The sequence below is a fragment of the Asticcacaulis aquihabitans genome (assembly GCF_032490435.1).
Classification (GTDB): domain Bacteria; phylum Pseudomonadota; class Alphaproteobacteria; order Caulobacterales; family Caulobacteraceae; genus Asticcacaulis.
Genome location: NZ_JAVGWM010000004.1, coordinates 689,101 through 745,558, shown reverse-complemented (window position 1 = coordinate 745,558; position 56,458 = coordinate 689,101). Strand labels below are relative to the sequence as shown.

The following is a 56,458-nucleotide window of genomic DNA, read 5'->3' as shown; positions in this document are numbered from 1 at the left end:
CAAACAGCGGAGCGGCGTATATAACCGCTTAAATTCCACAGTCAACCTATTTATCAAAAATAAATAAAGACAACCGGGTTATCTGTTACCTTAGCTGTGACATCCGTCTTGCGGCGATTTTCACTGAAAACGTAACTGATCCTTTGGTCGAAATCCGCTGTCCGGGACGTCAGTCCGCTTAAGAACTTTAAGCTTTCCATCGTCGCCGTCGGCGTGTTCCGCGTCGGGAGAGCGGCTTCTAAGGGGACGCCCCGCGAGAGTCAACGGCCCTTTTCATATAACGCCGTTTATCCCCATGTACGGCTTCAGGACGCTGTTTCGACAGGCTGGCCGTCCGTTTGCTTCAATGCGCCCTTCCAGATCAGCCATGCAATCCCCGCTGCCAGAACAACCGTCGTCAGAATGCTGGCTTCCGGTCCCCACTTGCCCCCAGACAACCACCATGCCGCATTCGGTGCATCCTTCAGATCGACAACCAACGGCGCCACCTTGAGGTTAATGCCGCTGACTTCCAGCCCAAAGCCTACACCCAGCAGCCAATTCCACGCGCCATGCCAGCCGCAGACGCCCCAGATAGAGCGCTCCTTGACCGCATACAGGCTGATGAAGATGCCGAACAGGGCGACATTGGCGCAGCCAGCGAACATTTCTGGCGACGGCTGGACGTTCAGTAGGTGCATGGCGCCAAAGACAACGGAGTTTATAACGACGGCCCATATGATCCCTAACCGCAACGAGACCGTACCCATCAGCCAGCCACGCATGGCGGTTTCCTCGGAAGATCCCTGTATAAGAAATGCGACGGCATAGCCCAGTATGGGCATCAGGCCCGCCAGGCTGGGCGCCATAAGGACACCCGGCTTTTCCACCTCGTAAACACCCAGCGCCCACAGACTACAGACGACAAAGGCGAGAAAGCCCGCCCCTATCAGGTAGCCACGCGCCAGGCGCAGGAAGGCCTTGCCGTTGAAGCCGATGGTCGCCGGGCCGCGCCGTTCAAAGAGCCATACCCATAGCAGGATCATGCCAATCACAGGCGCGGTCATGAAGATAAGCGCCAGTGGATCGATTTCGGGCGGCGACACATTCTTGCCCAGGGCCGGGTTAGCCTGAATGGCCAGGGCGGTCTTGATGATATAGGGCAAAAGCGCCGCAATCTGGCTGGCGAAGCTCATGACAATCGTCAGAACGATTATCGCCCAGGTCCATGTCCGGCGATGGCTCGCCTTGCGTGGCGCATAGAGTTCAAATCCGGCCATGGAAGCCCCCTCAGTTAATGACAGCGGACGTTTCCATAGAGAGGCCTAACAGGCAATTAAAAAGGGTACGCCCACGCCTATTCGTCTTCGCCCTTTTCTTTTGCCAAGCGCGCTAGCACGCGCCCCCTGCCCTTGGTCAAGGCCGTCACCACGCCGCGCCAAGTGCGGACCTCCTGTTCGGTCAAGGCGGCGCGGTTGAGCGGTGCCCGCAGATTGCGGATCATCGACGGGCGCTTGGCTTCCGGAAAGAAGAAGCCCGATGTGTCCAGTTCCGCTTCGAGATGCTCGTATAGCCCGACCAGATGCTTCATCTCAGCCGGTGGGTCCTGATTGCGGGTAAAATCCGCCTTAGGCGCCGCCATGACCTGCAACCGCCACTCATAGGCGACGATGTTCACCGCCTGCGCCAGATTCAACGATTGGAAGCGCGGATCGACCGGGATAGTGACGATATAGTGGGCGTGAACGAGGTCCTGGGTTTCCAGTCCGGCCCGTTCGGCACCGAACAGAAGGCCCGTTTTGAGGCCTGACCGCATCCGCGTCATGGCGTCGTCGGCGCAGTCACGCGGCGTGATGACGGGCAGGACGATTTCACGGTTGCGCGCGGTCGTAGCGTAAACCGTATGCAGATCGGCGGTCGCGGCTTCGACGGTATCGTATACCTTGGCGTCATCCAGCGGCCAATGCGCGCCGGCCGCCATGGTCCAGGCCTTTTCCTGCGGCCAGCCATCGCGCGGTGCCACCAGGCGCAATTCGGTCAGTCCGAAATTGCCCATGACGCGGGCCACGGCGCCGATGTTTTCCGCCATCTGGGGGCGATCAAGAATAATGCAGGGAAGATGCGAGGTGTCAGTCATGGCAGCGGCTTATAGAGAACTGCCGCGACGGTGAAAAGGGCGGCGACAATAGTTAAGTTTTAACTTGACTATTTCACCCTCCAGAGCAATAGTGAAGCTATAACTTCACTGTTAGAAAGACAGCCCGCATGACATCGCCAATTGTTCACCACACCTTCGTTATCGAGAAGACCTATCCTCACGCGGTCACGAAAGTCTATGCCGCCTTCGCCGATCCGACCACCAAGGCCCGATGGTTCGCACCGGGTCATCCGCAGCCCGGCGCGACCTTCGAAAGCGATTTTCGCGTGGGCGGTCAGGAACGCCTGACCTCCATCATGGGTGACAACACGCCTTTTCCGGGGGCCGTTTTGTCCAGTCAGGCGCTTTATCTCGATATTGTCGCTGACCGGCGGATCGTCATGGGCTCGAACATGATGATGAACGGCACGCCGTTTTCCGGCTCGCTGGTCAGTTTCGAATTCGAAGCCGCCGGCGACGGCACGCGCCTGACCTGCACACACCAGGGCGCCTTCTTCGAGAATGCCGACGGACCTCAGATGCGCGAAGATGGATGGCGCCACCTGCTCGACCGCCTGGGAGAGACCATTTGACCGAACCGACAGCGGCCCGTGTCTTTCAGGCGCTGGCCGATTCGACACGCCGTGACATGGTCGAACGCTTGACCGATCACGCCCTGTCCGTGTCTGCCCTGGCGGCGCCCTATGAGATGAGCCTCACAGCCGTGGGGCAGCATCTGGCCATACTCGAGGCCGCCGGCCTGGTCGTGACGCAAAAGAGCGGGCGCGTGCGCACATGCGCCCTGACACGGACCGGTTTTGACATCCTGGAGGGCTGGCTGAAAGCCCGCCGGTCGCCTTGGGAAAAACACCTGGACCGCCTGGGCGACGTACTGGATGACGACCATACGATCTAAGTATGATGGCTTACGCCTGGCCTGTGAATTTGTGCTATTTGCGCCCGCCACCTTTTCCGCTATAGCAGGCGCCGTTAGCTTCGAGGTCTGGCCCTGTGCGCCTTCCTCCATAAGCTCAGATTCCGACAGAGGAAGCCCTTCATGGCGAAGATTAAAGTAGCGAACCCGGTCGTCGATATCGACGGCGATGAAATGACCCGGATCATCTGGCAGTTGATCAAGGACAAGCTGATCTATCCTTATCTCGACATCAACCTGCAATATTTCGACCTCGGCATGGAACACCGTGACGCCACTGACGACAAGGTGACAGTGGATGCGGCCGAAGCCATCAAGGCGTGCGGCGTCGGCGTCAAGTGCGCCACCATCACGCCGGACGAGGCCCGCGTGAAGGAATTCGGCCTGAAGAAGATGTGGAAGTCGCCCAACGGCACCATCCGCAATATTCTGGGCGGCGTCGTGTTCCGCGAACCGATCATCTGCAAGAATGTCCCGCGTCTGGTTCCCGGCTGGACCCAACCGATCGTCGTCGGCCGCCATGCGTTCGGCGATCAGTATAAGGCCACCGACTTCCTGGTCCCCGGCCCCGGCAAGCTGACCATGAAGTTCGAAGGCGAAGACGGCAAGGTGCAGGAATACGAAGTGTTCCAATTCCCCGGCGCCGGTGTCGCCATGGGCATGTATAACCTCGATGAGTCGATCCGCGATTTTGCCCGCGCGTCGTTCGAATACGGCATCGCCCGCAACTATCCGGTCTATCTGTCGACCAAGAACACCATCCTCAAGGCCTATGACGGCCGCTTCAAGGATATCTTCCAGGAAATCTTCAACGCGGAATACGCGGCGAAGTACAAGGAACTGGGCCTGACCTATGAACACCGCCTGATCGACGACATGGTCGCTTCGGCGCTGAAATGGTCCGGTGGTTTCGTCTGGGCCTGTAAGAACTATGACGGCGACGTCCAATCGGATACCGTTGCCCAAGGCTACGGCTCGCTCGGCCTGATGACCTCCGCACTGGTCACCCCCGACGGCAAGATCATGGAAGCCGAAGCGGCCCACGGCACCGTCACCCGCCACTACCGCCAGCACCAGAAGGGCGAAGCCACGTCGACCAACTCCATGGCGTCGATCTTTGCCTGGACGCAAGGCCTCAAGCACCGCGCCAAGCTGGACGACAATGCCGAGCTGAATCGCTTTGCCGAAACCCTTGAAAAGGTCTGCGTCGACACGGTCGAAGCCGGCTTCATGACCAAGGACCTGGCTCTGCTGGTCGGTCCGACACAAGGTTGGTTGACGACCGAAGGTTTCCTCGACAAGATCAGCGAGAACCTCAACAAGGCGCTGGCGGCATAAGCCAACAGGCGCCCTTGTCATAATAAGCCGTTTTCGGATGCGAGGTTGGAACTTTAGGGGGATGACCGATGCGTCTGGGAACGGCTTTTTTTATGGGCATGATGCTGGCAGGCGCCGCGCAGGCCGAAACGGTTAGTGCGACAGGCAAGACGCCACATACCGCCGCCATGATTCCGCCCATAGTCGGCCGGGTAAAGGCTGAAGCCACCGCCGTCACCTATCAATGGCCTGGCACCTATATAGAAGCGGCCTTCACCGGGCCTGACATCTCGATAAATCTGAACGACAGCGCCAATATTCTGCGTGTCTATGTCGACGGCGTACTCAAGACCACCCTCAACCGGCCAGGCAAAACGGTTGAGGCCCTGACCCATCTGGGGAAGGGACCGCATACTATCCGGCTAGAGCGGCTGACGGAAACACAAGGTACGACCGGCGCGTTCGAGGGCTTCTTTACGCCGAAAGCCACCGTGACGGCCGTGGCGCCCCGCGCCCGCCAGATCGAATTCATCGGTGATTCCTATACGGTCGGCTACGGCAATACGTCCAGCAAACGCCAATGCACCCCGGATGAACTCTGGGCCACCACTGATACGCAACAGGCCTTCGGGCCCTTGACCGCGAAACATTACAGCGCCGATTACCAGATCAATGCCTTTTCCGGCCGCGGCATCGTGCGCAACTATGACGGCTTTATCGGCGATCCCTTGCCCGCGCTTTATCCTTACGCACTGTATGACGGTAAGAGCCAATACACCAATCCTGCCTGGCAACCGCAAATCATCGTCATCGCGCTAGGCGGCAATGATTTTTCGACGCCAGTCCATGCCGGCGAGAAATGGAAAAGCCAGGACGAGCTGCGCGCCGATTATATCGCGTCGTATGTCGCCTTCGTTAAAACCCTTCGCGAACGCAATCCGACAGCCCGCTTTCTCCTTGCCGACTATGGCGAAGCCGAAATCATCGGCGATATCACTGAGGTCATTCGTCGTCTGGCGACGGACGGCGAAACCCGCGTTTCGGCCTTTCATGCCGGCAGCGACTTTGAGCGCACCGGATGCGATTGGCATCTCAACACTGCCGATTCTCAACGCATCAGCCAAGCGCTTATAGCCTATATCGACGGCCACCCCGATCTGTTGCCCGCCTCATGGCAAGGAAAGTAAGTCCGATGCGTCTACTCCCTGTTTTCCTGGTGCCTGTCTTTGTGGCTGGCGCATGTCTGGCTTTCACGACCTCATCGCCGGAGGCCCACGCCGGTGTACCGTCGGGAACTGCCCTGCCCTTGCATATAGGCGGCCGTGTCGTGCCGGTCGGCGATGATCCGGCGCTGGGCTACACCCATCAGTGGCCCGGCACCTATTTCGAGGCCCGGTTCAAAGGGACCGAGGTTCATATGCGCCTCAACGATTCGGTCAACAAACTGGCCATCTATGTCGACGGACGCCAAATCGACACGGCCAACCGTCCCGGTGAAGGCGACATCCTGCTTGGACCGCTCAAACCCGGTGACCACACCATCCGTGTCGAAAAACTGACCGAATCCGCGTGGACGGCGGCGCAATTCACCGGCTTCTTCGTTTCCGACCCCGCCAACGTGCTGCCCGCACCGGAACCATCTGAACGCCAGATCGAATTCATCGGCGATTCCTACACGGTCGGCTACGGCAATACATCGACATCGCGGACCTGCCCCGGCGAACAGGTCTGGGCCACCACCAACACGCAACTCGCCTTCGGCCCGTTGACCGCCAAGCATTTCAAGGCGGAATACCGCATCAACGCCATCAGCGGACGCGGCGTTGTGCGCAACTATAACGGCGCCAGCGGATTGCACCTACCGCAGGCGTATCTGAATGCGCTCAACCTCTCCGGCCCGTCCACAAGCGTGCCAGCTTCGGCCGCAAAAGATGACTGGAAGCCCCAGATCATCGTCATCGGATTGGGCACGAACGACTTCACCACGCCCCTGCATGGCGGTGAAATCTGGACCACGCGCGAAGAATTGCACGCAGACTACGAAAAGACCTATGTCGAGTTTGTCCAGGACCTGCGCGCGGCCAATCCGGGCGCCTACTTCATTTTGATGGCGACGGACCAGGCCAATGGCGAAATCCAGTCCGAAGTCACAAAGGTTGTGGCCTTGCTTAAGGCCGCTGGCGAAAGCCGCGTCGATTTTATACCAATGAACGGTCTGGGCTTCGGCGGATGCGACTGGCACCCGGACGTGGCCGACGATCAGCGCGTTGCTGACAGTCTGATCGGCTATATCGACGGACGCGCCGATCTCTGGCCGCAGCCCTGACACTATCGACAAGCACATTCTATCCAGTCGCCACCGCATCGATTCCTTATCGGCGCGCAGGCTAAGGTCCGCGCCTAATTCTGCTTGACCACGGGGCAAAAATGCGACTTTTCCGCTGCGACAATTGCGGCAATCCGGTCTATTTCGAGAACCGGTCCTGTATCAACTGCGGCTTCCGACTGGGCTTCGTTTGCGAAGATATCAGCCTGATGGCCGTCCAGCCCGACGCCAAACAGCCGGATAAATGGCGTCGCGTCGATCAGCAGCAATTCCTTTACCGCTTCTGTCCCAACGCCGCGAAGGACATTTGCAACTGGCTGGTCCGCGATGACAGCCCGGAAGAATTCTGCCAGTCCTGCCGTTACAACGGGTTGGTGCCCGACGCCAATACCGAAGACGGTCTGCGTCGCTGGCGCGCCATTTCCGACGCCCAGCGCCATCTGTTCTATTCCTTCCTGCGCTGGGACCTGCCCCGGCCCGGCCGTAAAGAAGATCCGGAAGGCGGCCTGTTGTTCGACCTGAAGGACGATGAGATCCTTCCCGACGGCACATGCAACCCCGTTTTGATCGGCCACGATGAAGGTCATATCGTCATTCGCACCGCCGAGGCCGACGACCCGACCCGCGAACAGCAACGCGCCATGATGAATGAGCCCTATCGCACGCTGTTGGGCCATTTCCGCCACGAAACCGGCCATTTCATCTGGAATAAGCTGGTCCGCGACGCCGGCAAGATCGAAAGCTTCCGCGCGATCTTCGGTGATGAAAGCGTTGACTACCAACAGGCGCTCGATCATCATTATCAAGCGGGCCCGCCACCTGGATGGGGGGATCGCTATATTAGCTACTACGCAACGACGCATCCGTGGGAAGACTTCGCCGAATGTTTTGCGCATGTGCTGCATATCGTCGACTCGCTGGAAACCGCCCATATGTTCGGCATCGCGCTTGCCCCCAGCGCGCATGACATCATGGCGGCCCATGCTAATTTCGACCCGTATTCGGTCCTGGATTTCGCGCGCATATCCGAGGTGTGGATTCCGCTCAGTGTCGCCCTCAACAGTATCCACCACAGCATGGGAGAGCGCGACCTCTACCCCTTCATCCTGACACCTGTGATCACGCAGAAGCTCGCCTATGTCCATAGTCTGCTGACGCGGCAAATATAGCCTTGTCTTTTGCCGTTACCCGGCCTTAGATCGCGCCAAAGCGGCAGGGAGCCCCATCATGTTCAAATCCATCGTCTTGACGGCAGCGGTGATGCTGGCCACGCCCGCCTGGGCCGCCGATAAAGTTGTCGACAGCATCAGCGCCGCGCCCATCAGCGTTTTGCCGATGCATGTCGGCGGGCGGGTGCGCAAGGAAAAGATGGGGTACAGCTACCAATGGCCGGGCATCTATTTTGAAGCGCGGTTCGACAGCCCCTATGTCAATCTGCTTTTCAACGACGACGCCAACACATTTAACGTGCTGATCGACGGCAAGCCCCTGATGGTCGTCGACCGACCGGGGCACACGACCATCACCATCCAGGCGACTGGCCACGGCCCGCATACGGTTCGCGTCGAGAAACGCTCCGAAACACAGTATGCCACCGGTCAGTTTCAAGGCTTCATGGCACAACCCTCGGCAAGTCCCAGCCGTCTCCTGCCCCGCCAGATCGAATTCATAGGCGACTCCCTGACGGTCGGCTATGGCAATACCTCGGCCTTTTCCCAGTGTACGACCGAACAGATTTTTGAAACCACAGACGCCCAGCAAGGCTTCGGTCCCGTCACCGCCAAACACTTCAATGCCGATTATCAGATCAATGCCTTTTCCGGCCTGGGCATGGTGCGCAACTATGATGGCCGCGAACATCCGAAATACCGGATGCCGATGTTGTACGAACGCGCCATTTTCGACGATCCAACCCCGGTCCGCCAGCCCGACTGGCACCCCCAGGTCGTCGTGATCGGCATCGGTGGCAATGATTTTTCCACCGACGTTCGGCCCGATGAGCCGTGGCAAAACGCTGCCAATCTGCGTGCCGACTACGTGAAAACCTACACCGCCTTCGTCAAAACGGTCCGGGCCCGAAATCCAGACGCCTGGATCGTGCTAGCCACGCCGCAGGAACGCCAGGAAGGCTATATCGGCGGCACGGACGACGTCTTCGCCGCCTTGAAGGCCGCCGGTGACACGAAGATTGACCGTGTCAGCCTGCCGGAACTCGACGCCATCGGTTGTAATGGCCATCCGTCCACCCGCGCCGACGCGCGCGTGGCCGATTTTTACATCAAGTACTTTGAAGCCCATCCTCAGGTCTGGCAGGGGAAATAGACCTGGCGTCGTCACGTCTCGTTACGCGGCGCTTGTGACACAGTCGGCGTTTTAGCGCGGTGACAGGGGCGACAATCCCGATTTAGCGTGTTAATCATGGTTAACACTGGTTTCGAGGGGTGCGTGGACTGTGTCGAGAGTTCTGAGCTTAATACTGGTTTTGATCGTCGCCGGGGCTGCGGGTCTGTTTTACGCCGCACCGATCATTTCCTTTTATGACGTGCGATCCTCATGCGAAAGCCAGGACATCGATGCCCTTGCCAAGCTGATCGATTTCAACACGGTCCGTGTCAGCCTGAAGGCCCAACTCGATGCCGGCGACAAAGGCTTGTCGGCGCCGGCCCCTTCGGCGCTTAACGATCCCGTCGGTGCGACCGGAAACGCGTTCAAGTCCGTTGCCGATTCCGTCGGCAATCTGTTCAACGACCTGACCAACCCTAATCCCAAGGCGCCGCCCAAACCGGTCATAGACGTCAATACCTACCTGACGCCCAAGGCCATACTCGGCCTCACCTATGGGGTCGCCAAGGACGCGAACCGTTTCGAACCGACGCGGTATGACGGCAAACCGCCTTCGCCCAAGACAGCTTTCTTTAGCCTGGAACGCGCCCGACTGACCGTGACGGACGAGACGCACGGCACGACGACCTTCACCTTCGAACGCCATGGACTGACCCATTGGCAATTGGTCCACATAGGCCTGCCGACCGCCGAAAGCGAAGCCATGAAAGACGCGCCGGCGGGTTGAACCGAATGGCGACAGGTCGTAAGGCCATGGCGGGTATTCGATCTGACTTACGGTCGGACGAGAGCACATGCTCTGTTTTTGTTTTTACGCGCCCTTAGCCCGAAAAGCGCGTTAATGCTGGATACGCTTTGATGCTAGATACATTGGGCCGCGTCATAATCTTTTTCGGCTTTATCGGACTGGGCGTCTTGCTCGTCCGTTTCAAGCGATTGACAGCACAGGGGCTGGATGGCCTGTCGGCCTATTTCTACTGGCTGGCCTTTCCGTGCTGGCTCATGGTCAGTTTCGCACGATTACCACACTTTTCCCCGGCGCTTGCCGGCACGCTGGCGGCCTATGCCGGCGGCATGATCGCCACCGCCGCCATCGTCATCGCTCTCACCCGCGTGTTCAAGGGCCGCGCGGACGAGTCGGTTGCCGCAGGCATGGCCGCCTTCATCAACAATTCCGCCTTTCTGGGCATTCCCATCACCGTCAATCTATTCGGCCAGGACGTCGCCCAGACCGGCGCGCTGGTTGTCGCCGTAGACTTTTTGATCCTGTTCAGCCTGGGCTGCGCTGGATTGGCCAAGGCTTCGGGAAAGACGTTCAAGGATGCCCTGCTTCATACCGCACGCAATCCTACCGTGATAGGCGCCCTGATCGGCGTCATCCTTATGCTGACCGGCCTGCACTTTCCCCCGGCCATTGAAAGTGCGCTTGATATCCTGGGTAAATCCGGCCCTCCCGTCGCCCTCGTCGCGTTAGGGGGCATGTTGGCGCTGATGCCGGCGGCCGATCTGGTGCGCCCCGATGCCACGAGTGTTATCGCCATCGCCGGCAAGATTTTGCTGGCCCCCGCCTGTGTGGCCCTCGTTCTGTGGGGGCTAAAGGCAGATCCAATGACCTTCAAGGTTTGCGTCTTCCTGAGCGCCACGCCGACCGCCGTTAGCGTCTTCATCCAGACCAAGATGTACGGCCTGTGGTTTCACGGCGCCGCCAAGACGGTGGCCCAATCCACTCTGATCAGCCTGTTCACCCTGTCGGCCCTGGCGCTCCTGCTCACTCACGGCTGAGCCTATTTGGGCGAGGTCGCCGTACCCGCCAATATGCCACCGTCGATGTTGAACTCAGAGCCGGTAATATAGGTGGCTTCGTCGGACGCCAGGAGAATAGCGACAGCAGCCACCTCTTCCGGACGCCCGAAACGGTGCAGCGGCATTCCCGCCAGCAAAGCCTTTTCATCGTCGCCGTCGTCGATCATGGCGTCCCACATCGCCGTGCGGATCGAAGCCGGATAGAGCGAGTTGCAGCGAATGCCGAGATTTTGTTCGGCGCAATACAGCGCCACGGATTTGCTGTGGTTGCGGATAGCGGCCTTGCTGGCGGCGTAGGCGGCCGTATGCGGCACACCGACCAGACCGGAGCGGCTCGACATGTTGATAATGGAGCCTTTGCGCCCGGTAAGCCGCATGGTGCGGATTGCATGCTTGCAGCCAAGGAACACGCTATCGAGATTGATCGTCATCACGCGGCGCCATTCGTCGAGCGTCGTCTGTTCAGGATTATGCGGCTGGCCACCCTCTGTCCCCATAACCCCGGCATTATTGACCAGAACATCCAGCCCGCCGTGATGCGCCACAATGGCCGACATCACCGCCTCCCATTCCGCCTCACGCGTCACATCGTGGCGCAGGAAGAAGACACTCTGCCCCAGCCGCTCAGCCGTTGCCGCGCCTTTTTCGCCATTGACATCGCTGATAACCACGACCGCGCCTTCGGCGGCGAAGGCCTCGGCGATCGCCGCGCCTATACCGCTGGCCGCCCCTGTTACCAGGGCCACCTTGCCCGCCAATCTGTTCATATGAAAATACCCTGCCTGTTCCCAGGCAGGGTATCATCTTCCTGACAGCGATGCAGGCTTTAAATCAGCGCCTTGACGGCTTCGATTCCGGCATCTGCCTGACTGTCGTCCGGTGCGCCGCCCTGAGCGAAGTCGGCCTTGCCACCCGCGCCCTGGCCACCCATGGCGATGACCGCCGCCTTGGCCAACTCGGCCGCGTTGTATTTACCGGTGAGGTCCGGGGTCACGGCGACCGTAACCGCCGCCTTACCATCGAGCTTACCCACCAGAGCAACAATGCCACTACCGATGGATTTCTTGAAGTCTTCGGCTAGAGGACGCAGGTCCTTGCCGCCAACCCCGTCGAGCACCCGGGCAATGACCTTGGTACCATTGATTTCCAGCGGCCCCGCCGCCGCTCCGCCGCCGCCAACAGCCAGGGCGCGCTTGGCTTCGGACAGTTCGCGTTCCAGACGCTTGCGCTCGGCGATCAGGGCTTCGACGCGCGCCTCGACCTGATTGACCGGTACCTTGAACTGATCGGCCAGAGCTGTGGCGACGCCCGCCTGACCAAGCAGATACTGACGCGCCGCCTCCCCCGTCAATGCCTCGATACGGCGGATGCCTGCGGCAACGCCGGTTTCGGATATGATCTTGAACAGGGCGATATCGCCCGTACGCCCGACATGGGTGCCGCCGCACAGTTCGACCGAATAGTCGCCTTCGCCATTCAGGGCATGACCCAAGGCCAGGACGCGCACTTCTTCGCCATACTTTTCGCCGAACAGGGCCACCGCACCGGCGGCAATGGCGTCTTCCGGCGACATCAACTTTGTAGCCGCCGCCTGGTTTTGCAGGATGACGGCGTTTACCTCGGCTTCGATACGCGCCAGTTCGTCATCGCTCAAGGGTGCGCCATGGCTGAAATCGAAGCGCATGCGGTCGGCATCGACAAGCTGACCTTTTTGCGCGACATGGGGCCCAAGCACATGCTTAAGGGCAGCGTGAACCAGGTGGGCGGCCGAGTGATTGGACCGGGTGGTTTGACGCTTTTCAGCATCGACCTTCAGGTCAACGGCCTGGCCGGTTTTGAGAGTGCCTTCGGTGATTTCCACACGGTGCACGATCAGGTCACCTGCCTGGCGATATGTGTCGAGCACCCGTCCTTTGCCGGTCTGCCACACGACTTCGCCCGTATCGCCGGCCTGACCGCCACCTTCCGGATAGAAGGGCGTCTTGCCGACAACGACTTCAACCGTATCGCCGGACAGGGCCTCATTGACGCTTTCACCGTCAAGTACCAGTAACTGAACCGGCGCTTGGGTAGTCAGCATGTCGTAGCCGACGAATTCGGAAGCGCCGGCCTTGTCCTTCAGGCTGAACCATTCGGCGGCCTGGGCCTTTTCACCCGAACCCGCCCAATTCTTGCGGCCCATTTCCTTCTGCTTTTCCATCGCGTCTTCGAAAGCGTTCAGATCGACGCTCAGTCCCTTGGCGCGAATGGCGTCCTGAGTCAGGTCGAGCGGGAAGCCGTAGGTGTCGTAGAGCTTGAAGGCGGTTTCGCCGCTCATGACATCGCCGTCCTTCAGATCGCGCGTCGCGTCGTCGAGCAGGGTCATGCCGCGACCGAGCGTACGGCGGAAGCGTTCTTCCTCCTGGCGCAGGGTGTCGACGATAGAGGCTTCCGCACGCTTCAATTCGCCGTAATGGCCGCCCATTTCGGCAACCAGGGTCGGCGCCAGGCGGTGCAGAAGCGGTTCCTGTGCTCCCAGCAGATAGGCGTGGCGCATAGCGCGACGCATGATGCGGCGCAGGACATAGCCCCGCCCTTCATTCGACGGCGTGACGCCGTCGGCGATCAGGAAGGAGGATGACCGCAGGTGATCGGCGATCACGCGGTGAGACGGCAAGGTGTCGCCTTCGGCCTTGACGCCGGTGGCGTCTTCCGACGCGGCGATCAATGTCTTGAACAGGTCGATATCGTAGTTGTTGTGCACGCCCTGCAAAACAGCGGCGACACGTTCCAGGCCCATGCCGGTATCGATCGACGGCTTCGGCAGGCTGACGCGCGCACCATCGGCCTGCTGGTCGAACTGCATGAAGACGAGGTTCCAGATTTCGACGAAACGGTCGCCGTCTTCCTCCGGTGTGCCCGGAGGGCCGCCCCAGATGTGGTCGCCGTGGTCATAGAAGATTTCCGTACACGGACCGCACGGGCCGGTGTCGCCCATCGACCAGAAATTATCCGATCCGGCGATACGGGCGATCTTCGATTCCGGCAAGCCAGCGATCTTCTTCCACAGGTCGAAGGCTTCATCGTCGTCAATATAGACGGTCGCCATCAGGCGATTCTTGTCAATACCGTAGTCTTCGGTGATCAGCTTCCAGGCAAACTCGATGGCTTCGGCCTTGAAGTAGTTGCCGAACGAAAAGTTGCCGAGCATTTCGAAGAACGTATGGTGGCGCGCGGTGTAGCCGACATTATCCAGGTCGTTATGCTTACCACCGGCGCGGACGCATTTTTGCGATGTCGTCGCGCGGTGATAGGGCCGCGTTTCCGCACCGGTGAATACATTTTTGAACTGAACCATACCCGCATTGGTAAACATCAGGGTCGGATCGTTATGCGGCACGAGCGACGAGGACGAGACGACCTCGTGACCCTGGCGGGCAAAGTAATCGAGGAAGGTCTGACGTATCTGGTTTAAGGACGGCATGGTCTGCTTCGGTTCGGGGTAAGAAATAAGGGCTTGTATATAGAGGGGCTTATTCGCGAGCGCAAAGACCTTTGCGCGGCTAGGGCTATCTTTTTGGCGAATACCAGGCACACATGGCAAAAAAGACGCCCTTCTCAGAGCGTCTTCTTCACCGATGGTGCGGAAGCATGGGTTTGGACCGCGCCATCAAATCCTACAGCGACTCATCGCCTTCGTTGGCATCCGGTTCCGGTACGCCCAGCAATTCTTCTGACAAGGTGTCAGACTTCTTGCGGATGCCGTTCTCGATTTCTTTGGCCATGTCGGGGTTCGCCTTAAGGAAATCACGAGCATTGTCGCGGCCCTGGCCGATACGGGTCGAATTATAAGAATACCAGGATCCCGACTTTTCAACGATGCCGGCCTTAACGCCGAGATCAATGATTTCGCCAATCTTGGAAATGCCCTGGCCGAACAGGATATCAAATTCGACTTCACGGAAAGGCGGCGCGATCTTGTTCTTGACCACCTTGACCTTGACGCTGTTGCCGATGTTCTCATCGCGCACCTTGATGGCGCCGGTGCGACGGATATCAAGACGGACCGAAGCGTAGAATTTCAGCGCATTGCCGCCCGTCGTGGTTTCAGGGGAGCCGTACATAACCCCAATCTTCATGCGAATCTGGTTGATGAAGATAACAATGCACTTGGACTTGGAGATCGAGCCGGTCAGCTTACGCAAAGCCTGCGACATCAGACGCGCCTGAAGGCCCGGCAGGCTGTCCCCCATATCACCTTCGATTTCAGCACGGGGCGTCAGAGCCGCGACAGAGTCGATGACGACGATATCAATAGCCCCGGAACGGACCAGGGTATCGGTAATTTCGAGCGCCTGCTCACCGTTATCGGGCTGCGACACCAAAAGATCATCCAGATTAACGCCCAGCTTCTGCGCATAGGTGGGATCAAGCGCGTGTTCTGCGTCGACAAAGGCCGCCGTGCCACCCTGCTTCTGGATTTCCGCAACCGTGTGCAGGGCCAGAGTCGTCTTGCCAGACGATTCTGGACCGTAGATTTCAATCACGCGGCCCTTGGGCAAACCGCCGATACCGAGCGCCATGTCGAGACCGAGCGAGCCCGTGGAAATCGACTCGATCTCCTGGACCTTGCCGTTCGCGCCGAGCTTCATGACCGAGCCCTTGCCGAACGCACGATCTATCTGCGCCAGCGCCGCTTCCAGAGCGCGCTGCTTTTCACCTTCGTTTTTACCTACCAATTTCAACACCGCTTGAGATGACATAACCAAACCCTTCTATGTCACGATTCCCCGGCTGGGGTTTGTTTCTTTCGTCGTGAGAATTTCTTGTACCCCATTTGTTCCATGTTCGCAATATGTTCTCTACGCGCCATGAGAACAATTTTGAAACGGTAATAGATTCAGGGGGCTACAGCATGCTGCTGGCGCTACCTCAATCGATAGCCGCCAGCACGCATAGCTCGCGCCCGACTTAAATCAGTCCGGCGTCTTGATAGACCTGCTCCAGAACTGCCAGCGGCACGGCGCCGCACAACAGGCCGGTGTCGTGGAATTTCTTGATGTCGAAGCTGGCAGCGGCCTTCGTCTTGGCGGCTTCGCGCAATTTCAACCACTGGATCTTGCCGACCATATAGCCCAGGGCCTGGCCCGGCCATACGGCATAGCGTTCGATCTCGGTCTCGTTGAGGTCGCCCGTATAGGTCTTCATGAAGTCCATGGCCTGTTCACGCGACCACTTCTTGTGGTGCATGCCAGTGTCGACGACCAGTCGGCAGGCGCGGAACATGGCGTCATGCAGGTAGCCGATATGGCCGAACGGGTCATCGGCGTACATGTCCATATCGGTGCCGGCCAGTTGTTCGGCATAGAGCGCCCAGCCTTCGATATAGGCGTTGAAACCCGAAATCTTGCGCAGTTCCGGCAGGTTCTTGTTTTCCTGCTGGATCGAAATCTGCATGTGGTGGCCCGGGATCGCCTCGTGATAGGTGAGCGTCGGCAAGGTCCATGACGGCACTTCGGCCGTGTCACGCAGATTGATGTAATAGGCGCCGGGGCGCGATCCGTCGAGCGACGCGCCTTGGTAATACCCGCCGGGCGCACCGAGCTCCGTCGCTTTCGGTACGCGCTTGACCGTGACCTTCGATTTCGGCAGCACGCCGAAATATTGCGGCAGCTTGGCAAAAACGACATCGATCTGTTTGTTGAGATCGGCCAGGAGCTTGTCCTTGCCCGCATCTGTGTTGGGATAGATGAACTGCGGGTCCTTGGTCATGGCGGCCATGCGTTCGCCCGTCGTCCCCTTGGTCATGCCGTGCGCCTGCATGATCTTTTCCAGTTCGGCGTCGATCTCCTTTACCTTGTCCAGGCCGATCTGGTGAATTTCATCCGGCGTCATATTGGTCGAGGTATTGGCTTTGACCCCAAAGGCATAGCGCGCGTCGCCGTCCGGCACGTGCCACACACCGGCGTCATGCGTCGCCTTGGGCAGCGCCGCTTTTAGCGCATCAATCTGGCGGGACAGGGCCGGAATGACGGCATCCTGATAGGTCTTGGTCGCCGTCGCGGTCCAATCGCCGGCTATGCCTTTTTCCTTGGTCCGGCGCGCCAATGATTGCACCAGCGGCGAAACATCGGCCTTCGCACTCGCCTGGCTCTGCATCTGACGGATCGCCTTTTGCAGGGCGAAGTCCGGCGGCACAATGCCTGCAGCGATACTGTCGTTGAAACGGGCCGTTTCCTGGTCCAGCACCGTCGCGTACTGGCTGAGGCGCGACAGGTACGCGTCGGCGTCGTCCTTGGTTTCGACACTGTGTTGGCTGTCGAGGAAGTCCGGCACATACTGATACTGACCGGTCAATTGCGTGATCGGATATGGCCCCCAATAGGTGCCGCCGTCACCGAATTTGCTCGACTTGTAGCCTTCCAGCGTCGTTTCGGTATCCCACAGGACGGCGTCGTAATTGATCCGGTCCATGCCGGTAAGCTTCGTGCGGTCGATGGCCTTCAGCGCAGCAGCCGATTTCTCGTAATAGGCCGTCAGACGGGCGCGCTCTTCCGGCGTGGCGGGATCAAGCTTGGACTTGAGCCCCGCCAGCTTGCCCTTGTCGAGCCCGAGTGAGGTGGCCAGCATCGGCGAATTGGCGACCGTTTCGTCGTACATCGACTGGAACGTGGCGTTGAGCTTGGCTGGCAGGTCGGTCTTCGGCTTGGTCGAGCAAGCCGAGGTGGCGGCAATGGCGGTCAGCGCCGTGGCGCCTGCAAGCATGTTCCGGCGGTTCATCATCATAGTCTCTCCTCTTACACGCCGGTATGTCCGGGCACGCAGATATAGGTCACATTCAAATCAGGCCAGCGGCCTTATAGACATCGTCCAGGACGTCCAACGGCACGGCGCCGCATAACAAACCGGTGTCGTGGAAGCGCTTGATATCAAAGCCCGGCTTTGCGCTGGCTGCGTCACGCAGCTTCAGCCATTCGATCTTGCCCACCATGTAGCCCAGGGCCTGGCCGGGCCAGACGCAATATCGCTCGATTTCGGCAGCCGCCTCACCCGGCGCCTTGCCGGCGGTATCGACCATGTAGGTTATGGCCTGTTCGCGGCTCCAGCCCATGCTGTGCATACCCGTATCGACCACGAGCCGCACTGCCCGGAAGAGGGCGTCATGCAAATAGCCGATGCGGCCCGCCGGATCGCTGTCGTACAGGCCCATCTCACCCGCCAATTGTTCGGCGTAGAGCGCCCAGCCTTCGACATAGGCATTGAAGCTGGACAGCTTGCGCAACATCGGCAACCCTTGGGTTTCCTGCTGGATGGTGCCCTGCAGGTGGTGGCCGGGAATGGATTCGTGATAGGTCAGGGTCGGCAGTGTCCAGCTCGGCAGCTCGGAAATATCACGCAGATTGATGTAGTACATACCGGGCCGCGATCCATCGATTGACCCAGGACTATAATATCCGCCAGGCGCACCGGCTTCGATGGACACCGGCACCCGCTTGATTTGGACCTGGGTGCGCGGCAATACGCCAAACCATTGCGGTAACCGCGCCTGAACCGCCTTCACCCGGGCGTTCAGATCGTCAAGAAGCTTCGCTTTGCCCGCATCGTCGTTGCTGTACAGATATTGCGGGTCCTTATACATCGCCTTCATGCGGTCGGCGACGGTGCCTTGCGTCCGCCCCATGGTTCGGAAACGGCTTTCCAACTCAGCGGTGATCTCGGTCACCTTTTGCAGGCCCAGGCGATGAATGTCCTTCGGCGTCAGACCACTTGACGTATTCAGCTTAACGCATTGGGCATAATAGGCATCGCCATTGCTCAGGTTCAGCACGCCGGCATCATGACGCGCCACAGCCTGCTGCGCGGTCAAGGCATCTATCTGACGGCCGAGCGCGTCTTTCAGCGGCCCGGTAACAATCGCCGTGGCCTGGGACTGCCAATCGCCGGCGATCGCCTTGACCGCCGTGCGGGTGACAAGGGAGTTGATCAAGCTTGATGTGGCGGGATCCGCATCGCGCAGGGCGGTCAACGCCGTAATGGTCTTGGTCAGGACAAAATCGGGCGGCACGACGCCGCGTGCGAAATCCGCCTTGACGCGGACGGTTTCCTGATCGAGCACGTTCGCGAAAGCTGACAGGCGCGCGAGATAGGCCTGGGCGTCCGCCGCCTTTTCTATCGTGTGCTGGCTGTCGAGAAAGTCGGGAATAAATTGCCAAGCGCCGGATAGCTGGCTGATGACGTAAGGATTTGGGAACCCGCCACTGAACAGGCCATTGTCGCCGAAACTGAAATTACGCGCCAAGGCCAATTGATTGGTCATGTCCCACAGGACCGTATCGTAATTGACGCGATCAACAGCGGCCAAGTCGTTGCGGTTTATGGCGTTGAGGCGATCAACCGCCCGCTTCAAGCGCGTGATGTTGGCGGACTTGGCCGCATCGGAACGGTCATCGAGGCGCGATTTCAACGCCGCGTATTCGCCTGTGTCCAGCCCTGCCGAGGTGGCAAGCGCCGGCGATGCCATCAACATATCGCGCAATATGGCGTCGAACGCGGATTTGAGAGCGGCAGCAAGTTCAGGCGAAGTCACCTCCGGCGCGGGGGGCGGCGACGGCTCTACGGGCCTGGGCGGCGCCTTTTTCGACTCCGGCTTGCCCTTGCGGCCCTTCTGGCTGGCAGCCTTGCCTTTTTTCGTCGCCTTGGTGGACTTCTTGCCGGATGATTTCGCGGCCGCCTTTTTCTTCCTAGCGGCCGCCAGAGCATCCGTTGCGCTCAAGCCGAGCAAGGCCCCCAATGCGCCAACCAGAAATCGACGATCGATCATCACCAACCTACTTTATCGTTTTTGTGAAGGCGGAGCCTAGGACGAACACGTCACGCCTGCAACGGGGGGACCGTTGAATTGTTTGTAATCTTACCCACGGCGGACGAAGGCATCATAGACATGGGTGACATCGGCAAAGGTCACGCGCGCCGTCTGACCGGCAAAGGGTTCCGGCGCGAACCAAGGCGCCGTAAGCCCGGCCGCCACGGGATCGGCAATCTTGTCCGTATTCCACCCGACCAGTAAACGGCCGCCCGGCTTTATAATACGCGCCATGGCTTCCAGCGCCTTGACCTGCTGCGCATCCGAATCCACGCCATAGCCCAGCACGCCATTGCAGATCACCGCGTCGAAACGCATGTCTGCGAACAGTTCGTCGGCCAGGCAGATGTCGCCGGTCCGATGACGGTTATGACGTCCCCACCGTTTCAGACGCGGCTCGAGCTCGGTCGTCCATACCTCCGCGCCCTGACTTTCCATGATCTTGTAATAGCCTGACGTATAGCGGCGGCACCCTACCCACAGGATACGACCACCTTCCCGGCCGAAAGCGGGCAGATACACATCACGCAGCAATCGGCGATCCGGCAGGGCCTGTATGTCTTCGCTGCGTTTCGCGCGGCCATTCAAGGCGGCCGCGACCCGCGAAATGAAGGTGTCGATAAATCCAGCCATGCCCACAATGCCCCCGGGTATGCAAATCGTGCGATTTGCCAGCCCAGAGCCTATAATAGTGACGGGCATAGTCAAAGAAAATGACGGACGGCCGCGTCGAACAACAGATGGAAATTTTATCGGTTCTTTATAATTCAGCCGCTTAGGCGCCATCATTTATGTTTACGAATGATTCTCAATTGTCATTTTCCGGAAAGAAAGAGCCCTGCCATGCGCGTTACCGCCCTCGCCGTTATCCTGGTTTCAGCCGCCACCTTCCCCGCCCTGTCCTATCCGGCACTGGCCCAGGACGCCGCAAAGCCCGCGCCAGTCGCAGCTTCGGATACGCTGAGCGGCAAGCTGGCCGGGACCGACGGCTCCGACCACGGCACCATCACCATCAAGCCCGCCCCCAATGGCGTTATCCTTCGCGTCGAAGCTAAGGGCCTGACTCCAGGATGGCACGCTGTTCACTTTCACGAAAAAGGCTCTTGCAGCGATGACAAGTTCGCTTCGGCAGGCGGCCATGTGCACAGCACCACGCCCGTCACCCACGGTCTCCTCAACAAGGATGGCAATGACGCGGGCGATCTGACCAACATCTATGCCGGTGCGGATGGCGTGGCGACTGCTGAGCTTTATTCCACGCTCGTTACTGCCCGTGGCGGTGATTCACGCCCCGCCTTGATGGACGCCGACGGCTCATCCGTCGTCATCCATGCCTTGCCCGACGACTATACCACCCAGCCGATCGGTGGTGCCGGCGTTCGCGTTGCCTGCGCCGTGATCCAGTAAGGGCAAGCGATATGCAATTAAACGCCAAGACAACCGCCCTGGTGCTGGTCGACTTGCAAAAGGGCATTATAGGCGGCGAAAGACGGCCTTATTCCGGGGAACAGGTCGTTACCGTCGCCAAGGGATTGGCAGACCGCTTTCGTCAGGCCGGTGCGACCGTGGTGTTGGTTCATGTGGGCTTCGCCGCCGACTGGGCCGACGCCCTTCGCCAACCCGTCGATTCGCCTACGCCGCGCCCGGACGGTGGCGCACCCGAAGACTACAGCGATTTTGCCGACGGATTGCAGGCAGACGGCGATATCGTCGTCCATAAGCGCAACTGGGGGGCCTTTTATGGTACGCCGCTCGACCTGCACTTACGGCGACGCGGGATAGACACTGTAGTTTTGGCGGGCATCGCCACTAATTATGGCGTGGAATCAACGGCGCGTGATGCATGGGAACGCGGCTATGAGCTGGTCATTATCGAGGATGCCTGCACGACTGTGTCGGAAGAGGCCCAGACCCTGGCGTTCAAATATGTATTCCCGCGCATAGCCCGGGTGACGACGTCCGCCAATCTTACGCTGGTCTAGTCTTACGCTGGGCTGGCTGGCGACGCTTCAGATGACGATGATTGAGGTGATGATGGTTGAGTTGGTGATTCTGGCGGCGGTTCGGGTGAATTTTCCGGAACAGCCTCTGGTGCCGGCGGCTTAAGCCACTGCATCAAGCGGCGGCGCATCATCTGACCGGCGGCGAACATAAGCAGCAGCACGCCGGCGAGCAGCCAAAACGATAGGGCGCGTATCAGTGTTTCGTCCGTATGGGCGAAGTAATAGGCAATCCCGTTATGAAAATGTGGATTGACGAAGCCGGCGCGCACGTCTGTTACGGTCGGCCGAACGGCATACAGATGATGGATAAATGTCGGTAAGGCAATGGCCGGGACGGCGGTGAATATCACAGCCGCCATAAGCCGCCATCGGGCGGCGGACGGTCGGGGCTTGTTCGCGCGGCGGGCATTCGGCTTAAGAACGGGTTCTTTCATACGGCCAGCTTAAAGATACGCCGCCTAAAGACTCAATGCGGAAGTAAAAGTGGCAAATCGAGCTGGCTACGGCCCGCCGGAACAGCCACAGGCGCCGAGATACGCGACTTGACCACGGCCTTAACCGGATAGGCCATCCGCTCGACGGCGCGTACGCGCCCTAACATGGTGGCACGCGGCTGAACCTGTGGCGCTACGGGCGCTTCGCCATTCACTGCCACATGGACCATACCGCCGCACGCAGGGTCGGTGCACCGATACTTCCACTCCAGCAGGTCGATGAATTCGACACCCAGTCGGTGTGCCTCGACCAGGTTTTGCACGCTTTCGCCCCATTGGCGCTTGCAGCTTCGGCAGGTCATTTCGATCTTGGTGTCGCGCGGCAGGTCTTTCACTTGCGGCGGGCAGGACCAGGCTTTCATATCCAGCATTTGGAACATCCTTATGAATTGTTCTTAATTTGTTCTCACTGTGGATAAAAGTCAAGAGCGGAACAAAAAGAAAACAAAAAAGGTGTCAGGCTATGGGGAGGCATAAAAAAACGGCCCCGTTTCCGGAGCCGTTTTCAAGATAGATTAGTCAGCCTTGACGCGCTTCTTGCGGAACGAAGGGTTCAGTTCCTTTTTGCGCAGACGGATCGACTTCGGCGTCACTTCGACCAGTTCATCGTCTTCGATATAGGCGATGGCCTGCTCCAGCGTCGGCCGGCGCGGCGGCGTCAGACGAATGGCTTCGTCAGTGCCCGAGGCGCGGATGTTGGTCAACTGCTTGGTCTTCATCGGATTGACATCGAGATCGTCGAGACGCGAATTCTCACCGATGATCATGCCCATATAGGTCTTTTCGTTGCCGCCCACGAACATGGTGCCGCGCTCTTCCAGCTTCCACAGAGCGAAAGCGGAGGTTTCGCCGTCACCGTTGGACACCAGCACACCCTTGCGGTTCTGGTCGATGACGCCCTTATAGCTTTCGTAGTGCGAGAACACACGGTTCAGCACGCCGGAGCCACGGGTATCCGTCAGGAACTCGCCTTGATAACCGATCAGTGAACGCGACGGCGACTTCAGCGTGATGCGCGTCTTGCCGGCGCCCGACGGGCCCATGTCCTTCAGCTCGGCCTTGCGGGCCGACAGCTTTTCGATGACCACACCGGTGAATTCTTCGTCGACATCGATCATGACGTCTTCAATCGGTTCCATCTTTTCGCCGGTTTCCGGGTCGGTCTTGAAGACGACGCGCGGACGCGAAATAGCGACTTCGAAACCTTCGCGGCGCATGTTTTCGATCAGCACGCCCAGTTGCAGTTCGCCACGGCCCGCGACTTCGAAGGCGTCCTTCTCGTCGGTTTCGGTGACGCGGATTGCGACGTTCGATTCCGCTTCCTTCAGCAGGCGTTCACGGATGATACGCGACTGCACCTTGGTGCCTTCACGGCCGGCCAGCGGGCTGTCATTGACCGAAACGGTCATGGAGATGGTCGGCGGATCGATCGGTTGCGCCGGCAAAGCTTCGACCAGCGCCATGTCGCACAGCGTATCGGCAACCGTCGCCTTGGACAGGCCGGCGATCGCACAGATGTCACCGGCTTCGGCGCCTTCGTCAACCGGCTGGCGCTTCAGGCCGCGGAAGGCGAGCACCTTGGTGATGCGACCGCGCTCGATTTCCTTACCGTCGCGGTCCAGGCCCTTGATGGCCAGGCCGGGGACGGCTTTACCGGATTCGATGCGACCGGTCAGCAGACGACCGAGGAACGGATCGGATTCGATCAGGACGGCCAGCATCTGGAACGGCTTGTCCTTGTTGTCGACAACCTTCGGTGCCGGCACGTGATCGACGATGAGGTCGAACAAGGGCGCCAGGGTGTCGTTCGGCTGGTTCATGTCCAGCGTCGCCCAACCGTTCTTGCCCGATGCATAGATGTGCGGGAAGTCCAGTTGTTCGTCCGTCGCGCCCATGGCGGCGAACAGGTCGAAGGCTTCGTTATGGACGCGGTCGGGATCGGCGTGCGGACGGTCGACCTTGTTGATGCACAGGATCGGACGCAGGCCCAGCTTCAGCGCCTTGCCGAGCACGAACTTGGTTTGCGGCATGACGCCTTCTTCGGCGTCGATCAGGATGACGCAGCCGTCAACCATGCCGAGGATACGCTCAACCTCACCGCCGAAGTCGGCGTGGCCCGGCGTGTCGATGATGTTGATACGGGTTTCGCCGGCCTTGCCGTGCCACAGCACGGAAGTACATTTGGCGAGAATGGTGATGCCGCGCTCGCGTTCCTGGTCGTTCGAGTCCATGGCGCGCTCAACCGTCGCCTCGTTGGCGCGGAAGACGCCGGACTGGGCGAGCAGTTGGTCGACAAGTGTGGTCTTGCCATGGTCGACGTGGGCGATAATGGCGATATTACGCAGGTTCATATAGGGCCTTTTAACACGGTGCAAAACGCGCAAAAGCCTCTCGTTCTGGGCCGCGTTTCTGATCCGAAAAGTGCTGTGCACTTCGATCAGAAGGCGCTTGGAGAGAGGCCGGGGAAGGGTTTGATAGTCTGGATTTGCGCGCTCTATAACCGAATCCCGGCCAAAAGGCCATAGCGGGCGGTGGATTATTTTTGCGCATGCGAAACGCGCCGGCATTATAGCCGCCGGGATAGCTGCACGGCACTTATCGCTAAAAACGCCCGGCCGGCCCCTTCAGGTCGCGAATCTAAAGGTCCAGCAGACACAGGATTGATCTTCAATGTCCGCTCGACGTGTACAGAGGGCGCCCCCGCTACCCGCGTCCGCCAGTCAAAGTATTATTATATAATAACGTATTCAAAACATACATATTCGCAATTGAATTCGACTTTAATAAGTAAAATGCCACCCACTACACATTTACCTTGCGGCACTTTATCATTAGTGGGATATTGTACTTATTCGAAATCAGACCCTGACTTGTCTGCTCGCCTTAACCGGCCTCTTCCAAGCATCGCTACTTTCGGACTCGGCGCGCAATTCTGCGCGACGTTACTGCACGAATGTGCGCAAGGAGGCCACCATGGCCAACGGTACAGTTAAATGGTTCAACGCCAGCAAGGGCTTCGGCTTTATTCAGCCGGATGACGGCGGCGGTGACGTCTTCGTTCATGTTACCGCCCTCGAAAAGGCCGGAATGCGCAGCTTGAACGAAGGCGACAAGCTGTCCTTCCAGGTTGCCAATGAGCGCGGCCGCGATTCCGCGGTCGATCTCAAAACGATCTGATATCGAACGATAATGCGACAGACGCCCGGCGTTACAACGCCGGGCGTCTTCATGACTCTTCAAAAAGGACCCGAATGCCCCGTATAACCCTGCACGCCGCCTCACTCTGGGATGACCTCTGGCCGACTTACGGCGAACCAGACCTGGCGAATGCAAACGTGCCCGTGCGATTTTCGATCGCGCCGCGCGGCGATAGCTGGGAAGTCTTCCGCAATATGCGGTTCTGGGGCATATTCCTGTCGCGGACAGAAGCGCGCGACACAGTGCGCCGCGAAATGCATCAGATCTTCTCTGGCGGTGGCGCGGCTGAGGTAAGCCTCTCTTAGGTTGCGGTGTGTCGTGAGCAAATTCCGCGTCGTTGGGCGATAGCCGCTCCCCCCTATCCTACCCGCTGAGCCTTGGTGATGATGACCGGCTCAGCCAGCATCTGACCGGCCCAGCCGCCTTCACGGGTATGCTTGTCGATACGGCCCTTCCAGATCTCCTTGACCACGTCCATGCCTTTGACGACATGGCCGAAGGCGGCGTAGCCCAGTTTTTCCTTGTCCGATGCCTTGGGGCCCGCGTCGAGATAGGTATTGTCGCCGACCATGATGGTGAACTCATTGGTCGCCGTATTGGGGGCGAACCGCGACATGGAGATAACGCCATCCGTATGGCTGAGGCCGGTTTCCTTGGTCGATTCATGCTTGATTGGCGGATAGGTCAGGCCCGATGCGCCGGCCTGGATGAAGCCGGTATTGCCGTCCTTAAGCGAGCGCCAGAAAGTGGCGCCGTCGAATTTATGCGTATCGACATAGTGCAGGAAGTTGGCGACCGTAATCGGCGCCTTCTTTTGTTCGAGCAGCAGAACAATTTCGCCCTTGGTGGTCTGAAGGCTGACCGTCACCGTATCGGCCGGCGGCGGAGGTGGCGGGGGCGGAGGCGGTGCTGCAACTTCAGTCTTTTTCGGCGCCGGCTTGGAGCAGGCCGTCACCGCCAGCGGCAGGACGGTCAAGGCCAAGCCGACCGCCATGAACGTGCGTTTGTTGTGTGAGGTATCGGACACGCCTGAACTCCTTGCATATGCCTGCGCGAAGTATCGAAATTTTGGTCCGCTTGGCAACCGGTTTTCGCACATCATTTTCTTACGCCTGTCATGGCGTATCGCACACCGGACTTATCGACGCCGGCCTAAAGTGTCGGCGAAGAGGAGAGCGCTATGAATACACCGCCAGCCCAAACACCCGCCCAGACCGCCGAACATGCCGAGGCCCAACAAAGGACGAACCAGCCCGATCCCTTTCCGCCCGAAGGGACGGACGAAAAGACGCTGAACATCGGCAACAGCGAAAAGCCGCTTGGGGACGCCGAAACGCTGAAAGCCACGCGCGCCGCGCTCGACACCGCGCCGACTGGACCGGCCGGAAACGGCGATCATGCCACGGCGGAAGACCTCATCGAAGCAGGTGAAACCCCGCCCGATGCACCGGACGAAGGTCCACGCGACGATGTCCCTGCGGACAAGGGCAATAAGGACAATGCGGTGCCAAGTCCGCACGTCCCCGATACGCGCGTCTTCGATTTGTGATTATTTGAGATATGTGTCGAACCAGGCCACAATCCGTTTAGCCAGGTCAGCGCTGTTTTCCGGTTTGCGAATGGCGTGCCCCTCGCCTTCGTAAATCATCAGCGTGGTATCTACGCCCTGCGCTTTCAGTCCGTGCCAGAATTCCAGCGATTGCGCCGCAGGGGTTTCGATGTCGCGTTCGCCGACATAGACGAAGGTCGGTGTCTTGGCGTTCTTGATGTAGCGGATCGGCGACAGCTTGTCGTATATGGCCGGATCGTCATAGGCCGACGCCCCGAAGAAGGGGATCATCCACTGATCGATGCCATTCTGGCCATAATAGCTGATCCAGTTGGCGATACCGGCGCCTGCCGCCCCGGCTTTGAAACGATTCGTCTGCGTAACGGTCCACATGGTCATGAAGCCGCCATAGGATCCGCCCGTGACGCCGAGGCGGGCATCATCGACCGGCGCGATCTTTTCCACCGCATCGATACCGGCCAGGATATCGCGCAGGTCGCCGCCGCCAAAATCACGGCGATTGGATAGAACGAAGGCTTCGCCCTGGCCGTAGGACCCGCGCGGGTTGGGCTGGAAGACCAGATACCCTGCCTTAAGCAGGTCGTAAGCCGTGCCGGAGCTGGAGAAGCGCGGCGTCACCGCCGATGACGGACCACCATGAATAAGGGTGATCATCGGATGCTTTTTCGCCGGGTCCAGCCCCGCGGGCGTGAGCAGCCAACCCTGAACCTTGAAGCCATCATTGCTCCAGGTGACGTTTTGGGCGGTGAAAGGTACGCTGAGCGCGTCGTTCTCGGTGGTGACGGCCTTCAGGGCACCCGGCTTGCCGATATGGATGGCGGGGCCTTTCGTGAAGCTTTCAACAACCGAGGCAGCGGTCTTGCCCGCCGCATCAAAAGCAACGCGGCCGTCGCCAGCCATGGTGCCAACCGCCGATACCGAGACCTCGCTGACGCCGCCCTTCACCGGGTCGATGCGGGCGATACCGGTTTCGCCGCCCTGGGTTACCGTCGCCATGACCCCGCCCCGCGTAACCGTCAGGCCGGTAAAGGTTGCAGGATAGTCCGGCGTCAGGTTGCGCGGCTCACCACCGGCCAGGGGCACAGTATAGACATCCCCACCGATTGAACCGAAGTCGCTCATCAAGCCGCCGATATAGAGGACGCTGATCCCGTCCGGCGATACGCGTGGCATGTTAATCTGGGTCTTCGGCGTAGCAATGACACGCTCTGTGCCTGGGCCGAAATATTCCAGCTTAGCGGTCCACCAGTTGTTATCGCCGTCCCCCTTGGCAGCGGTAGCGACAAACCCCTTGCCGTCCGGCGTCCAGTTATATTCATAGACCCAGGTGTCGTCTGGCGACACGAAGCTGAGCGTGCCGCCAGCGGCGGGCACGGTGGCTATACGTTGTTCATCCCTGGCGGTAGCGGCGCCGATTTCCCCGACACGGGCGGCGCCGGCCTGGGTGGCGCCAACCTGCTTGCGAGCATTTTCCACCACCAAAAGCGCGATGGTGCTGCCGTCCGGCGACCAGCGCGGCTTGGCGGCCACGCCTTTTAGAGTGGTCACGACGCGGGGTTGGCCGTCCTTAAGGACATAGAGCGTAGCCGTACCGGCCTTGCCGTCCGCCGCGAGGAAGGCGATCTGGTTGCCGTCCGGCGACCAGATCGGATCGCTATAGCGACAGGGGGTGCAGGGGTCCACTTCGCCCGTAACCTTACCTGCGGCATTTCGGAGCGTGAGGATGCCATGCGGTGCGCTAGGCTTGCCTACCGGCACCTGGGAATCGATGGTGACAATGCGCGCACCGTCCGGCGACAAGGCCAGGCCATCATAACGATGGAGGACCGGGTCAGTGGCCGGGACGGTCTGGGACAGGGCGACGGCGGCGAACAGGGCGATCAGGCTCACGACAAACTCATCAATAGGGACAGATAGTTTCAGATGATGGCTTTACCGGTCCCGAGTCAACGGCAAAAACGGATGACAAACCTGGCCCACCGGCATAGATTACCGGACTGGGGAAATACCGGACTGGGGGAACATCATGAAACAATACACCATCGCTGCGGCCGCACTTCTGCTTGCCCTTTCGCCGTGTGCGCACGCCGACACGATCTCTTCGCGGTTAAAGCCGCCGGCTATCCAGGTCAGCGCATCGGAGCAGGCGCGTCTGCAAGTCCTGTTGCGCCAGGCGATAAACGAAGGCCAGTCCGAGGATACGATCGGCGCCAAGGGCGACCTCATGCGCATCATTGAAAGCCCGGCGTTCAGCAGCATGAAGCCGGACTTCCGTTACTGGACCTATTATATGCTGGCGGTGTGCGAGCGCGAGCTTAACAATCCGGCCCCGGCTTACGACGCCCTGGTCAAGGCGGGTGAAATGGCGCCCGATCTGCGCGATTCCGACTATTGGTTCATGATGGTCGGCCTGTCCTGGAGACAGGAAAAGGACGCCGAGATGGTCGATGCTGTCAGTCGCCTGATCACCGACTATCCCAAGGCGGCGCTCAATCTCAATTCGTCGGCGATATTCAGCGCCCTACGCAAGGCGAAGGACCTACCCGACGGCACGGCCAAACGCCTGGCCATACTCGAAGGCCTGAAAAAGATTGATTACAAGGCCGACGGCGGCCCGGGAACCGATCAAGGCCTGTGGAGCGACCTGTTCGAAGTCTATGTCGAAACCGGCAACGAGGCCGGCGCGAAGGATATCCTGGCCAGCCTGACCTATCCCGACTCGCTGATGCCTATCTATGTCGACAAGCGATACCAGCGCTTCGTCGACGTCAGCCAGGCCGCCGCCCGCTATAAGGCCGCTCAGGACAAGGAAATCGCGGATGCGCGCACACGTGCCGCCGCGCACCCGGACGAACTGGAGAGTGTCCTGGCCCTGTCGTCAGCGCTGAGACATACCGGACAGTGGAAGGAGGCCCTGGCAACTCTCGACGACGCCTTGGCGAAAATGGCCGCCGCCCCGAAGGACAAGCCGGCTTTCAGTGATGCGGAGGAGCAGTTGCACTGGGTGATCATGACGCGCAGCCTTCTACTGAACTATCTGGGCCGAAACGACGAGGCCCTAGCGGCACAAATCCAGGCGCGTGATGAGGGGACAAAGGCTGGCGACACGGTCAGCCAGTCCGTCAATCTCGGTGATCTCTATTATCAAAGAGGGCGCGCCAAGGAAGCAATCGCAGCGGTTGCCGGCATTACTAAGAGCGACAACGCCAGTCCTTACGGCCTGATGGCTGCCGAAGAGGTTCGCGTCTGCGCCTACCAGCAATTGGGGGATCAAGCCAATCTGGCAACGTCGCTCGGTTACATGCGCGATCACGCCAAGGACGGCTATGGTCCGCTGCGTTCGGCGCTTTTGTGCGTCGGAGACGCAGATGGACTGGCCAAGCTAGTCATTGCGCAACTCGACGATCCCAAGACGCGAAACGGCGCGTTGATTGACCTGCAAACCTATCTGCCGACGCCGAATCCGACCGCCCTGGAGGTGAAGTACCGCGCGCTTTTCAACACCGTACGCAATCGGCCCGATGTCCAGGCGGCGGTCGATAAATATGGGGTCATCCTGAGCTGGCCAACCTATTCATCGGGGAATTAGGGTTTTTTATCGCTCGGAACTTATCCTCGATCGAGCATATCGCGGACCTTGGCGGCCAGTTGGTCGATGCTGAACGGTTTCCCGATCAACTCGACGCCAGCATCGACCACCCCGTTGTGGACAACCGCATTGCGAGTGTAGCCGGTCGTGTACAGCACCTTGAGGTCCGGCCGGATCAACCGGGCGGCATCGGACAGCTTTCGGCCATTGGCTTCCGGCATGACGATATCCGTGAACAGAAGCGCGATTTCCGGATGCTGGTTAATCAGCGCCAGCGCCGACGCCGCCCCTTCGGCTTCCAGTACGCGATACCCCAGCTCGGTCAGGGCGTCGACGCTTAGCTGGCGCACGGCGGGCTCGTCATCGACCACCAATATTACCTCGCGATTCTCACCCATGAGGGCGGTGGCATGGGTGACATCTTCTTCGCTTTCGACATCCTTACCCAGGGTACGCGGCAGGTAGATCTTTACGGTCGTGCCTTCCCCAGGTTCGGAATAGATCTTTACGTGACCGCCCGATTGCTTGACGAAGCCGTAGACCTGACTAAGCCCCAGGCCCGTGCCCTTCCCCACGGCCTTAGTGGTGAAGAACGGATCGAAGGCCTTGGCCAACACGTCCTGGGTCATCCCCTCCCCCGTATCGGTAATAGCGATCAGGACATATTGCCCGGCCGGAACGCCGATATGGGCGGCGACATAGCGGTCGTCGAGGTGAGCATTCTGTGTCTCGATCGTCAGACGCCCACCGTCAGGCATGGCGTCACGGGCATTGACCCCCAGATTCAGGATGACGTTTTCAAGTTGGTTCGGGTCGGCATGGGTCTGCCACGGGCCTCCCGTCAGAACGGTTTCGAGGCGGATATCGCTCCCCAGCGAATGACGCAGCAGGTCAGACATGTTGGCGACGAGGGCGTTGACATTGATCGATTCCGGCCGCAGCGGCTGCTGGCGCGAAAAGGCCAATAGCCGCTGGGTCAGGTTGGCGGCGCGCTTGGCCGCTTCCAGGGCGGCGTCGACGAACCGTTTCGCCCGTGGGTCACCATCGCCTATACGCCGGCCCAGCAGGTCCAGAGAGCCCATTATGACGGCCAGCATATTGTTGAAGTCGTGGGCAATGCCGCCCGTCAATTGCCCGACCGCCTCCATCTTCTGCGCCTGCCGCAACTGCTGCTCGGTTTGTTGCAGCGCTTCCGCCTGCCTTTTTTCGTGCGTGACGTCGCGGCCATAGGCGTAGATGCGATTGCCTTCGGTCGTGGTCCGCCAGGAAATCCAGCGTGGTGCCCCATCGGCATGGATATAACGGGTTTCAGAATCGGTCAGGTCGCCGCGCTCGACTGCGTGCTCCAGGTTTGCCTGGCCACGCTCGGCATCTTCTGGCCATATGAATTCGCTAAAATGGCACCCGACCGCCTCCGACGGCTTGCGGCCCAATATGGTTTCCCAGGCGGGCGATACGTTCAGGAAGATGCCGTCCAACCCCATCACAATCTGCACGTCACGAGACTTGCGGAAAATGCGGTCGAGCTCGGCGCTTCGATCGGCAACCTGGCGCTCCAGATTTTCATTCAGTTCGCGCAAACGGTCATCGCGGTCCTGCAAGGCCTGTTCCGCCAGATGGCGCGAGGTCACATCGGCGCCTTCGACAAAGATCGCGCCGACAGTGCCGTCGGCGTCGCGAATAGGCTGGTAAACAAAATCAAGGAAGCGTTCCTCGGTTGTGCCGTCCGGCTGGATCAGACTAACCGGTGCGGCATAGGCGGTGAAGGCCTGCCCCGTCGTGTACACGGTATGCAGCAGGTCGACGAACCCCTGCTCCACGACTTCCGGCAGGGCCTCGGCAAGCGGCTTACCGATAATGTCGCGGTTGCCCACCAAGCTGAGATATGGCGAATTGGCATATTCGAACACATGATCCGGCCCCCGCAGGACCGTCATGAAGGTCGGCGCCTGTTCGAATAACTGCATGAGCGCTTCGCGCTCGGACTTCAGATTGTGCTCAGTCTTAACCTTGTTAGTGGTCTCTACCACCGTGTCCATGATGCCGACCACGGCACCGGTTTCATCGCGAACCGGTGAATAGCAGAATGTGAAGTAGGCTTCCTCTGGCGCGCCATAGCGCGCCACCGGTATCATATAGTCTTCGATAAAGGTCGCCTCGCCGGCCCAGGCCTTGTCGATAATAGGTAGCATGTCCTCCCACACCTCAGCCCAGGTGACGCGATAGGGCTCGCCCAGCGAATCCGGCTTGTTGCCTGTCAACGGATGGTAGGCGTCGTTATAGATGGCGACCAGATCCGGTCCCCAGAACAGACATTTTGGGAAGGCCGAGGATAGCATGAGATCGACGACAATGCGTAGTGAGGCCGGCCATTGTTCGATTGGCCCCAGGGAGGTGGTGCCCCAGTCGAATCGGCGCACCTTTTCCGCCATCATGCCGTGGCTCGACGGAAACAGTTTGGATACTTCAGATGACATGCCGCCCCTCGACCGGAAACGCGTGTTTATCCCGCATTCAAAGATGACACGCAGGGTATTCAGAGGCAAAAATCGCGGCGACTACCATAAAGAGGCAATGTGGAAATCTGCGCAAAGCGGCCTTTTCCACCTTATTTTGCGCGTTCGACCGGCCTGTGTTGCGGTCGGTCCGGTGCAGAAAGCGGGCCATAAATGGCCCTAATACTGGGGGTGTAATGCGGGTGGGCTCGGACACACACCGCCCCAGCTATCGGATATCCGTTTCTGAATACGGTCTTCCGGGTCAAGCCAAGGGGTGACCGGGCGGCGGTGCATCACCGTTACCCGGTCCTTATATTTTGTTAGTTGCCGGAGCTATAGTTGCTGCTCTGGTAGCTGTTCGTTTCCTCGTGCCAACCGCCATTGCGATCACGCCAGCCATAGGCGACGACCTGACCGACATGCCACCGGCCGTCGTCATCTTGCCAGCCGATATTGCGCGGCCGACCGTCATGCCATTGGCCCTGATCGTCGCGCCAGCCTTCTTGTGCACTGCGCGGGCGCGGGGCGCCATAGGACGAACCTTGATAGGTCGAGGACGAATACTGGCTCGACGAATTGTCGCTATAGCTGCGATAGGGCTGCGGGGCAGAATTCGCCGGGCCATTGTAAGGCTGGGACTGGTAGTCGCTGTCGTCGCTGTACGCGCGTCCGTTATTATAGGCCTGTTGGCTGGGTGGATCATAATAGACGTTGTCGTAATAGCCGGTCTGCGGACGGTCGCGGAAATAGATAATGTCATAACCTTCCGGCGCGGGCGGCGGCGAATAGTAGCGGCCCGGACGATAGGCGTAATAGGCGCCGTTATAGCATTTGACCGACGATTTGCCGACCTGGTTGCCGATCACGCCGCCAATAACAGCGCCGCCGACCGTCCCCAGGCCACGTTCGTGCTTCGACACCTGGCTGCCGGCCAGACCGCCGATAACCGCGCCCAGAACGGCGCCATTGGTGCCGGCATCGGACTTGCGCGTGTAGCAATACCCGTCATAGGCGCGGGTGTCATATTGCGCGTGGGCCGCCATTGGCAGGCCCAGCGACACGGTCGCCAGTGCAAGCAGCGACGGGACCGTCAGTTTCCTCAGATTAATCATGATGGCGTCTCCTTATGAGCGCGGGTATACAAGCAGCAAGCAGGCTGCGCCCAACCATATAAGTTTGCAATAAGGGCTATTTTAGGGAAATCCGAGGACGGACAATCCTTTAATTTTGCGCTTTAATCGGCGGCAGGTGGCCCGACCAGTACCACCGTATCGCTAAGGCCGTCGATGGCGACGACGATACGGTCGCCTGGCGTTACCGGCCCGACGCCGGACGGCGTGCCGGTATAGATCAGGTCTCCGGGCTCCAGGCGATAATATCGCGACAGGAAGGCAATGATTTCACCAATCGACCAGATCATGTCGGACAGGTCGCCCGATTGTTTGCGTTCACCGTTCAGCGGCAAGGTGATCGCCCCCTGATCCAGGGGACCTGTATCGGCGATGGGGTGGATCAATCCGATCGGCGCCGCCTGTTCGACATTCTTGCCGATATCCCAGGGGCGGCCCTTGTCACGCGCGGCAAATTGCAGGTCACGCCGCGTCATGTCGAGCCCCGTGGCGTAACCGTATATGTGGGCCGCGGCGTCTTCGGCGGCGATATTGCGCCCGCCCTTGCCAATCGCCACGACCAGTTCGGCTTCGAACTGGTAGTTCTGCGTTTCCGGCGGATAGGCGATCGTGCTCCCCGACGGCACGACCGTTTCCGCCCATTTGGTAAAAAAGAACGGCGGTTCGCGCTCCGGATTGCTCCCCATCTCGATGGCGTGAGCAGCATAGTTGCGGCCGATGCAGAACACCCGGCGCACCGGAAAGGCGTCACCACGCGTCGTCAGGAGCATTACAGGCGGTTGCGGCTCAAATAGGGGTGTCACGATGAAAGCCCTTTCAGAAAGCTGACGCACTTTACGGTCAAAACGTGCGTAAACAGGGGTGATGCGGCCCGTGAACAGGCCCGACATCATCGTGACACGGATGAGTTCCTGTGGGCAACAGCCTTGCGTACGTTTATAACACCCGCGCGATGGTCAGGATTCGATCCGGGATCGCGACGTGGCCGACCTTGAGCAGCCCAAGACCTGGTACCATACGGAAGGTGAAATGAATGCGGGCGTTTTCAGCTTTCTTTGTCGTGATAGCCTTATTGCTGTCGCCTTCTCTCTCCCACGCCCAGGACAGGACCGTCCATGTCAGCGTGCGCGTGCTACCGCCTTTTGTCGAGCAACAGAACGGCCAGTTTTCGGGCTTTAGCATTGATCTGTGGAACGAGATCGCCAAACGCCGGCACTGGCAGAGCAGCTACACCGCCGCACCAGACGTCGAAGGCCAGTTGACGGCCGTGTCCCGCAAAGAGGCGGACGTCGGCGTCGGCGCGGTGTCCATTACCGCCGAGCGCGACCAGCGTTTCGATTTTTCCCAGCCCATCCTCAATGGCGGCTTCCAGATTCTGGTGCGCAGCACGCGTCCGGGCCCGGAATCGACGGCGCTTGAAAGCCTCCTGCACCTGCTCTTTTCGCCGGCCATACTGGTCTGGTTAGGCATTGCCTGCCTGTTGACAATCATTCCCGCCCATATCATCTGGCTGGCGGAACGGCGGCATCCGGAAGGCATGATCCCGTCGAAGTCCTATTTCCCCGGCATTTTCCAGGCCTTTTTCTGGGGCATGGGAACGCTCGCCACCCAGGCCGATTCCATGCCCCGTCACTGGATTTCACGAGTCGTCGCCGTGCTGTGGATGTTCACCAGCGTGGTCTTCGTCGCCTTCTACACGGCGACCCTGACAGCCACATTGACTGTCCAACAGTTCAAAAGTGAAATCAACGGCCCAAACGATCTGGTCGGCAAAACGGTGGCCACCGTCACCGCCAGTACGTCAGAGGAGTACCTCAAAAGCAATGGCGTACGCATCCAAGCCTTCCCTGACGCCGCCACAGCTTATCAAGCCTTGCGGGCAAAAAAGGTCGATGCGGTAGTCTATGACGCCTCCGTTTTGCAATATATTGCCGCACATGAGGGATCGGGCACCGTCAATGTTGTCGGTCCGATCTTTCACAGCGAAGACTATGGGTTCGTCTTCCATAACGGCAGCGATTTGCGCCGCCCGGTCGATCAGACCTTGTTGTCGATCCGTGAGGACGGCACCTATGACCGGCTGACGGATAAGTGGTTCGGCAAGAAATAGGCCTGATGACCGCCACCACGGATGCACACCGCAAGGATTTGGTCAGGGGGCTCACGTCTGCCGAGGTGTCCGCCCTGCCCGACGGCCTGGCCCAGGCCGTGCCTGTGTCCGAGGTCCGCCTGATAAACCGGCATCACTGGGTATCTCATCTCGCCCGGCTGGTTGGCCGCGGGACACAAATCGTGGTGCGGGGACGAAACATCTTCTGGCCAGGGCTAGTTCCCGATTTCAGTGACGATCCGGTACGCATGAGTCTGCTGGCTCACGAACTGGTCCACGTCTGGCAATATGAAACCGGCCTGACGCTGTGGAAATATATCCTGCGGGAACGGGGCCGCTACCACTACCGGATCGACGGCCGCGCCTATACGGGGTACGGTTATGAACAACAGGCGGCGATGATGGAGGACTGGATGCGCTTACGCGCCGGTTTGCCCCCACGTTACAGCCGGGTTGATACGCCGACCCTGGAAAGGACACTCCCCTTCCTATGACCGACAACGCACCTGATCTGTGGCTAAGCGCCCTGCCCCGCCCATCGAGCGCCGGCAGCAAGTATGACCGTGGCCATGCGGTGGTCCTGGGCGGCCCGATGGCCAGCACAGGTGCGTCTCGGCTGGCGGCGCGCGCCGCCCTGCGTATCGGGGCGGGCCTGGTGTCGGTGGCCTGCGACCCGGCCAGTCTGATTGTCTACGCCAGCGCGCTGGAAGCTGTCATGACGCGGCCGGCCAAGGGCGCCGACGCCTTCGCTGAACTGCTGGCGGACCCACGCATATCGAGCGTTATCCTGGGCCCGGCGGCGGGTGTAACCGAACGCACCCGGGCCTGCGTCCTGGCGGCCCTGACCGCCGAAAAACCCTGCGTTCTGGATGCGGATGCGCTGACGGTTTTCAAGGCGCAGCCCGATGAGCTTTTTGGCGCCATCCGCGCGCCGACGCTGCTGACGCCGCATGGCGGAGAATTCGCCCGGCTGTTCGGTACGGTGCAAAATCGGGAAGACGCCGCCCTGACCGCTGCGCAAACCAGTGGCGCCGTGGTCCTGCTAAAAGGCTCTGATACGGTCATCGCCGCGCCGGATGGCCGCATTGCCGTCAATCGCGCCGCCCCCGCCACCCTGGCGACCGCCGGATCGGGTGACGTGCTGGCGGGGATTGCCGGCGGGCTAATGGCGCAGGGCATGCCGGTGTTCGAGGCCGCCTGCGCCGCCGCCTGGATTCACGCCGAAGCCGCGCGCCTCTTCGGGCCTGGATTGATTTCGGAAGACCTTAGCGAACAGATACCGGCCGTGCTGCGCGGGCTGGGTCTCTGACCGTCAAAAAACCGAGGCAAATGACGGCTTCAAGCCCCATGGCGAACCATATGCCTTCGCCGACATGACCGCTGAGCCATTCATAAAGACCGAGCGCAATCAGGGACACACAGGCCACAATGACGCCGTTGCCGATCGCCTGTTGCGCTTCGCGCAGATCGACCTTGCGGATGCTCAGCAAGATAACCCCGAGGGCGACGAACAGGCAGGCCATGCGCCGCGACACCAGACCGTCACCGTAATCGTAGCCCACCTGCCAGTGGGTCAGTATCCAGTGCGGCAGGATCAGCCAGACACCGGCGAGTATCAGGCATACCAGCCCCGTCACGGTCGCTAGAATTTTGAAGGGCATGATGAACTCCGCAAGCCATACAGGGTTTACGCCCTCGCGGCAGGTTCGGTTCACTGGGGAGCTTTGGCGGTTCATTGGCGACCGGTCACACAAATGCCGTGCGCCCGATCGGAGCGCACGGCATTTTCAGCGTCAGGCGGTCACATCAGATGGCGCAGACCGCGCCCGTGCCCTTCAGGCCGCAATAGCCATCCGGATTCTTGGCCAGGTAGCCCTGATGGTACCCTTCGGCGAAATAGAAGGGGGTTTCGGTCGCTATGGCCCCCGTCGATTCGCCGTCCTTCGCCGGCGGAAAGATATCCGAGGTGATGGCGCCCTTGCCGACGGCGGTAAGCGCCTTCTGGAACTCGGCCTTGCTGGCGATGGCGGCGTCGTACTGCGCCTGGGTCGTGGTGTAGATGCCCGACCGGTATTGCGTACCGACATCATTGCCCTGGCGATAGCCTTGCGTCGGATCGTGGCTTTCCCAGAATAGTTTCAAAAGCTGAGCGAAGCTGATCTTTTGCGGGTCGTAGACAACCAGAACGCCTTCGGTATGACCCGTCTGGCCGGTGCAGACCTCCTTATAGGTCGGATTGGGCGTGTAGCCGCCAATATAGCCGGCCGCCGTGGTAAAGACGCCGTCCTGCTTCCAGAACTTGCGCTCGACACCCCAGAAACAACCCATGGCGAAGACCACGGTTTCCGATCCGGCGGGATATGGCCCCTTGATCGGGGTATGAAGAACGAAGTGGGTGTCTTCTGTAGGGATCGCCTCGCTGCGCCCGCTGAGGGCGTTGGAACGGGTGACCATTTGGGATTTTAAGCCGAACATGGGGAACTTTCCTTCTCGATTGCGAGGAATATACGCGTCGGCGTTCAATATAGTTACAAAAAAAGCGCCTGTAAGAGGCAATCCGGGCTTGCTCATTCGTCCGGCATGGGTATAAAGGCCGCCTTCCGCGCGCCTTGACCGGGCGCGGCCTTGATGGATGGACAGATGGCGGAGTGGTCGATCGCGCACGCTTGGAAAGCGTGTGTACGTGCAAGCGTACCGAGGGTTCGAATCCCTCTCTGTCCGCCATTAAAAAGAGGCTCCCGCAAGGGGGCCTTTTTTAATGGCGATCAGGCGGTTCAGATCCGCTCGGTACTTACAAAAATGCGGGGTTCGAAAACCGAGCGCAGCGACGGTTTCGGCGGAGCGCAGCGCAGCCAATCCCTCTCTGTCCGTCGCTCCGAATAGTTAGATCGCTGCAGCCCCCCCATAGTCGAAAGTCAAAACGCAGAGCGGCACTCTTGACCGCGAGTTTACGCTTGACGCTTTAAATATGCATCATTATGCATATGCATTATGTCGCATGTATCAAATTTCGAAATCCTGGCTGATCCCTCTCGCCGCCGCATCGTGGAAGCGCTGCGCGCCGGTGAGCAGGCGGTCAATGATATCGTCAAACAAGCGGGTATTCACCAATCCGGCGTGTCGAGGCACCTTGGGGTGCTGCAACGGTCAGGCTTCGTGTCGGTCCGGCCTGACGGCCAGCGCCGCCTTTACGCCCTTCGCCCCGAGCCATTCCGCGAACTTGAGGCCTGGCTAGACTCCTACAGAAACCTTTGGGAGGCGCGTCTCGATCGCTTCGACGCTGCGCTCGCGCGGCGAACCTCCCCACACATCAATAAAGAGGAAACAGACCAATGACATCTTCACCGCCGCCAGAGACGAGCGCAACGCCCCAGGCCACTGTCGTTATCGAGCGCACCTATTCCGCGCCGGTCGAGGATTTGTGGGCACTCTGGACGACAAAAGACGGCTTCGAATCCTGGTGGGGCCCTGTGGGCTTTCGGGTTGAGGTCCAGACCCTTGAGGCACGAGAGGGAGGTGTCCTCGCCTACGCGATGATCGCCGACAGTCCTCAGATGATTGCAGCGATGAAGAGCATGGGGCAACCGACCTCTACAAGCATCAAGGGCTCGTACGGAGAGTTTGTACCGAACCAACGGCTCCGCTTGGTTCAGGTGATCGACTTTGTAGCAGGCACCGAGCCATACGATAGCGTTATTGACGTTCAGTTTCTAAAAGCCGGCGACAAAGCACGCATGGTCATCGCCTTGCAACCCCACCTAGATCCACACTGGACGAAGATGTCTATCGACGGCTTCACAAGCCAGTTGACGAAGCTCGAGGCGCGGTTCGCCCAAGACTAGGCGATTGTGATATAGCTGGGGGCGGGCGTCGTCGTGTCCCCGCCCCTACCCCAATGTCTTGAGGTTTCTATCCGGGCTTAAGCGGTGAGGCAAGGAGCGCGACGACGTCAGCAGTCTCGGTCGCGCCCCAACGGGTAACCCGAATGCCCTTTCGCGCAACCTTTATATCAAGGCCAACTATTTGGTTTGACGGTGATAGGTAAGGGCCATCACCAGACAGATCGCAAGGGCGGATTCCGGCAACGAGGCCGAGGCGGAAATCAGGATTGCCCGGTTGCCCTGATACGCAAAAACGTCGGGAAATTGAGCGCGAAATGTGTCCACCAATGTGGTACGGCAATTGAACAGAACCGCAATTGCGTTGTCTGCTGATTTCGAGGCCCCAAGCCTGATCGTGCTTCCGCTGCGAGACACATTCGTCAGATAGGCGGGCTCCCCCCATTTAAGCGTTTCCGTCAACGGACCAACGCCCAGCGTTGTTTCCGCCACCTCCAGGATGAGGCGGCGAATACGCAGGAGTTGGCCACGCAACGGTTCGGAAAAGGCCGCAAAAGCCAGGGTGACCGCGTCCGGGAGGGGAGACTCCGCTTTCAAGTTCGGCATCACAACGCCTTGAGTGGCAAATGAATGTCGGTGAGAAGATCTTGTGGCGACGTGTCGCGCGGATCGTTGAGATAGGCCTCGAAAGCTGGCGCCTCCTCCGCCTCATAGCCGGAGCTAGGGAGCCACACGCCGAAAAGCCAGCGATAGGCATTCTTCATATCGGCATAGGGGCCCTTGTAGCGCAAACGCGCGTAGCAGCCACCGCGCAGGACGGTGTCCAGGAGAGGTGGCGCGAGCGCAATGTCTTCACTAATCGGCAGGCAGGCCTGTGACCGCAATTGATTTTGCGGAACAAGATCTGGATCGTCAAAGAACAAGGCCATCATTCGCGGCTCGGACGGCATGAGGCCCTGCGCCAAAAGTTGGGAGAATAGCTGACCCATTGCGTGATCGATCTGGATATAGGGCCCTTGATGCGCAACCGCAGCGCAGCGGATCGAGGGCAGTGTCTCGACGAAGATCGGAAAGCCGTTTGAATCGCCCTCCCGATTCGCGACCTTGAAAGCCGCATGGGAACCATTGGCGCGATACGCCATCGGCGTCATGCCATAGGCTTCCTTGAAAGCATGCGCGAACGCGTCCGTTGAGCCATAGCGCGCCCTCTGCGCAACCGAGGCAAGGGGCATCTCGGAGTTCGCCAGCCGATCGGCCGCGCGCAACAGTCGCAAACGCCGAATTGTCGCCGCGATTGTTTCACCACGCATTGCAACATAGATTCGGTGCCAGTGATAGGCAGACAAACAGGCGATTTCCGCCAGTGTCTCGAAACGAAGATCCTCTTCGATATGCGCATGGATATAGTCGATGACGCGATCGAGCCGCGCTTCGTAACGTGATTGAGCCATCTCGATCGCCCCTGTCTCGCTGTGCCCTTTGTACTTCGACCAAAATACACAGACGAGGCCGATAAATCTTGCGGAAGTGTAGCGCGTGGCGATGATTACATGATCCGCAGCCTTCGGATTGCGTGTGCGGCTTTGGAGAGATCCCCCTTACGCGGCATATCTAAGACAGTGTCTTAAACTCGATTGCAGCTTATCCACACAACACAAAGGTGAAATCACCGCGCGCGCAATTGACTCCAGCGCCTCAGGGCTGCAAATTATGTCTGCGTCGAAACCTGACGCATTTGGGGGTTCAAATGAACAAGTTACTTTTAGCCGCCGCGCTCGCCGCGGTTGCTGTCTCTACGTCTGGCTGCGCCACGATTACCCGCGGCACGCATGACGCCTTCGAAGTACAAACCGATCCGGTTGGTGCGACGGTGAAAACCAGTAATGGCTTTTCCTGCGACAGCACGCCGTGCTCGATGCGAATGGAGCGTAAGTCTGAATTTGACGTTGCCATCAGCAAACCCGGCTACAAGACCTGGAATGGCCACGTTACCCATAAAACCGCCTCCGGTGGCGGCGCAGCCATGGCCGGCAATGTGCTGGTTGGCGGCATCATCGGCGCAGTCGTTGACGGCAACAACGGTGCCACTCAGGACCTCGTACCGAACCCTCTGATTGTGAAATTAGAGGCCGAAGGCGCACCTGCCAAATCGTCTGCCGACTCGTCCTCGGCGGCGGCGGCGGCGTCTAACTAATACTTGATCAATACAAAGGCGCCGCCAGTCTATTGGGCGGCGCCGACTAAGCTATCACTAAGGACGCCGAGACGACAGGAATCGGTGGAACGCTATTCCGGCTTTGGCGGATGACTGTGTGGGAGCCAGGCGGAGGCTTTGTTCCTGCGAATAGCCGCATAATGGACCGGACGTTTAGCCACGACCCCAGCCGCACAGCCTGTGTCATATAGGCCGGCGGCTCTTTTTCGGCTTTTCCATCTTTCCGCGCTTGCCACCGCGTTTGCCCGCCACGTCCAATAACCGCCGAAACGTCGGGCACTCCAGATGCGAGGGGGCCGGGCAATCGGCGACGTGGCGTAATGTGTCACGCAGCGCCACCAGTTCACAAATTTTCCTGTCAATCTCTTCGACCTTCGCGTGGATCACATCGCGCGAGATGTTCGGCAATCCGTTGCGACCGAACATGCCGCCGATCTCGTCGAGCGAAAACCCTGCTGCCTTGCCCATGGCAATCAGCTTGAGTTGCAATAGTACCTCCGGGGAAAACTGGCGACGCAACCCGTGTCGCGAGACCGACGTGATAAGCCCCGCCGCCTCATAATAGCGCAGCGCCGAAGGCGTCATTCCGCTGGTTTGCGCCACCTCTCCGATATCCAGAAATTTCATGCTTGACCTCAAGTTGGCTTGAAGTGGCAGCCTGCGCTTCAACGAATATTGATGCAAGAGGATGGATATGAAACAAGCGAAAACGGGCATTACAATCACACTGGCACTCTCGATGCTGCTGGCCTCGCTAGGCACCAGCATTGCCAATATCGCGCTGCCGACGCTGGCCGTCGCCTTCTCAGCGCCGTTCACCCAGGTGCAGGCGGTGGTCGTTGCCTATCTCGCGGCCCTGACGGTCTGCGTCGTGGTCGCCGGCACGCTCGGCGATCATCGAGGACTGAAGCCCATGCTTGCGGCAGGTCTCGCTCTGTTCGCCATAGCCTCTCTACTGTGCGCCACCGCCTCGACCCTACCGCTGCTGATCGGCGCACGCGCACTTCAGGGCATGGGTGCAGCGTTCCTTATGACGCTCTCCATGGCGCTAATGCGCCAGACCGCTGGCGAGGCACGTGTCGGGCGAGCCATGGGCCTGCTCGGCACGGTATCGGCACTGGGCACGGCCCTTGGCCCGTCGCTTGGCGGGGTGTTGATCCCGATGGCGGGCTGGCGCAGCCTCTTCTGGGTGCAGGTGCCCTTGGCGGTTCTGGCCTTGGGACTGGCAGTCGTGATGCTGCCCGCTGATCCGGGCCGAAAAGCCGCGCGGCCGGCCCCTCTGTGGTCGGGCATGAATCGGAGCCTCTTGGCCAACCTGTTCGTCAACCTCCTGGTCGCCGCCGTCATGATGACGACGCTGGTGGTCGGTCCTTTCTATCTCAGTATCGGACTGGGTTTGACGGCGACGCAGGTCGGTTTCGCCATGGCGATTGGGCCCGCGATTTCTATTTTCAGCGGCGTTCTGTCTGGACGGCTGGTCGATGCATGGGGCAGCGGCCGGACGCTCGGTTTGGGCCTCGCCCTCCTGGCCGCCGGGGCGTTCATGCTGGCGCTTCTGCCGAATATAATTGGCCTGGCGGGCTACCTAGTCTCGATTATCGTACTGACGCCCGGCTACCAACTGTTCCAGGCCGCGAACAACACCGCCGCGCTGGCGAACGTCTCCACGGAACGGCGCGGCACGGTTTCCGGCTGGCTCAGCCTGTCACGCAATATCGGCTTGATCGTCGGTGCCTCCTTGATGGGCGCGGTTTTTGCCTTTGGAGCGGGGACGCAAGACTTTGCTCGCGCATCGGCTTTGGCCATTGCCTCAGGGATGCAACTGACCTTCTTGCTGGCCGGCGGACTGATGCTCATCGCCATCGGGAGTGCGTTTGGACATCTTGTCGGGATTAAACGTCCGCTATGATCGCCAGTGAGCTGATCCGGCGCGGCTTTGATGTGACCGGTGTGGGCGCTACGCCGACAATGCTCGCCCTGTTCCAACGCAATCTGCCGGGCGTCCCGGCACACCTCGCCGATATGCGCGAACTCGCCTTAGGACAGCGTTTCGCAGGCTTGCTGGCCTGGGATAGCTTTTTCCACCTGTCGCCCGATGATCAGCGCGCCATGTTCAAACGCTTCCAGGCACATGCTACGCCAAGGGCCGCGCTGATGTTTACAAGTGGAACGGCGGAGGGTCAGGCGATTGGCGAATTGCAGGGCGATCCGCTTTACCATGGCAGCCTCTCCCCCGATGAATATCGTGCTTTGTTGGACGCTACCGGATTTGAGGTTATTGATCACGTCGTAGAAGACCCGACCTGTGGGCATCGAACCGTCTGGCTTGCTCAGCAACGCGGGTAGGCGGAACAACGACCCTTCAATGCCAAATCTGACGCATTCGCTGGCATCTCGCGGCTACGCCCCATCCGGCGTTGATGCCTGGACCGTGTTGTGTCATGACAACCGCCATATCGGAGCGCTGGATGAATAGAATGATGTTTGGCGTGGCGTTTTTATCCCTGGCGGTCCTGGCGGGAAGCACTGCGGCGGGAGGGGCGCACGACCCGACGGATGCCGGGATCGCGCCGGGGATTTATCGCCTCGAGGCATCACAAGACCATCCGAAACCTGCGCCCTCGCAAGACACCCGATACCGGAAAATCGCGAATATTTATAAATCCGCCCTGCCGGAAGGGGCTGGGGTGACATACGCCGTCGTCACCGCAGGGCATTCGGAGACCCGGATTCAGTTCATCGGCCGGGCGGTGGGGCAGACGCAGACCGACGCAGGCGGGCGCATCTGCCAGGCCTACGCCTTCCCCGGATGGAACGCCTATAGCGACAACCAGCCCTTTTGCCGCAGTGAAACAGCCGCCGAGGCCGGATTTCAGCCCCTGCCTAACGGTTTCGTTTTCTCCCAACCGGATGAAACGGCGTCGGGTCGCTCCGAATTTATACCGCCGGAGCGAAAGCCGACGGCACAAGAGACGGGCGCCTGCGCCGTCAGTGACGTTTGTGCGCCGGAAGCCTTTGGCTATACGGTGACCTATGAGACCGTGACGCACCAAAGCGACAGATTTGCCCTGCAGGCATCGCATCCCTATACCGATCTGATCTATCTAGGGCACGAGGTAAAGGCGGGGTTGGGGCCAAATCCGGACCAGCGGACCGTCGCGTTGCCGCAGGGCAGTTTCGTTGCCGTACTCAAGACGGAGGCGGACTGGATCGAAGGCGATCAGGTCACCCCTTCCGGCCAGACGGTTCGTATATGGCTGCGGCGCGAGGACCTGATCGATGGCCGGTGGGTCGGGCAAAAAGCGATGACCGGGGCCTACAGTTTCGACGTCGCCGTCGAAGGCGACGATGATATGATGCATGCGGTGGCCTTACGCGTGCGCGAGCGCAAAACCGGACGAACGGTGCAGACTCTTTTCAACATCGAGACGGAAGAGAGGCAGGACGATGCCGATGCTCTGCTCCAGGTATGGGACGCCAACTTCGACGGCCAGCCAGACCTGTCCCTTAGGGCGCAGTCTGGGGGCGCGGGGCCGAACTCTACCGAGAACGTTTTTCTCTTCGATCCGAAGACGAAGCGGTTTGTGTTTGACGAAACCCTGTCTCAATTGCCGCAGCTGGGGGTCGATCCGAGACGAAAAACGATCACCTCAGCCGAGCGGGACGGGTGTTGCGACCACAGCTCAATGACCTATCGCTATGTCCGGGGGAAGCTGACGACAGTGGCAAGCTGGCGTCAATATATCACTGCCGACGGTCAGTGGCTCATCACCGAGACCGGCCGCCTTGTTAAGGGCCGTATGCGCCATCATACTGTTCGAAAGGCCTACGCCGGCGAGTAACGGTCAAGCCAGGCGCGCCCTATGAGACGCCGGCTCACTTTTCGGTCCGTTATCGGTTCAAGCGCTTGAGAAGCATGGCGCGCAGGCGGCGCGCCTTCATGTCATCCATCGGCCCCAGATTGCCGCGCGCCACCTCGGGCAGATGCGCGCCGGCGGTTTCGGCGGGGCCAAAAACGTAGTAGTCGAACAGTTCCCGCCACGCCGCCTTTTCGGGCGCCGGCCGGTCACGCAGCGACAACATGGCGTGCAATAATGTGGTCTGGGGCGTATCCATGAACGCGGGCGACGTATTCCACCAGTAATTGATCAAAATGTTGAACGGGTCGAGCGCTTCGACGTGGTGCCACCATAGGGCGGGATAGAACAGCACATCACCCGGTTCCAGTTCCGCCACCTGCCCCGCCGCCTGCGCGTTGCGGAACCGCGGATAGCGATCGAAATCGGGCGCATTGAAATCGACCATGCTAAGCACCTGCCCGCCTGGCGTCGGCTCGAGCGGTCCCGGATAGAGATTGTGGACCTGATCCGGCGGAAACAGCGTGAATCTCCGCCGCCCGGCCACGCACACCGCCAGATTATGCGACATATCGTAATGCGCCGTGGCCGTTGTGCGATTGCCTATCCAGATGCTGGCCAGCGGCGGATTGGCAGCAAACATCGGGTGGTTGAGAACCAGTTCGTCATGCAACCTCAGTCCCGGCAGGAACAGATCAAGATCGGTCGATCCGATATAGAAGGATGGCGGATTTGGGTTGTCGAGATGGGTGCTTATCTGATCGAGGGCGTCCCTGAGGTCGGATTGACCACCCTGGAAATTGAGACCGGTAACCTCGTCGTTATAAAAGAAACGCCCGCCCACTTCGGGCTCGGCGACAAAAAGTGTCACCGGCCGTCCCTGATAGAAGCCCTTAAGATAGTCCATGGCGGCCTGAGCCGAGACGAGTCCGGCCTGCACCAATGGCCAATCGCGCGCAACGCCTTTAAGGATGACCGGCGCCTGCGCTGCCATCAGGTCGTCATAGGGGATTTGATCCGGTGCCACGCCGGTAACAGCGCGGCTTTTGGCGATGACGCCCGACATGCGGTTACGCCCCTTGCAGTTTACGGCTCTTGAGCGAAATCAGTTGCTGGACATTGGCCAGTGACGTCAGCACCTGGAACGCCAACCCCAAGTAGCCGCGCGCATTGAGCCCTGCCAAAACCGCGCCATCCAGGTGCGCTAACGCCTCGGCATTGATCGAGAACAGGTCGGGGATATCGTAGCCCGTGTCATCGTTAATCTGGATGTCGACCTTGACCGGCGCAAGAAGGCCGGCATCGATCCAGGCGCCGAAAACATCATCGTTGATGGTCAGGCCGTTATGAAGCGCCTGCAAAATCTGAATGTGCTGTTCCAGGAGAGGGGCATTGCCGCCATGCGGCAGAAACAGAGGAATGCCCTCAGTTCGGCTGAGGCGCGGATGCGCCGGATCTATCAGCACCATCGGCGTGTCGCCATCGACGCCTTCGCGAAAGCCGAGCAGGAAGGGGCCGCGTGCCCGCTCTGCCGGAACATAGCGTGCATTCCACCCGTTGCCATCAAGGAACAGGTTCTCATCCCGGTCGAAGCCAAGCAAGGCTACGGCATAGACGCTGCCTTGCGCGTCCTTTCGGAAAAAGATGGGATATTCACGTTGGACCTCGGCGAATTCGTTCGGGTAAACGCGAACCTGATTTACCGCGTCCCCCCAGGCGGCGGCATGGCCAGGAATGAGACGCAGGTCGTGATGTTCGACATTGTCAAGCAGCGTGGGTTTACGGTCTTCCATAATCGGCAGGTCCATGGGCGGGTTGGATGGCATCTTACACTATAGCGGTTGGGCAATATTGCTTCAGGAAAGCGTCTTGAGGCAACATTTTGGCCACGGTATCATCAATGGTCGATTTCAATCCCGCAAAAACCTGTTTCAGTTCGTCCTCGTTCATTAACGCGCCCAGACGATGCCATCCCTTCGGCTCAAGTCTTTGCCCGAGCATGACCTGCGCCCAAGAGTCGGTCCGGAACAATTCGCCTGGTCCCTGATAGGCCACACCGGATTCCCGGAAAAGCTCGATCCGCTCTTTCAATGAGTCGGGCACGTCCATGCTTGCGTTTTCCCGCCAGAACGCGCTATCGCTCCGCTCCATCAGTTTATAGTGCAAAATGACGAAATCACGCGCGTATTCAATCTCTTGCTGTGCCAACCTGTTATAATGCGCCACCAGCGTATCGTTAATTCCGAAGAACGGAAAATTCTGAACGAGATCCAGCACAGACTTTTGAAACAAGTGAATACTCGTGGACTCAAGCGGTTCAATGAAGCCGCTGGCCAGCCCCACCGCGACACAATTTTTGTTCCATATCTGTTTACGCCTGCCGGTTCGGTATTTGATCAGCCGTGGCGTGTTTATCGCCGGCGCATCCAGACTTGCCATTAGGCGCGCCTGGGCATCCTCATCCGACAGGTGCGCGCTCGAATAAATCAGGCCATTTCCAACGCGGCTTTGAAGCGGAATGCGCCAACGCCATCCGTCGGCATGAGCAATGGATTTCGTGTAGGGCAATGGGGGGCCGGCTGGCTGGGTTTGCACGGCCACCGCCCTGTCCGTGCGGAGCCAGTGCGTCCAATCCTCATACCCCGTATGCAGTGTTTCTTCGATCAGGAGACCGCGAAAGCCCGTGCAGTCGATAAATAGGTCGCCCGGTATTACGTCTCCGCTAGCCAGGGTGACCGAGGTTATGAATCCGGTTTCCGCCTGCTGCTGGACGCTCTTAATCTCGCCTTCGTGCCGCTTGACGCCCCCAGCCTCGCTTAACTTCCGCAGATATTTGCCATACATCACCGCATCGAAGTGGTAGGCATAATTGATCGGCAAGTTCTTATGAATTTGGAATTTTCCGGCCTTTGCGGCCTTTGTCTCCAGGCTGTAATCATCCAGCGATCCACCGATGCCCCTGGATCGACCTTCAAGCCAGATATTGTAGAAGTGCCCCATCCAGGGCGATTTGCCGATGGTGCCGAAGGAGTGAAAATACTGGTCACCCTCGCGTGCCCAATTTTCAAACGCGATCCCCAGTTTGAAGGTCGCATCTGTCTCACGCATGAACGCCTGTTCGTCGACGCTGATGAGATGATGGAAGGCGCGTACCGTCGGAATTGTGGCTTCGCCGACACCAATGATACCGATATCCGCGGATTCAATAAGAGTTATATCCAAGACGGGACCGAGTAGACGCGACAGGGCCGCGGCCGCACACCAGCCTGCCGTACCGCCACCGGCGATAACGACCTTTTTTACACCCTGTGCATTCATCTGCCTGCCTCGTTTTTTCGCATGTCTGGCTGCTTTTAGAAAAAAGGAAGGCCGCATGGTTATGCGGCCTTCCCATCAAGATAAAACCGTTTCTGGTTTAGAACTTGTAACGAAGACCTACGTCGTAACGTGTATCGAGTTCCTGATACATGACAACGTCGGTCGGCACGCGGATATATTGCACGACATGACCTTTATTGATGTTCAAGGCTTCGAACGTCAGCATGAGGTTAGGCCTGATTTCATAGTTCAGGGTTGCATCCCACTGGCCGTAGGCCGCGACATAACGACCGCCGTTTTGCGAGGCATTGGCCTGCGCCAGATACTTATCGCGCCAGTTGTACACGATACGGCCTTCGAAGCCGTACTTCTCGTAGATACCTGTAATGTTGTAGGTATTGCTGAGACCTTCCAGCGCGAACTGGTTGCTGCCGAGCGGATCGGCGGCGTCGTTGAGGCTCACATCACCATTGACCGTGGTGGCGCTTGCCGCAACGCCGAAGCCGGTGTCACCGAAGAAGTGCTGCACAGCGAATTCGAAACCATCAATATTGGCGGTGTGGTTATTGATCGGTTGCGACAAGGTGAACGTTGCCAGAGGATCACTGCTGTTGCTGGCGACCTTCCAGTTCGGATTACCCCACAGATATACCGAAAGCGCATCCGTGTCAGGGGACACGTGGCCGTCCGGAGCGGTTTTGGCGTTCCATTCGGCTATCGCCGTCGCCACATTCCCGCCGGCCTGATCGATCAGGATCGTCATGGCAGACAGATTATTGGTGTTGGTCGCCGCGCCGAGTCCCTTAAGCGCGGTAGCAGCGGCGCCGGAGCGCGTGCCCGCCTTGCCGGACGCCGGATCGGTTATACCGAACAGGTTGGTCGTGGTCGTGCCGTTACCGATGAAGTTTTGCACGGCCTTGCGATAGTAGCCCAACGATACATAGTTGTTCTTACCGTAGTACCATTCCGCCGAGACGTCGAAGTTTTCAGAGACCAGAGGCTTCAGAGCCGGGTTGCCGGACGAGGCCGTATAAATGCCGCCATTGTAGCTTGCATCGCCTGGCGCGTTAACGCCGGTCGTTGCATACATCGAGCTGTATTGCGGACGCGCATTCGTCACCGAGAACGACATACGACCAATAAAACTGTCCGTGATATTCATCGACATGTCGAGGCTGGGCAACAGGTTGCTATAGTGGGACTTAACACTATAGGGCTGAACGTCCGATCCCTGAATGACAGAGAAGTTATTCTTCTGATCCCAGCGCAGGCCGGTGGGGATGTTCTGATAGGCGGTAACCGTTACCTGAGTGTCTTCATAACGCACACCCGCCAAAATCTTCACGGGACGGGCCAGGAATTCGCCCTTCATGGAGAATTGCGCATAGGCTGCAGTTACCTGTTCTTCAACTTCGTTGTGATTGAAGCCGTTGAGCTTAGGCGTGTTCGCCTTGGCACCACCTGATGGCAGGACATTCGCGAAGCCGGCGCTGCCGTAATATGCCTTCAGACCCGCGTAGGCGTCCACGGCGTTATAACGGTAGGCCGTACCGTTGGCGGTATCCAGATCAACCGACTGGAACTGGCAAGCCAGGCAGAAAGACTTGATGTCGGACGTGCCATACTTCTGCAAATCGCCAGGGTTAAGGCCGCCCCAATCGCCGAACTGCGCCTGATAGCCACTGAACGTCGATTCATTGACATTCTTGTAGGCATCAAGGCCGAAGCTCAACTTGCTATTGTCATCAACCGAATAGGTTGCGTCAAACTTCGCCTGCTGAATCTTGTCTGTTTGCTTTGAGAAGTACTGGTTGCTGTAGCCCGAAGCGAGCGAGGCGATGTCCTGCTTGCCAGTCACCGACTTGCTCGGATCGAGCGTGACATGCTGAACAGGTGCCGCCAGGCTGCCAAACACGGTGGTGTTGGAGGCGACGTAGGTCTGGGCCGAGCTGACGGTTACCGAAGATGATCCGTCCGGGTTGTTGCCACCTGAACTGGATTCAGACGTCGACAGATCGGCCGTCAGGGTCCAGTTGTCGCTCGGATGCCACTTCACATTCACGCCGGTCGACTTGATAGTCGATTGCACGGCACGCAGTTGGTTTTCGTAACCCTGGTCCTTGCCGGTTGGAATCGTGTCGGTGGCCGAAATGGCCGAGCTGACGATCGGGTTACCGTCAAAGGTGATCGCCTTGTACGGGCTGCGCGAATACCAGTTGGTCAGTTCGGAGCGGGCTTCTTGTTGCTCCGTATGTGTGTAGAAGCTGTTGGCCGTGATGGTCAGATCCTCGGTGGGATTCCAGCGCATGGTGACGGCGAGATTGGACCGCTTCTGTTCATTTTCGGCATAGGTCAGACGGCTGTCTGTCGGCACGGCGATCAACTGATTCGGATCGGTCGGCGCATTGGTGATGTTTGCCGCTGCAGGCGCCTGGCCGGTCGTCAGCCATTTTGCATAGGTTTGAACGTTCCAGGAATTGACCGTGTCTGAACGGGTTGAACCTGTCTTTTCCTGATAGGAACCAAAGAGAGCGACGCCGAAATTGCTGCTGTCATTCGTCCACTGATAGGCGCCGGAGATTTCAGGCGTGACGCTCTTTTTCTTGAGAACCGTCCCGAGACCCGGATTGTCCGTGCTCAACGCCTTGATGTTGAAGCTGCCTTTCTGGCCCGAATGGAGGAGCGGCTGCAGGGTAGCGACATTGATGGTGGCGCCGATGCCGCCGGAATTCAGGTCAGCGCGGCCGGTCTTGTAAACCTGAACAGCCGAAACACCATCCGATGCGATGTTGCTGAAATCGAAGGCGCGGGTGTTGCCTTGGTTGCCGTCGGCGCCTTGGCCGCCGCCGATGACGCCGATGGTGCTGGCCGGCATAATGCGGCCGTCAACCGTCGTCATGTTGTAGCCGGGGCCGAAGCCACGAACCGTGATTTGTTGGCCTTCACCGTTAACGCGGTTGATCGACACGCCGGTCACGCGTTGCAGCGAATCGGCAAGGTTGGTGTCCGGATATTTGCCGACGTCTTCGGCCGAAATGCCGTCAACGACGCCGTCCGCGTTCTTCTTGATATTCATCGAGCGTTGCAGCGAACCGCGAAGACCCGTGACAACAACGACGGTCGAGTCGTCAGCGGCCGGTGCGGCTGCGGGGGTATCCTGGGCAAAGGCTGGCGCCGCCAGCGTACACAAGGCCAGCGTGGATACGCCGCTCAAGAACGCCGCACGCACCAGTTTGCGTGCCGGTTTACGCGATACAGAATTGGTCATGTAGTCCTCCCAACATGGTTTTTTATAACATTCATCTGCTCTCCACCGCCCTGCCCGCAGATCGCGGACGCAGATGCACTAAAGCTACAGCTATCTACCGGCGGACGCAGCTTGCACGTAAGCGCGCCTGCATCCGCCGGAATTCTATGTATTTTTGGGATCGGGTCCCCTTGTAAGCGTACTTCCCAACTGGAGGCTTGTAGTGCGCAACCAAGTGCGCCTCATCCTCTCAACTCAATTGAGGATACCGCTACCATGACAACGTTGTCCGATCCAGCGTAATTTAACGTGAAAGTTTTAAATGTAAAATTTTCGCCCAATCCGTTGCAATCCTGTCACAACCCACCGTACGCCCAAGACCGCGAAGACGTGCACCTATCCATTCACACATGGCTTCTGAAAAAGCCGGGTTGACGACAGAAATCGGTCGTCAAAAGGCAATATGTGCGGACGGATCAGGCGGAAAATAGAATGGGTAACGACAAACCGGAACATCCCTCTGCAATGAGCGACCTCCCACCTCGCTGCGAGCTTAGTTGACGGGTATGAATGGACGCGCGGCACCGCGGCAAATCCGTGGTGAAGTTTACCGGCTGCACGGCAAAGCGGACTTGCCGGAGCCAATCAGCGCCATCTGGCGTTTCACCTGATGCTAGACGAGTTCTTCTAACTCAAAAAAATGCCGTCATCCCGAGGACGACGGCACAAAGGTATGGAGTTAAACAGAATTCCAGGGAGGAACGTGGCCATATAGGCCGCAAGCCATGACAGTTTCGTGTCAAATACGACGCTTTAATGGCCGCACGCGCCGGCACTCCCCGCCAGTCCAGCCGCGTAGGCGCAATATCGCGAATTCCGGGTCTGCCCAGTGGCACCAAGCACAAGTGTCACCTATTTAGAGCCAAAGCCTTGGGTTGCCAGTGAGGCGGCCTCACCTGAGACAGGCCCTGAATATGTCCCGAAATACACCGCCCCACTCCTCAACCTCCTTCCTTGATCGCCTTGGCCTGTCTGTACCGTTGGTTCAGGCACCGATGGCGGGCGTATCCACGCCTGAGTTGGCGGCCGCCGTATCGAACGCGGGCGCCCTGGGCTCGATCAGCGTTGGAGCCACAAACGCAGAGGGGGCGCGCCTGATGATCGCGGAGCTAAAATCGCGAACCGAGCGGCCGTTCAATGTCAACCTGTTCGTTCATCACACTCCAACACCTGATCCGGCGCGAGAGGCCGCCTGGCTGGACTGGTTGACGCCCCTGTTCGCAACCTTCGGAGCCGAACCGCCAAAGACGCTGCGGACAATTTACAAGAGTTTTGCCAATGACCCCGACATGCTGGCCATGCTTCTGGAAACCGCGCCGCCTGTCATAAGCTTCCATTTCGGGCTTCCCTCCGCCGACGCCATAGCCGCCCTGCGTGCGCGGGGCATTGTGCTTCTGGCCACCGCGACCAGCGTGGCCGAAGCTCGCGCCATAGAGGCGGCGGGCGTCGACGTCATCGTGGCGCAAGGGATCGAAGCCGGTGGCCATCGCGGTATGTTCGACCCGGCAGCCCCCGACGACGCACTCGGCACCATTGCATTGACCCGCCTGCTGCTTCGCGAAACGCGCCTGCCGGTCATTGCCTCAGGTGGCATAATGGATGGCGCAGGAATTGCGGCAGCGCTCGACCTCGGGGCTGTCGCGGCGCAACTTGGCACCGCCTTCATTGCCTGCTCCGAATCGGCGGCAGATGAAGCCTACCGAAAGGCCCTCACCGGACCAGACGGCTATCACACCACCCTGACAACGCTCATATCAGGACGGCCTGCGCGGGCGCTTGCCAACCGATTCACCGCATTGGCGCAGACGGTTGGCGGCCGGATAGCGCCCGATTACCCCATTGCCTATGACGCCGGTAAAGCTTTGCACGCCGCCGCCAAGGCGCAAAATGAATACGGCTTCGGCGCCCAATGGGCGGGTCAGGGCGCACCGCTGGCTCGTCCCATGCCCGCCGCCAGATTGGTGGAAACACTGCTATCCGAGCTTCGGGAATGCCGTAGGACGGTTTAACCGCTGCACCGTCAGCCGGCTGCTGACACACCTGACACTTGCGCCACGTGCGCCCTCAGGTACGGCACGACCTCGGCTTCGAACCACGGATTCTTGCGCAGCCATATACCGTTGCGCGGCGACGGATGCACCAAGGGTAGATACCCGTCACCTACATAATCGCGCCAGGCGCGGACCGTATCGCCCAGTGTGGATTTGCGCCGGTCGCCAAGATAACGCGCCTGGGCATAGGTACCGATCAGCAAGGTCAGCCTTATATTCGGTAATTCGGCTAGTACACGATCATGCCACAAGGGCGCGCATTCCGGTCGCGGTGGATTGTCCCCACCTGTTCCACGCCCGGGATAGCAAAAGCCCATCGGCACGATGGCGAATTGCGCCGGATCGTAGAAATGTTCCGGCGTTACGCCCAGCCAATCGCGCAGCCGTTTGCCAGACGCATCGTCCCATGGCGTCCCCGAAGCATGGACCTTGGTGCCCGGTGCCTGGCCCACGATCAGGATACGGGCACGCGGATCGACGCGCACTACCGGACGGGGACCGAGCGGCAAATGCGCCGCGCACACCGTGCAGGTGGCGATTTCGTCTAAGAGGGTCAGGCGCCCGCGCTGTCGGCCGGGCGCATCAGCGACATGCCCATGTCCGAATCCATCCAGGTATCCTTGTCATGAACGATGGCCTGGGCCGGCATCATCTGGGTGGCCGTGGCCATGCCCGATGCCTTGCGCACCGCCGTACCAATCGCCATGAATTCGATCAGCCCTTGACCGATTTCAATAATATAGGTCTTTACGCCAACCACCTCTTCGGCGCCGATGGAGTCGGCCTCGGCCTTGAGGCGATCCAGCGCATGTTCGCGAGCATCGTGGACCAGTGATGTCAGTTCGCTGATCTCGCCCTTGGCGAACGCTTTCAGGGCCGAAAAAATGCCGCCGACCAGACCCAGGGAATAGATGGAGGTCGACATCAGAAGCTTCATGGGCGCGTAACCAAGCGACGCCATCGACCATAGCTCCTCCCCCGTCAGGTCAGACGTGACGACATGATTGGGGTCCAGATGGGGATGGCTGGCCGCCGTACCGGTCATGACCATTTCATGAGTCCCCATCCAGGGCAGGATGGTGGTGCGTATACCAAGCACGGCGTTGGCACCATCGGCTTTGGCGGCGGAAACGATGCGATCCAGCGCCTTATGCCGCGTCTTGTTAAAAACGTCCGAATATTCCGAAATCTCGCCACGACCAATTTGCTTGAGCGCGCCAATAAAGCTGCCGCCTATACCCATCGAATAGGCAATATTGCCAAAGACATGTTGGATCGGGGTGTAGCCGGCGTCCATGTGGCAATACAGTTCCTGGGCGTTTCCGGCCGTCGTGAAGAATGGACCACCGCCCGTTTTGGCGAAGACGCACGAGCCGACGAAGAGGAATTCTGTGTTGCCGGAAAAAGCGCGCAGATCACCGGAGACACCGGCGACGCCTGAGGCGCCGTGGTTTTGGGCCTCCTTGGCCATCCGGGCGAAGGCGTGCATCCGACCGTCCTGAATGGCAGCGGTCACCTGAGGAATCTCACCCCCCAGGATATTGTTCAGCCCCGCGCCAAGCGACCCCAAAAAACCCATGGAATTGACGCTGTTGCCG

General features: G+C 59.4%; 52 protein-coding genes and 1 tRNA gene (1 of these 53 cut by a window edge). 26 read left to right on the top strand and 27 right to left on the bottom strand.

Going from position 1 to position 56,458, the window contains the following annotated elements; genetic code table 11:
* Positions 1–305: 305 nt before the first annotated feature.
* Together RCJ00_RS17790 and RCJ00_RS17785 are read right to left on the bottom strand one after the other, a co-directional pair.
* The gene (locus RCJ00_RS17790) at positions 306–1,259 is read right to left on the bottom strand and encodes a CPBP family intramembrane glutamic endopeptidase (protein ID WP_316223622.1); all 954 of its coding nucleotides are present in this window, start codon (positions 1,257–1,259) and stop codon (positions 306–308) included.
* Positions 1,260–1,336: 77 nt separating this feature from the next.
* Entirely contained in the window at positions 1,337–2,116 is a 780-nt protein-coding gene (locus RCJ00_RS17785; RefSeq protein WP_316223621.1) for an RNA methyltransferase, read from the bottom strand.
* A gap of 128 nt (positions 2,117–2,244) precedes the next feature.
* On the opposite strand from RCJ00_RS17785, the gene RCJ00_RS17780 reads away from it, so the two are divergent.
* From RCJ00_RS17780 to RCJ00_RS17740, 9 genes are all read left to right on the top strand, one after another.
* Positions 2,245–2,709 carry an SRPBCC domain-containing protein gene (locus RCJ00_RS17780; protein ID WP_316223619.1) on the top strand — a complete coding sequence of 155 codons (465 nt, stop codon included), beginning with the start codon at positions 2,245–2,247 and terminating at the stop codon, positions 2,707–2,709.
* Positions 2,706–3,032, top strand: a complete 327-nt coding sequence (locus tag RCJ00_RS17775; RefSeq protein WP_316223618.1) for an ArsR/SmtB family transcription factor — start codon at positions 2,706–2,708, stop codon at positions 3,030–3,032. The genes RCJ00_RS17780 and RCJ00_RS17775 overlap by 4 nt, the downstream gene beginning before the upstream one ends.
* A 141-nt stretch (positions 3,033–3,173) precedes the next feature.
* A complete protein-coding gene (locus RCJ00_RS17770) occupies positions 3,174–4,388 on the top strand; it encodes an NADP-dependent isocitrate dehydrogenase (RefSeq protein ID WP_316223616.1) in 1,215 nt (404 codons plus the stop codon).
* 68 nt (positions 4,389–4,456) lie between these two features.
* Positions 4,457–5,554, top strand: coding sequence for an SGNH/GDSL hydrolase family protein (locus RCJ00_RS17765; protein ID WP_316223614.1), 1,098 nt, complete (start codon positions 4,457–4,459; stop codon positions 5,552–5,554).
* 5 nt (positions 5,555–5,559) lie between these two features.
* The gene (locus tag RCJ00_RS17760; protein ID WP_316223613.1) at positions 5,560–6,693 is read left to right on the top strand and encodes an SGNH/GDSL hydrolase family protein; all 1,134 of its coding nucleotides are present in this window, start codon (positions 5,560–5,562) and stop codon (positions 6,691–6,693) included.
* A 101-nt stretch (positions 6,694–6,794) separates the two neighbouring features.
* Positions 6,795–7,862, top strand: a complete 1,068-nt coding sequence (locus RCJ00_RS17755) for a zinc-binding metallopeptidase family protein (protein WP_316223612.1) — start codon at positions 6,795–6,797, stop codon at positions 7,860–7,862.
* Between the two features lie 58 nt (positions 7,863–7,920).
* Positions 7,921–9,015 carry an SGNH/GDSL hydrolase family protein gene (locus RCJ00_RS17750; protein ID WP_316223611.1) on the top strand — a complete coding sequence of 365 codons (1,095 nt, stop codon included), beginning with the start codon at positions 7,921–7,923 and terminating at the stop codon, positions 9,013–9,015.
* 130 nt (positions 9,016–9,145) lie between these two features.
* The gene (locus RCJ00_RS17745) at positions 9,146–9,763 is read left to right on the top strand and encodes a DUF2939 domain-containing protein (protein ID WP_316223610.1); all 618 of its coding nucleotides are present in this window, start codon (positions 9,146–9,148) and stop codon (positions 9,761–9,763) included.
* Between the two features lie 131 nt (positions 9,764–9,894).
* Positions 9,895–10,818, top strand: a complete 924-nt coding sequence (locus tag RCJ00_RS17740; RefSeq protein ID WP_316223609.1) for an AEC family transporter — start codon at positions 9,895–9,897, stop codon at positions 10,816–10,818.
* Between the two features lie 2 nt (positions 10,819–10,820).
* Here the strand turns inward: RCJ00_RS17740 and RCJ00_RS17735 are convergent, their stop codons facing one another.
* The 6 genes from RCJ00_RS17735 to RCJ00_RS17710 form a co-directional block, all read right to left on the bottom strand.
* Positions 10,821–11,606 carry a glucose 1-dehydrogenase gene (locus RCJ00_RS17735; protein WP_316223608.1) on the bottom strand — a complete coding sequence of 262 codons (786 nt, stop codon included), beginning with the start codon at positions 11,604–11,606 and terminating at the stop codon, positions 10,821–10,823.
* Positions 11,607–11,665: 59 nt separating this feature from the next.
* A complete protein-coding gene (alaS, locus tag RCJ00_RS17730) occupies positions 11,666–14,302 on the bottom strand; it encodes an alanine--tRNA ligase (RefSeq protein WP_316223607.1) in 2,637 nt (878 codons plus the stop codon).
* A 193-nt stretch (positions 14,303–14,495) separates the two neighbouring features.
* Positions 14,496–15,581: a recombinase RecA gene (recA, locus tag RCJ00_RS17725; RefSeq protein ID WP_316223606.1), complete on the bottom strand. Its 1,086-nt coding sequence runs from the start codon at positions 15,579–15,581 to the stop codon at positions 14,496–14,498.
* A 208-nt stretch (positions 15,582–15,789) separates the two neighbouring features.
* Positions 15,790–17,601, bottom strand: a complete 1,812-nt coding sequence (locus tag RCJ00_RS17720; protein ID WP_411267561.1) for a DUF885 domain-containing protein — start codon at positions 17,599–17,601, stop codon at positions 15,790–15,792.
* Between the two features lie 55 nt (positions 17,602–17,656).
* On the bottom strand, positions 17,657–19,639 hold the full coding sequence (locus tag RCJ00_RS17715) for a DUF885 domain-containing protein (RefSeq protein ID WP_316223604.1): 1,983 nt from the start codon (positions 19,637–19,639) through the stop codon (positions 17,657–17,659).
* A gap of 90 nt (positions 19,640–19,729) precedes the next feature.
* Positions 19,730–20,314: a class I SAM-dependent methyltransferase gene (locus RCJ00_RS17710; RefSeq protein WP_316223602.1), complete on the bottom strand. Its 585-nt coding sequence runs from the start codon at positions 20,312–20,314 to the stop codon at positions 19,730–19,732.
* Positions 20,315–20,524: 210 nt separating this feature from the next.
* Here RCJ00_RS17710 and sodC point away from each other — a divergent pair, with 210 nt between their 5' ends.
* Together sodC and RCJ00_RS17700 are read left to right on the top strand one after the other, a co-directional pair.
* The gene (gene sodC, locus RCJ00_RS17705) at positions 20,525–21,088 is read left to right on the top strand and encodes a superoxide dismutase[Cu-Zn] (protein WP_316223601.1); all 564 of its coding nucleotides are present in this window, start codon (positions 20,525–20,527) and stop codon (positions 21,086–21,088) included.
* A gap of 11 nt (positions 21,089–21,099) precedes the next feature.
* Positions 21,100–21,663 carry a hydrolase gene (locus RCJ00_RS17700; protein WP_316223600.1) on the top strand — a complete coding sequence of 188 codons (564 nt, stop codon included), beginning with the start codon at positions 21,100–21,102 and terminating at the stop codon, positions 21,661–21,663.
* Positions 21,664–21,665: 2 nt separating this feature from the next.
* On the opposite strand, the gene RCJ00_RS17695 is transcribed toward RCJ00_RS17700, so the two are convergent.
* The 3 genes from RCJ00_RS17695 to typA form a co-directional block, all read right to left on the bottom strand.
* Positions 21,666–22,118: a hypothetical protein gene (locus RCJ00_RS17695; RefSeq protein WP_316223599.1), complete on the bottom strand. Its 453-nt coding sequence runs from the start codon at positions 22,116–22,118 to the stop codon at positions 21,666–21,668.
* A 32-nt stretch (positions 22,119–22,150) separates the two neighbouring features.
* Entirely contained in the window at positions 22,151–22,549 is a 399-nt protein-coding gene (locus tag RCJ00_RS17690) for a hypothetical protein (RefSeq protein WP_316223598.1), read from the bottom strand.
* A 144-nt stretch (positions 22,550–22,693) separates the two neighbouring features.
* Complete coding sequence (gene typA, locus RCJ00_RS17685) at positions 22,694–24,529, bottom strand: translational GTPase TypA (protein WP_316223597.1); 1,836 nt, start codon at positions 24,527–24,529, stop codon at positions 22,694–22,696.
* A gap of 622 nt (positions 24,530–25,151) precedes the next feature.
* Between typA and RCJ00_RS17680 the strand changes: the two genes are divergently transcribed.
* Together RCJ00_RS17680 and RCJ00_RS17675 are read left to right on the top strand one after the other, a co-directional pair.
* The gene (locus RCJ00_RS17680; protein WP_316223596.1) at positions 25,152–25,355 is read left to right on the top strand and encodes a cold-shock protein; all 204 of its coding nucleotides are present in this window, start codon (positions 25,152–25,154) and stop codon (positions 25,353–25,355) included.
* Positions 25,356–25,429: 74 nt separating this feature from the next.
* Positions 25,430–25,681, top strand: coding sequence for a hypothetical protein (locus tag RCJ00_RS17675; RefSeq protein ID WP_316223595.1), 252 nt, complete (start codon positions 25,430–25,432; stop codon positions 25,679–25,681).
* 53 nt (positions 25,682–25,734) lie between these two features.
* On the opposite strand, the gene RCJ00_RS17670 is transcribed toward RCJ00_RS17675, so the two are convergent.
* The gene (locus RCJ00_RS17670) at positions 25,735–26,403 is read right to left on the bottom strand and encodes a peptidylprolyl isomerase (RefSeq protein ID WP_316223594.1); all 669 of its coding nucleotides are present in this window, start codon (positions 26,401–26,403) and stop codon (positions 25,735–25,737) included.
* A gap of 153 nt (positions 26,404–26,556) precedes the next feature.
* On the opposite strand from RCJ00_RS17670, the gene RCJ00_RS17665 reads away from it, so the two are divergent.
* Complete coding sequence (locus tag RCJ00_RS17665) at positions 26,557–26,925, top strand: hypothetical protein (RefSeq protein WP_316223592.1); 369 nt, start codon at positions 26,557–26,559, stop codon at positions 26,923–26,925.
* Here the strand turns inward: RCJ00_RS17665 and RCJ00_RS17660 are convergent, their stop codons facing one another.
* Positions 26,926–28,836 (bottom strand): S9 family peptidase, encoded by a 1,911-nt coding sequence (locus tag RCJ00_RS17660; RefSeq protein WP_316223591.1) that lies wholly within the window; start codon positions 28,834–28,836, stop codon positions 26,926–26,928.
* 136 nt (positions 28,837–28,972) lie between these two features.
* Between RCJ00_RS17660 and RCJ00_RS17655 the strand changes: the two genes are divergently transcribed.
* Positions 28,973–30,535, top strand: coding sequence for a tetratricopeptide repeat protein (locus RCJ00_RS17655; RefSeq protein ID WP_316223590.1), 1,563 nt, complete (start codon positions 28,973–28,975; stop codon positions 30,533–30,535).
* 20 nt (positions 30,536–30,555) lie between these two features.
* On the opposite strand, the gene RCJ00_RS17650 is transcribed toward RCJ00_RS17655, so the two are convergent.
* The 3 genes from RCJ00_RS17650 to RCJ00_RS17640 form a co-directional block, all read right to left on the bottom strand.
* Positions 30,556–33,012: a hybrid sensor histidine kinase/response regulator gene (locus RCJ00_RS17650; protein ID WP_316223589.1), complete on the bottom strand. Its 2,457-nt coding sequence runs from the start codon at positions 33,010–33,012 to the stop codon at positions 30,556–30,558.
* A gap of 341 nt (positions 33,013–33,353) precedes the next feature.
* Positions 33,354–34,145, bottom strand: coding sequence for a glycine zipper 2TM domain-containing protein (locus RCJ00_RS17645; RefSeq protein ID WP_316223587.1), 792 nt, complete (start codon positions 34,143–34,145; stop codon positions 33,354–33,356).
* A gap of 122 nt (positions 34,146–34,267) precedes the next feature.
* Complete coding sequence (locus RCJ00_RS17640; protein WP_316223585.1) at positions 34,268–34,966, bottom strand: fumarylacetoacetate hydrolase family protein; 699 nt, start codon at positions 34,964–34,966, stop codon at positions 34,268–34,270.
* Positions 34,967–35,196: 230 nt separating this feature from the next.
* Here RCJ00_RS17640 and RCJ00_RS17635 point away from each other — a divergent pair, with 230 nt between their 5' ends.
* The 3 genes from RCJ00_RS17635 to RCJ00_RS17625 are packed head-to-tail and all read left to right on the top strand — an operon-like array spanning position 35,197 to position 37,582.
* Positions 35,197–36,273 (top strand): transporter substrate-binding domain-containing protein, encoded by a 1,077-nt coding sequence (locus tag RCJ00_RS17635; protein ID WP_316223584.1) that lies wholly within the window; start codon positions 35,197–35,199, stop codon positions 36,271–36,273.
* Positions 36,274–36,278: 5 nt separating this feature from the next.
* On the top strand, positions 36,279–36,767 hold the full coding sequence (locus tag RCJ00_RS17630) for a hypothetical protein (protein ID WP_316223583.1): 489 nt from the start codon (positions 36,279–36,281) through the stop codon (positions 36,765–36,767).
* Positions 36,764–37,582: an NAD(P)H-hydrate dehydratase gene (locus RCJ00_RS17625; protein WP_316223582.1), complete on the top strand. Its 819-nt coding sequence runs from the start codon at positions 36,764–36,766 to the stop codon at positions 37,580–37,582. Before RCJ00_RS17630 ends, RCJ00_RS17625 begins: the two co-directional genes overlap by 4 nt.
* On the opposite strand, the gene RCJ00_RS17620 is transcribed toward RCJ00_RS17625, so the two are convergent.
* Together RCJ00_RS17620 and msrA are read right to left on the bottom strand one after the other, a co-directional pair.
* A complete protein-coding gene (locus RCJ00_RS17620; protein ID WP_316223581.1) occupies positions 37,539–37,934 on the bottom strand; it encodes a hypothetical protein in 396 nt (131 codons plus the stop codon). The genes RCJ00_RS17625 and RCJ00_RS17620 overlap by 44 nt on opposite strands.
* Before the next feature lie 145 nt (positions 37,935–38,079).
* The gene (gene msrA / locus RCJ00_RS17615) at positions 38,080–38,748 is read right to left on the bottom strand and encodes a peptide-methionine (S)-S-oxide reductase MsrA (RefSeq protein ID WP_316223580.1); all 669 of its coding nucleotides are present in this window, start codon (positions 38,746–38,748) and stop codon (positions 38,080–38,082) included.
* 159 nt (positions 38,749–38,907) lie between these two features.
* On the opposite strand from msrA, the gene RCJ00_RS17610 reads away from it, so the two are divergent.
* The 3 genes from RCJ00_RS17610 to RCJ00_RS17600 all read left to right on the top strand — a co-directional run bounded on the left by RCJ00_RS17610 (position 38,908) and on the right by RCJ00_RS17600 (position 40,115).
* Positions 38,908–38,997: transfer RNA gene (locus RCJ00_RS17610), tRNA-Ser, on the top strand.
* Positions 38,998–39,264: 267 nt separating this feature from the next.
* A complete protein-coding gene (locus tag RCJ00_RS17605) occupies positions 39,265–39,609 on the top strand; it encodes an ArsR/SmtB family transcription factor (protein WP_316223579.1) in 345 nt (114 codons plus the stop codon).
* A complete protein-coding gene (locus RCJ00_RS17600) occupies positions 39,606–40,115 on the top strand; it encodes an SRPBCC family protein (protein WP_316223578.1) in 510 nt (169 codons plus the stop codon). Before RCJ00_RS17605 ends, RCJ00_RS17600 begins: the two co-directional genes overlap by 4 nt.
* 177 nt (positions 40,116–40,292) lie before the next feature.
* On the opposite strand, the gene RCJ00_RS17595 is transcribed toward RCJ00_RS17600, so the two are convergent.
* Both RCJ00_RS17595 and RCJ00_RS17590 read right to left on the bottom strand, forming a co-directional pair.
* Positions 40,293–40,718 (bottom strand): DUF1801 domain-containing protein, encoded by a 426-nt coding sequence (locus tag RCJ00_RS17595; protein WP_316223577.1) that lies wholly within the window; start codon positions 40,716–40,718, stop codon positions 40,293–40,295.
* On the bottom strand, positions 40,718–41,563 hold the full coding sequence (locus tag RCJ00_RS17590) for an AraC family transcriptional regulator (protein ID WP_316223576.1): 846 nt from the start codon (positions 41,561–41,563) through the stop codon (positions 40,718–40,720). Before RCJ00_RS17590 ends, RCJ00_RS17595 begins: the two co-directional genes overlap by 1 nt.
* A 296-nt stretch (positions 41,564–41,859) precedes the next feature.
* Between RCJ00_RS17590 and RCJ00_RS17585 the strand changes: the two genes are divergently transcribed.
* Positions 41,860–42,306, top strand: a complete 447-nt coding sequence (locus RCJ00_RS17585) for a PEGA domain-containing protein (RefSeq protein ID WP_316223575.1) — start codon at positions 41,860–41,862, stop codon at positions 42,304–42,306.
* Positions 42,307–42,510: 204 nt separating this feature from the next.
* On the opposite strand, the gene RCJ00_RS17580 is transcribed toward RCJ00_RS17585, so the two are convergent.
* A complete protein-coding gene (locus RCJ00_RS17580) occupies positions 42,511–42,954 on the bottom strand; it encodes a helix-turn-helix domain-containing protein (RefSeq protein ID WP_316223574.1) in 444 nt (147 codons plus the stop codon).
* Positions 42,955–43,021: 67 nt separating this feature from the next.
* On the opposite strand from RCJ00_RS17580, the gene RCJ00_RS17575 reads away from it, so the two are divergent.
* From RCJ00_RS17575 to RCJ00_RS17565, 3 genes are all read left to right on the top strand, one after another.
* On the top strand, positions 43,022–44,236 hold the full coding sequence (locus RCJ00_RS17575) for an MFS transporter (protein ID WP_316223572.1): 1,215 nt from the start codon (positions 43,022–43,024) through the stop codon (positions 44,234–44,236).
* A complete protein-coding gene (locus tag RCJ00_RS17570; RefSeq protein ID WP_316223571.1) occupies positions 44,233–44,673 on the top strand; it encodes a class I SAM-dependent methyltransferase in 441 nt (146 codons plus the stop codon). The genes RCJ00_RS17575 and RCJ00_RS17570 overlap by 4 nt, the downstream gene beginning before the upstream one ends.
* Before the next feature lie 122 nt (positions 44,674–44,795).
* The gene (locus RCJ00_RS17565; RefSeq protein ID WP_316223570.1) at positions 44,796–46,169 is read left to right on the top strand and encodes an XAC2610-related protein; all 1,374 of its coding nucleotides are present in this window, start codon (positions 44,796–44,798) and stop codon (positions 46,167–46,169) included.
* A gap of 49 nt (positions 46,170–46,218) precedes the next feature.
* Here the strand turns inward: RCJ00_RS17565 and RCJ00_RS17560 are convergent, their stop codons facing one another.
* The 4 genes from RCJ00_RS17560 to RCJ00_RS17545 form a co-directional block, all read right to left on the bottom strand.
* Positions 46,219–47,250 carry a cupin-like domain-containing protein gene (locus RCJ00_RS17560; protein ID WP_316223569.1) on the bottom strand — a complete coding sequence of 344 codons (1,032 nt, stop codon included), beginning with the start codon at positions 47,248–47,250 and terminating at the stop codon, positions 46,219–46,221.
* Positions 47,251–47,254: 4 nt separating this feature from the next.
* Positions 47,255–48,010 (bottom strand): SapC family protein, encoded by a 756-nt coding sequence (locus RCJ00_RS17555; protein WP_316223567.1) that lies wholly within the window; start codon positions 48,008–48,010, stop codon positions 47,255–47,257.
* Position 48,011: 1 nt separating this feature from the next.
* Complete coding sequence (locus RCJ00_RS17550; RefSeq protein ID WP_411267560.1) at positions 48,012–49,502, bottom strand: tryptophan halogenase family protein; 1,491 nt, start codon at positions 49,500–49,502, stop codon at positions 48,012–48,014.
* Between the two features lie 97 nt (positions 49,503–49,599).
* Positions 49,600–52,770 carry a TonB-dependent receptor gene (locus RCJ00_RS17545; RefSeq protein WP_316223565.1) on the bottom strand — a complete coding sequence of 1,057 codons (3,171 nt, stop codon included), beginning with the start codon at positions 52,768–52,770 and terminating at the stop codon, positions 49,600–49,602.
* Between the two features lie 953 nt (positions 52,771–53,723).
* On the opposite strand from RCJ00_RS17545, the gene RCJ00_RS17540 reads away from it, so the two are divergent.
* Positions 53,724–54,818, top strand: a complete 1,095-nt coding sequence (locus RCJ00_RS17540; protein ID WP_316223564.1) for an NAD(P)H-dependent flavin oxidoreductase — start codon at positions 53,724–53,726, stop codon at positions 54,816–54,818.
* A gap of 11 nt (positions 54,819–54,829) precedes the next feature.
* Here RCJ00_RS17540 and RCJ00_RS17535 read toward each other — a convergent pair whose 3' ends face one another.
* Positions 54,830–55,369 carry a uracil-DNA glycosylase family protein gene (locus RCJ00_RS17535; RefSeq protein ID WP_316223563.1) on the bottom strand — a complete coding sequence of 180 codons (540 nt, stop codon included), beginning with the start codon at positions 55,367–55,369 and terminating at the stop codon, positions 54,830–54,832.
* 44 nt (positions 55,370–55,413) lie between these two features.
* On the bottom strand, positions 55,414–56,458 hold the 3' portion of the coding sequence (locus RCJ00_RS17530; RefSeq protein ID WP_316223562.1) for a heavy metal-binding domain-containing protein. 80 nt of this gene lie beyond the right edge of the window; only the last 1,045 of its 1,125 coding nucleotides appear in the window; its start codon lies off the right edge, out of view — the gene reads right to left on this strand; its stop codon occupies positions 55,414–55,416.

Coding starts and splice junctions, on each gene's coding strand:
- RCJ00_RS17695 (WP_316223599.1), bottom strand. CDS start 22,118: ATGAAAGAACCCGTTCTTAAGCCGAATGCCCGCCGCGCGAACAAGCCC.
- RCJ00_RS17675 (WP_316223595.1), top strand. CDS start 25,430: ATGCCCCGTATAACCCTGCACGCCGCCTCACTCTGGGATGACCTCTGG.
- RCJ00_RS17700 (WP_316223600.1), top strand. CDS start 21,100: ATGCAATTAAACGCCAAGACAACCGCCCTGGTGCTGGTCGACTTGCAA.
- typA (WP_316223597.1), bottom strand. CDS start 24,529: ATGAACCTGCGTAATATCGCCATTATCGCCCACGTCGACCATGGCAAG.
- RCJ00_RS17655 (WP_316223590.1), top strand. CDS start 28,973: ATGAAACAATACACCATCGCTGCGGCCGCACTTCTGCTTGCCCTTTCG.
- RCJ00_RS17545 (WP_316223565.1), bottom strand. CDS start 52,770: ATGACCAATTCTGTATCGCGTAAACCGGCACGCAAACTGGTGCGTGCG.
- RCJ00_RS17765 (WP_316223614.1), top strand. CDS start 4,457: ATGCGTCTGGGAACGGCTTTTTTTATGGGCATGATGCTGGCAGGCGCC.
- RCJ00_RS17605 (WP_316223579.1), top strand. CDS start 39,265: ATGTCGCATGTATCAAATTTCGAAATCCTGGCTGATCCCTCTCGCCGC.
- RCJ00_RS17635 (WP_316223584.1), top strand. CDS start 35,197: ATGCGGGCGTTTTCAGCTTTCTTTGTCGTGATAGCCTTATTGCTGTCG.
- RCJ00_RS17780 (WP_316223619.1), top strand. CDS start 2,245: ATGACATCGCCAATTGTTCACCACACCTTCGTTATCGAGAAGACCTAT.
- RCJ00_RS17620 (WP_316223581.1), bottom strand. CDS start 37,934: ATGCCCTTCAAAATTCTAGCGACCGTGACGGGGCTGGTATGCCTGATA.
- RCJ00_RS17565 (WP_316223570.1), top strand. CDS start 44,796: ATGAATAGAATGATGTTTGGCGTGGCGTTTTTATCCCTGGCGGTCCTG.
- RCJ00_RS17580 (WP_316223574.1), bottom strand. CDS start 42,954: ATGAAATTTCTGGATATCGGAGAGGTGGCGCAAACCAGCGGAATGACG.
- RCJ00_RS17740 (WP_316223609.1), top strand. CDS start 9,895: ATGCTAGATACATTGGGCCGCGTCATAATCTTTTTCGGCTTTATCGGA.
- msrA (WP_316223580.1), bottom strand. CDS start 38,748: ATGTTCGGCTTAAAATCCCAAATGGTCACCCGTTCCAACGCCCTCAGC.
- RCJ00_RS17645 (WP_316223587.1), bottom strand. CDS start 34,145: ATGATTAATCTGAGGAAACTGACGGTCCCGTCGCTGCTTGCACTGGCG.
- RCJ00_RS17720 (WP_411267561.1), bottom strand. CDS start 17,601: ATGATGAACCGCCGGAACATGCTTGCAGGCGCCACGGCGCTGACCGCC.
- RCJ00_RS17760 (WP_316223613.1), top strand. CDS start 5,560: ATGCGTCTACTCCCTGTTTTCCTGGTGCCTGTCTTTGTGGCTGGCGCA.
- RCJ00_RS17560 (WP_316223569.1), bottom strand. CDS start 47,250: ATGTCGGGCGTCATCGCCAAAAGCCGCGCTGTTACCGGCGTGGCACCG.
- RCJ00_RS17630 (WP_316223583.1), top strand. CDS start 36,279: ATGACCGCCACCACGGATGCACACCGCAAGGATTTGGTCAGGGGGCTC.
- recA (WP_316223606.1), bottom strand. CDS start 15,581: ATGTCATCTCAAGCGGTGTTGAAATTGGTAGGTAAAAACGAAGGTGAA.
- RCJ00_RS17785 (WP_316223621.1), bottom strand. CDS start 2,116: ATGACTGACACCTCGCATCTTCCCTGCATTATTCTTGATCGCCCCCAG.
- RCJ00_RS17650 (WP_316223589.1), bottom strand. CDS start 33,012: ATGTCATCTGAAGTATCCAAACTGTTTCCGTCGAGCCACGGCATGATG.
- RCJ00_RS17585 (WP_316223575.1), top strand. CDS start 41,860: ATGAACAAGTTACTTTTAGCCGCCGCGCTCGCCGCGGTTGCTGTCTCT.
- RCJ00_RS17690 (WP_316223598.1), bottom strand. CDS start 22,549: ATGCTGGATATGAAAGCCTGGTCCTGCCCGCCGCAAGTGAAAGACCTG.
- RCJ00_RS17595 (WP_316223577.1), bottom strand. CDS start 40,718: ATGCCGAACTTGAAAGCGGAGTCTCCCCTCCCGGACGCGGTCACCCTG.
- RCJ00_RS17735 (WP_316223608.1), bottom strand. CDS start 11,606: ATGAACAGATTGGCGGGCAAGGTGGCCCTGGTAACAGGGGCGGCCAGC.
- RCJ00_RS17770 (WP_316223616.1), top strand. CDS start 3,174: ATGGCGAAGATTAAAGTAGCGAACCCGGTCGTCGATATCGACGGCGAT.
- RCJ00_RS17540 (WP_316223564.1), top strand. CDS start 53,724: ATGTCCCGAAATACACCGCCCCACTCCTCAACCTCCTTCCTTGATCGC.
- RCJ00_RS17680 (WP_316223596.1), top strand. CDS start 25,152: ATGGCCAACGGTACAGTTAAATGGTTCAACGCCAGCAAGGGCTTCGGC.
- RCJ00_RS17550 (WP_411267560.1), bottom strand. CDS start 49,502: ATGAATGCACAGGGTGTAAAAAAGGTCGTTATCGCCGGTGGCGGTACG.
- RCJ00_RS17750 (WP_316223611.1), top strand. CDS start 7,921: ATGTTCAAATCCATCGTCTTGACGGCAGCGGTGATGCTGGCCACGCCC.
- RCJ00_RS17555 (WP_316223567.1), bottom strand. CDS start 48,010: ATGCCATCCAACCCGCCCATGGACCTGCCGATTATGGAAGACCGTAAA.
- RCJ00_RS17600 (WP_316223578.1), top strand. CDS start 39,606: ATGACATCTTCACCGCCGCCAGAGACGAGCGCAACGCCCCAGGCCACT.
- sodC (WP_316223601.1), top strand. CDS start 20,525: ATGCGCGTTACCGCCCTCGCCGTTATCCTGGTTTCAGCCGCCACCTTC.
- RCJ00_RS17665 (WP_316223592.1), top strand. CDS start 26,557: ATGAATACACCGCCAGCCCAAACACCCGCCCAGACCGCCGAACATGCC.
- RCJ00_RS17790 (WP_316223622.1), bottom strand. CDS start 1,259: ATGGCCGGATTTGAACTCTATGCGCCACGCAAGGCGAGCCATCGCCGG.
- RCJ00_RS17715 (WP_316223604.1), bottom strand. CDS start 19,639: ATGATCGATCGTCGATTTCTGGTTGGCGCATTGGGGGCCTTGCTCGGC.
- alaS (WP_316223607.1), bottom strand. CDS start 14,302: ATGCCGTCCTTAAACCAGATACGTCAGACCTTCCTCGATTACTTTGCC.
- RCJ00_RS17575 (WP_316223572.1), top strand. CDS start 43,022: ATGAAACAAGCGAAAACGGGCATTACAATCACACTGGCACTCTCGATG.
- RCJ00_RS17710 (WP_316223602.1), bottom strand. CDS start 20,314: ATGGCTGGATTTATCGACACCTTCATTTCGCGGGTCGCGGCCGCCTTG.
- RCJ00_RS17625 (WP_316223582.1), top strand. CDS start 36,764: ATGACCGACAACGCACCTGATCTGTGGCTAAGCGCCCTGCCCCGCCCA.
- RCJ00_RS17570 (WP_316223571.1), top strand. CDS start 44,233: ATGATCGCCAGTGAGCTGATCCGGCGCGGCTTTGATGTGACCGGTGTG.
- RCJ00_RS17590 (WP_316223576.1), bottom strand. CDS start 41,563: ATGGCTCAATCACGTTACGAAGCGCGGCTCGATCGCGTCATCGACTAT.
- RCJ00_RS17755 (WP_316223612.1), top strand. CDS start 6,795: ATGCGACTTTTCCGCTGCGACAATTGCGGCAATCCGGTCTATTTCGAG.